This window comes from Pseudoalteromonas sp. XMcav1-K (assembly GCF_044005875.1).
Classification (GTDB): Bacteria; Pseudomonadota; Gammaproteobacteria; order Enterobacterales; family Alteromonadaceae; genus Pseudoalteromonas; species Pseudoalteromonas spongiae.
In genome coordinates this window covers 403700-459678 of the sequence record NZ_JBIPJE010000050.1, presented here as the reverse complement: position 1 = coordinate 459678, position 55979 = coordinate 403700, and the positions used below count along the sequence as shown (strand labels likewise).

Here is a 55979-nt window from a genome sequence, read left to right as displayed (position 1 = left end):
CTAGTTCGTTATTTACGAAAAACAGCTCTTCGGTTGTGCCGTACATGCTGCGTAAATCGAAAATACCACAGTGTGCAATAAAGGTTTTAAAACGACCTTCGTGGTTACCTGCTAAATAAAATGCTGAATAACCACCGTAACTTGCACCAATAGCACCGATACGTGAGTTATCTACGTAAGACTCTTTTGCTACATCATCAATTGCTGCAAGGTAGTCTTCCATTACCTGACCGCCCCAATCATTGCTGATATCTTTATTCCATTGCTCACCGTGACCTGGCATACCACGACGGTTAGGCGCTACCACAATGTAACCCTGTGATGCCATTACTTGGAAGTTCCAGCGGAATGAGTAGAACTGAGAAAGCGCAGACTGTGGACCACCTTGTAAATAAAGTAGCGTTGGGTACTTTTTGCTCTTATCAAAGTTAGGTGGGTAAATTACCCAAGTAACCATGTCTTTACCGTCAGTTGTTTTTACCATGCGCTTTTCAACATTTGGTAAATCAAGCTCAGCGTAAAACGCATCGTTTTCTTTGGTAAGTGCAGTAAGCTTTTTGCTACCAAGATCAAAACGGTAAATTTCACGCGCAGCATTCATGCTATTACGTGTAACAACAAGCTTATCTTTTAATACCGCTACAATGCCGTTTACATCATATTGGCCGTTGGTAAGCTGTTTGATTTTAGGCTGAGCTTTGGTTTTAGTGTTTACCGACACTTGGAATAACTGCACAGTACCACCCACTGGTGCTACAAAATAAATGGTTTTACCATCAACACTCCATTTGAAGCTGTTTACGGTGCCATCCCAATGCGCTGTTAAGTTATAGTCGCGGTCGTTAACACGCACAATAATGTCTTGTTTATCGGCTTCGTTACCTGCTTCGTCCATTTGTAACCATGCTAAGTGGCCTTTCGGTGAAAACGCTGGGTACTTATCGTAACCTAGGTTTTTCTCGGTCAGGTTAGTGGTTTTTTTGCTTGCTAGATTGTAACGATAAATATCGGTATTGGTGCTTTGAACATATTCAGTACCCGTAAGCTTTTTGCTCACGTAGTAAATGTTTTCACCTTTTGGACCCCAAGTGTAATCCGACGAGCCACCAAATGGTGCGGTTGGGCTTTCAAATGGCATGCCCTGCATAATGTCGACTTTTTCTTCGGTTTTTAAGTCTTGATAGAATACGTGCTTAAAGTTGCCGTCTTTCCAAGTATCCCAATGACGGTAGTTTAAGTCATCAAATACATAGGCATTTGCTTTGCCAAGTTCTTTATGGCGGTCGGTCGCTAAAATATCTTCTAGTTGTACTTTTTCATGGAACAACTTTTTACTGCCATCTGGTGAGATACTTTTATCAATCACCACGCCTTGGTAGGCCTCTAGCAGTTGTGATTCACCACCTTTAAGCGATACTTGGTACACCTTGCTGCTGAAATCGTTTTTCTCAACGCTTGGTGTTGTCACTTTATAAATAACGTGGGTTTTTTCTTTGTTTAAACCAAGCGCGCTCACACGCTTTAATTGCCAAAGTTTTTCTGGTGTCATTACCTCATTGGCGTAGGCACCCGCGCTTAGAGCAACCCCCAAGCTTACAGATAAAATAGTTCGCAACATCGCGAAACTCCTTTAAAGAATAGACCTGCTAAGACTACAGAATTACCCTATGGCTTGAAAAGCGCTATGCGACTAAAAAACAAAATAAAAAGGAGCAACCTAGGCTGCTCCTTGTAAAGTCATATTGACTAATCTTGCTAAATCTAATGTTTAGAAGAACGCAGTAACACCAATCCAGAAGTTACGGCCTTTATCTTTTACATTGTAATCGTCGGTAAATGTAACTTCACTCACCACACCACGACCGGTTAAGTACTCGTACTCGCCGTCACCATTTAGGTCTGTGTAGCTAGTGCTATACGATGTAAAGTCTTCATCCAATAAGTTGTTAACACGTGCGTTAATTTGCACGTATTCGTTTACGTAAAACTGCGCACCTAAGTTAAATAGGTTATAGTCTTTGTAATACAAGGCTTTATCGTGAACATTATCCCAACCGCTAAAAATTAAAAAAAGTATTTGTTTATTTCAGCTTGCGTCATCAAATAAATATCGTCAGCAGGTGCTGCGTTAATAGTAAAAAAGTAAAATTCGGGGCCGAGTTCCTGCCCTAATATTTCGCGGAAATAAGTCAATTGAGCACCATGTGCGCTATGTGACTTGCTAAGTTGGCCTGCATCTTTATCACCTTCGCAACACCAGGCATGTACACCCAATTTTCCCCCTACTTGATACTCTTTTTTGATGCCTGCGGCATACAAGTCAACGCCGCCAGAATACGCTTCGCCATCGGCTGGCATTACCGTTGTGTATTGTGCTTGATGAATTAGCCTGCCTGTGTGCATATTGATATCATCATTCACAGAACCATCAACACTTTTAAAGATAATGCGATTTACACTTGGGTGATCAAGCGCCAAATCACGAAACTGAATATAGGTTTTGCTGCCCAATGTACCCGATAGCTCCGCAGCAGTGCCCTTTACCACAAGTTGACTGTTACCACCTGAGATTAAGCTTTCGTTAAATGTCATATTAAACGTGTGTAAATTACCCGATATGTTGTCAACAAGCTGGCCTTCTATAACGAAGTTATCGTTTTGCTCGCTTAGCTGTAAATTCTCGCCAAGCAAGGCTTGCTCGGTGTTTTGATTGGTGATCACTGCAACTTCTTGCTTTGGTTTTTCACCTTCAAAATCAAACCCCAACGCTATCACGCCAAAATCATAGCGAATGTAAATTACACCTTCATCCATATCAAAGTCGAGCAGTTCGATAGCTGAGTTATGACCATCGATTTGTACATTTAGCTGCGCTGCTGACTGGGTATAATTTTCAATGTAGCTCGCTACATCTGCGGGCTTAATCGCATGTACTTCCAAAGTGGCGTTATCAACTGAATTTGATGAAGAGGAGCCACCACAGCCCGATAAAATAATTGCTGCGGCAATGACAGAAGGGATAAAACGCTTCATATAGTGATCCGTAAGTCTGAGTAAAAATTTTCGGAAAGCTTAGCATTCTGCCTTGTAAGATAGCGTTTAGCTTTGTGAGCAAGTGTAGTATTGCACGTACAATTTCAGACAAGTTTTAACAAAGTAAAAAACTAATGTTAGGTTTGAGCAATAAGCTGGCAGTTATGTCTAAAATAGCACCAATAAGATAAACATATCGATGCTATTTAAAAAAGCTCAAGCCATTGTAAGACATTGATATAATTAACCAATGTGCGCTAACGCGATGACTTTTAAGCGGCGTTACCGCCTATTAAGTATTTACTGTATAAATTTTACGTAACTAAAGGCAAAAGCCTTACCTTAAAGCTTAGGCTGCTTTAAGGTAAGACTCTCGCCCTTTATGTTTGTTGTTACGCTGGTAGCTACCCTTACCTTTTTTCGCCTTTTCAACTTTGCTTTTAAATAACACGCTTGTGACTAACGCTTTAATTGCGTTGTCTTTTATCTCACCACGGCCATGATCGTGATGCATTTTTTTAGTTTTACTCATTGCTGTCCTCTTGATTAAAAATGAGTCAATTAATTCGCCGCAATACTAGCGAAAAATATGTAAAGCACAAGTGTTTACATTACTTTTTTTTTAATATTTTTATTGCGGTTAAAAAGTGTTTTAACTTGCCAACAAATACCCAACACTTACTTACATTTTTCGCAATAATCATCCGTAATAATTACACCTATAGTTACTTTATTTATAGGCTCAATATGACGTTTTTAACCAAGACTACAACCCTAGCAGCAGCGCTATTACTAACCGCATGTGCTCATCATAATAATGTTCGCCCAAGCAGTGACGGCAACCATTACGTTGACTTGTATGGAGAAACCAAATCAGAGGTTTCAGAACAAGCATTTAAGCAAGCAAAATCGTACTGTAAAGAATCAAAATCGAAGCCTTATGTGGTTTCTGAAAAAGTTGATTACATTGGCAATATGAGTGAACAAGACTATTTAACTAAACGCAATATCGCTGATGCCGTTGAAGCTGCAGGTACTGCTATGTGGATTTTTGGCCGAAGCCATGTAGATGATGCAGGTGCAGCTCTTAGTATTGGTGGCGATATTGCCGGTGATGCACTCGGCGACCCATATCAACTGCATTTAGTATTTAATTGCGGTTAATGCTTGTAAGCGAATTTATTTTCGCAAAGCTCACTTAACAAAATAATGAAAAAGCGCCCATTTCACTTTGAAATGGGCGCTTATTTATTTCTACACAACACATTACAACTTAGCAGATTTAACTTCTTGCACTTCTATGCGGTAGTTGCCTTGTTTATCTTTCATTTTTAGCAAGATATCTTCTTTGCCATCTTGGTTAAAATCGGTGCTGTATATATTCTGAATTGACTTGGGTAGCGGGCGTTCAATGTGAACCGCTTTTCGACTCAGTACGCGCTTTTTATCACCAAGATAAATACTTAACTCATCGTTGTCTGTTTTAACCATTAAGTCTGTTTGGCCATCACCATTAAAGTCTTTTAGAAATACGCCTTTACCACTTTCACTGTTTGATTCATTTAGTTTTATAGCAATATCAAAATCTTTGCTCGCAGATGCTTTTTTGGCAAATTGATTGCTGCCAGTTCCCTGATAAATCGCCACTTCAGTATCAAGTTCAAACTCTTCGTTATTCATTGCGGCACTCGCCATTGAAAGAATATCGGTAAAGCCAATATCAATAGAGGTTAAGGCTAAATCGGCAACGCCATCGCCATTAAAATCACTGATATTTGATATTGCACTTGCCCCCTTAAGCGTTAATTTAATATCAGGGCTTGTCGTAAACAATTGCTCATTGTTTGCAGGTTTTGCAAAATAAATACGGTGGATAAATTTGGTATCAAAGTCGACTTCACCTTGCGCATTATCTGCTAGGCTCTCTTTGGTATAAATATCCGCAAAACCATCGCCATTTAAATCTTCAAATTTAGTAAGTTGCTGCTTACTTTCGTTGTGCAATACATCAAACGAAGTAAACTTTTTCACGCTGGTGCTTACGCCATCGATTGTTACAGGGAAAAACGTAATTGCGGTTTTATCAAAAAACACCAGGTCACGTATTGAATCATTATTTAAATCAAGCAATATCGGCATTTTAGGCAACCGGTTACTTATAGTTAAGTGACCATTATTAAATTTTGCGGTGGTTTCAGCCTTTAAAGGCAAGCTTGTATGCAAAAAGCGCCCATCTTTTTGCTGAATATAAAGTGATTGGCTTTCAATACCGGGTAAATAAAAATCAGTAAGGCCATCATTATTCACGTCAAGGGTAAACGGAAATGATTCAAACTGTTCAACTGAGTTTTTAGTAAATACTGAAGACGCCGTAATAATTAAGTTTTGCGCCTTCTCAGTTACATGAAAAATGCCTTGATCGGTTAGCACAAATGCTTGAGGGCTGTGCTCTGCTGCCAAATATCCCGTTGAATACATAATGGGATTTTCAGGTAATTGCAGTTGGGTAACTTGGTTATCTGTTAAATTTATTTTTTGCAGCGTCGCCTTTTTTTCATTGCCTGCAACAAACACGGTATTTACAGAGCCAAATTTAAGTTTACCATTGGCAAACTCACCTAAATTAAAAGGTTCGCTGGCACATACAGCACTACTCAGAAAGACTAAAGGAAGTAACTTTTTCATTTTTATCATCTTCATGCTTATTCATATCAATTCAACACAATCTAATACGTTTAAACATTTCACGCCTTTTTAAATGATAAAAGGCGGATTTAAGGGATAAAAGCATAAAAAGTGGTTTTTAGGGTGAGTTACTTCAGAGATATTGAGCTTGAAGCTGAGAAATAAAACCACTCTTTCTACCTAAGCTAAATACAACAGGCAATTTTGAAAAACTTGAAGACGTTATTTTGCTATTAATATGTTTATTATTTAGTCTAACTTCAAACTGTACTAGCTCAGACTTGATCTGACAGTTATCCGTTTTCCTAAGTTTACTCTGACCCTAGTTTTCCTTTTACTGTTCTAACCATAGGTTAGTTTGTTTGATAAGCTTTATAGCATGCTCATGTCCATTTTCAGCTGCTTGCTTTAGATAATACTTGCTGTATTTTTCATTTTTTAGTGGTGAACGAGGTAAGCTGTACACAGTAAAAAAGTGATAATATAAATGTTTATACATATCATTCGAAAAACCTTTGGTCTCAGCTCTAACCGATAGATACTTAACCATATTAATTATTGCGCCAGAATCATTAATATTTATTGATTCGTTTAAGACCAATCTTCCATAACATATTGCAGCTTCATCATCACCAGCATCAGATGCCAACTTTAATAAAGCCTTCAATTTCTCCTGATCTTTATACAATCCCTTTTTGTAAGCTTGATACAGATTAATTATTGCGTCTATGTCGCCCTCTTTGGATAACTCCAAAAGCACATCTACAGCTGCTGGTTTATTTTGTTCAAGCAATACAGTCCCGAGGTAAAATCGAGCTTCCTGATAATTTTTAGCAACCGCTTTTTTTAAATAGGATGTACTTGTTTTAAGGTCTTTAGTGTTGTTGTAAATTCCAAAAAAATGAACATAACCTTTGATAAAGTATGCTTCAGCCTGTTCATCTTCAATCCCTTTGTTAATTAGCACATCGATTTCAGCCCATTCCAATACTTCATTGGATTTCATATCAGCAATTACATCCTCTAGTTGAAGTGAGTCTTCTTTAGAAAATGAAAAAAAAGACGCTAACAAAAAAACAAATGCAAAATGTTTGATATACATTAATGGTTCCTAATGTTGAATCGGTGATTTAGAGCTTTGAAAGAATATTTCATTAACCGTCGTGGTCCATACCTCAATATTATGCACTACTGGGCATACGTAGTTTATATAATTCTGAAGAGCCAATTCTAACATTAGCTTTAGTGCCAACAAAGCCGTTATTGTTCATGAAGACTTTAGCACCAGGTTCAACTATCTTTAAATCTAAGCTTGTTGCTAGCGTTGCTTCTACACCAATATTTGAATCAACTGAAACTTCCAATGGCCCAGTAGCAGGAGTATTAAAAGTTCTCGTTACTATGCCATTTTCTGTAGAAACATTACCTTGTTTATAACGTGAGCCCGTTTGAATACGCCCTTCCTTGTAATTTTCCTTGAAGGAATCATTAGGAGATTTATCGTCAGTAAATAAGTTATAGTGGGTGTCTTTATTATTTTAAAGAGGTGACGCGGTTGACAAATATGTTTCATATTTGTCAAATAGAGCATCTACCTCTCTGTCAAGGTTTATTTCACAAGACGATAAAAGGTGCTTCAAATCCTCTCTGTTCATATTGGCTGCGAACATTCCATTAATACTAGAGTGAAAAATAAAGTAAGTAAGTCCTATTTTCGAGAGAGGCTTCAAATCTTGAAAATATAAAATCATATGTGATCTTGCAACGTTGATTTCCCAACTTTTTGTAGAGACTGAAGCGAAGGTTTTAAAAATAGCGTCCTTGTTTTTGGTTAGAGGAGCGACCTCTTTTATAAAACCATCTTCCTGCCCGTTTGGCTTTCTGTAGTAATACCACTCACCATTTTCACGATCACTGATAAAGCCTGGCGGTAAACTAAAATCTTTACATGGAAGTGCCAAACTACATATAGGGAATAGTAAAAATAACACTAATAACCTATTCATCCCACAGAGCTCCTCGCACATTACATGTACTTCCTGAGCAACTATAGTAGAATGTCGCACTCTGAGCATTCCCAGCTCGAGAAGTTGAAAACTCAATAAGAGGGTCTAGGTTTTCTTTGACTGCAACTGTAGATGTTGCGAAAGCTCCAAAGCTTGCTTTCATGAAATCTGCAAACTGTGCAAGCATATTTAGTTTGGAGGGTGCAGAAATGCCTGCAGACGCCTGTCCCGCAGCTTTAATAGCTTGAGCCTGATATGATGTAAAGCGGGGTAACATTGATACCTTTATCGCTTGGATTTCTGTCAGTGACATTCCACCTATATCATACCCCAATTTTTTGGACATAAGTTTTAATTCTCTAGAATTCATATTATTTATTCGATACTCCTCATTTTCAATCTGTTTAGCAGCATTTTCTGCTTCTGAAACGTTATCAAAACTACAATCATTTGACATGCAAAAGTTATACAAGTACTGAAATGCCGCAGTCACAGTAAATTAGAGTGAGTGTCTTTGTCATTTCCTCTGTTTTTATCGGCTTATAGCAAAAACAAGCTACTCGCGATAGATATTCCAAGCGGTAAAACCTTATTTGAACTACCCACAGGCAACGGCCCTGATGGTATTGGTTATTCACCGATTGTTTTGGAGTGATTGTGGATAAAAGAAAGGCTAAATTAGCAGTTAGTCCTTGAGCGTTCATCTAGAATCAACTTAATTTTTCCAGTTTAATAAATTAGAGCAGAAGCATTTTTAACTCAATGTACAGTTACTTTAGACAATACACTTTGTAGTACTTCATTTTTCATCTCTTGCTCTTCTTTATCTTGCTGTTCAGCTATCTCCAGTTCCTATATGCGAACTTGTTTTTCATGTTTTTTTTGTTCTTCGTCCAATTCGCTTACAAATACTGATTTTAATGCGCCCCATTGATCATCTTCTACCAAATTAATATCGAAGTCAGCATCCAGTTTTTCGCCATAAGGCACATTATAAATAACTGCGATCCACAGCTTCTTATTATGCTCTTTGCTATTACGAAACCAGTGTTTATGGGGAACAATCGCATCAGCCGAGTAATAAATTCCGTCATAGAAGAAGTCACCATCTAACCTTGCGAAGGCGACTGACTTACCTTCTTCGTCCGCTTTTTCTATTCTGCGTATTGCTTTTTCAAGGTATGTACCAGGCTGAAAAGCAAAATCTTCTTTTGTTAAACCTAAATATGGATTCGTGAATTTTTTACGTTTTATCATCAATTTTGCTCAGCATGTCGATTGTTATCAAACTAGTCACAGCCTATAGTCTATTTTTTGTTGAACAGTTACAACCGCTTTTAGTGCACCTTTTTACGCTCCAAACAGGTTATTTTGTAACACCTACCTTTATCTACAAGCTACCCTTGCATCTGAATACCTTCTCTAAAATAGCAAGTAAAATTGTGCGAATACACTTCACATTCTGAATACTTGTACGTATCACATTCAACTTTTCCCACTTTTAATTCCCATTCCCGTTCAAGGGAAAAATCAACTTCAACCACAAACACTAAGCAATTGATTTTATTAACTTTAATTTATGGCACAGCGTTCGCTATAGCTAAACTATCAAAAGTTATGAAGTTAGTCAGATGGATATTAAACAAAGCCTTGCAAGTAATAATAAAAAGAAACGTTGGCCGATGCCGCTTGCGATTATTTTATCGCTCAGTTTAGTAGTGGGGTTTGCATCCACCTTTAGCGATGGGGATGCCAGCATAAACAGTAATGAGTTACTGCTTGCAGACGTAAGTAGTGGATCACTTAAGTTAACGGTGTCGGGGTTTGGTCAACTGCGCTCTAAATACAGCCGTTTTATTACTGCCCGTTATCAAGCACAAGTAGAACAAGTATTTCATCTACCAGGTAGCCGAGTTGAAAAAGATACGGTGATTTTACGCCTTTCAAATCCCACACTTGAGCAACAACTAAACCGTGCTCGTTTAACACTCGCTCGTCAAAAAGCTAATTTCGAAGCGTTAAAGCTTAGCCAAAAAAGTGAAAAACTAAACCTTGAAGCAAACCTAACTTTGCTTGAAAGCGAACTCGCCAACGCCAATTTACGCGCTGAAGCTGAGCAAAAACTCATTGAGCAAGGCATTGTATCTACCCTTGATTATAAGCGCTCGCAATTAGCTGTATCGCAACTGAGTAAACGTGTTTCTCTTGCCAAACAACAGCTCAGCCAAGCGAGTGATTTACACAACCAACGCTTACAAGTTGAACGCGAATTAATGCGCGAATTTGAGCTTAGCTTTAATGCAGCACAATTAGATGTCGATAAACTCAATGTCACTGCTGGCATCAATGGCATGTTGCAAGCGGTCAATGTAGAGCAAGGTCAATCCGTGCAAATGGGCGCACCACTTGCGGTAGTTGGCAGTGAGCATCAACTACTTGCTGATTTAAATGTGCCAGAGCGCGAAGCAAGCCGTATTGAAGTCGGTCAAAAAGCAACTGTAAACACCTTCGCAGGTACAGTTTCAGCGGTGGTTAATCGTATTAATCCAATCGTCAGCGATGGTCGCATTACTGTGGAGCTTGAACTTACAGGCACCTTACCAAGCAATGCCCGCCCACAGCTCACCATTGAAGGTGATATTGTCACCGACGAGCTTAATCATGCCCTTTATGTGCGTCGCCCAAGCTTTGTAAGTGGCGATACACAAAACCATATTTTCATTTTAAACCCAGCCGAAAATCAATTGGTTAAAACCCAAGTTGAGTTTGGTAAACTAGCCGGCGATAACATTGTTATCAATTCAGGTGCAAATGCCGGTGACACCCTTGTAATTTCAGACAGCTCTGATTTTAAACACTTGCAAACAATAACGATTACAAATAATTAAGGAAGCAATCATGGAAAATACACCGGTAATTGAACTGACCAATGTGTCAAAAATTTACTTTAGCGACGACGTAGAAACTCACGCATTGAGCGATATCAACTTACAAATTCATAAAGGTGATTACATTGCCATTAGCGGCCCATCAGGCTGTGGTAAATCAACCTTATTAAGCGTGATGGGGTTGCTTGATGATGTCACCAGCGGCAGCTATAAAATTGAAGGTGTTGACACCAACAGCCTTAATATGGATACCCTTGCAGAGCTACGCAATTTGCATATTGGCTTTATTTTCCAATCGTTTAACTTAATTGATGAGCTTAGTGTTTACGACAATGTAGCGCTGCCGCTGTTGTATCGCGAACCCGCTTTAAGCAAAGCTGATATTGATACCCGCGTAAATACTGCACTTAAACAAGTGGAAATTGATCATCGTGCAAAACATAAACCAAATCAGTTATCAGGTGGTCAGCAACAACGTGTCGCGATAGCGCGCGCCCTTGCTGGCAGCCCAAGCATTTTATTAGTGGATGAACCAACGGGTAACCTCGATTCGAAAAATGGTGATGCGGTAATGGCGTTACTTGCCGAACTAAACGAACAAGGCACCACCATTTGCATGGTAACCCATGACCCGCGCTACGCAGGCTACGCTAAAAAACAAGTAAAACTGCTCGATGGCAAAGTGCTCAATACTGGCAAAGAAAGCGTATCTGCGGTTGATGTAACAACACAGTTGGAGGCGCATGCATGAGTGTCCAACGCCTAACCAAACAAATTAAACATGCCAGCAGCTCGCTGCTGCAAGCGCCAGGGTTTACCAGCGCCATTGTGCTCACTCTATCACTCACGCTTGCCTGCTTTTTTGTGGTAATGAGCTTATTTAGCAGCTACTTTATCAAACCACTTAATGTAGATAACGAAGCGCGCCTTGTAGTGGTGGAACAAGATAACGTTTATTCCGATAAAAACAGCCCCGGCTTTCAAAGCTTCCAGTCGATTATTCATTGGTATAACAACCACGACAATTTTGACAAAGTCGCTGCAATTAACATTGGCGAAGACGTAATCATGAACTTGCCGGGTCAGCCTAAGTTAAATATGACCTTTGCCAGCAACGACTATTACGACATTACCAATATGCAACTTGCTGCTGGTCAACATTTATCACCACAAAAACGCCTTGATGAGAAAAGTACCGAAGTACTGATCAGCTATTCAATTTGGCAAACCTATTTTGATGGCAGCAAAAATGCTATCGGACAAACGATCGAACTCGTTCATGGCCAATATAAAATTGTTGGGGTTGTAGCTAAAGACTACGCAAACCCATTTATGTTTAACCGCAGTAAAAGTGATTTATGGTTTCACTTTAGCGGTGATTCGCGGTTTTATAATGACGATCGCCCAAGCCCGTGGTGGAACTTATTTGGTAGCCTAAAACTTATCGGTACGCTCAAAGCAGGTGAAACGCCAGAATCTACCAAAGCCTACTTGCACGCACGTATCTTAGAAATTAAAAGTGATTGGAAAGCAGAGTTTGATGAAGTAGACGATATTGTGCCAATTGTGACACCGTTTCGCGAAAAAGAGCTTAACGGCAACGATACGTTAGCAATTTTTATGTTAGTAGGCGTTGTAAGCCTAGTGTTGATTGCACTCTTAAATGTCAGTAACTTGTTTATTTCTCGCGCCGTAGTTAAGCACAAACAACTCGCACTGCAAGCAGTTTTAGGGGCAAAACGCAGCGTTATTTTCACCAGTATTTTAGTGGAATCAAGCCTGTTGATGGTGGTATCGGCACTGGCTGGTTTATTTTTTGCGGCGTGGGGCATCAAACTCTTTAAGTTTTTAAGTGAAGGTCATTTACCACTTATTAGCGCCATTAATCTCGACCTTACCGTAGTCTCTTCTGCCGTAATTTGCTGTGTGGTATTTGCTTGGTTATTTGCTTTTATTACCAGCCGATTAATCAACTTTGGCCAGCTTAGAACGCAAATTCAAAGCTCAGGCAAAGGCGGCGTAAGCCAAATTAAAGGCAGTACCGTAAAGCTGTTAATTGCGCTGCAACTGTTTTTAGCAACGGCCCTTGTAATTGGTGCCACCATGGCATTAAACAAAACGTTAGAAACGCTATTACGACCGCTTGGCAGTGAAGTGGAAAATCGCTATAGCACCATGCTCTTTATCAACGATAGAGAACGTACTCTCGAACAAAAATACAATGACTTACAAAAAATTCGCGCTGCAGTGGCAAACATTGAGGGTGTTGTTAAGGTTGGCCACGGCGACAGCCCAGTAAACGACGGACTACGCTCAAGCACAGTAAAAGATATGTCAGGTAAAGAAACCGTCTTTATTCCACAAGCCTGGGTAGGCCCTGATTACTTTGATATTACTGGCCTAAAAATTATAGAAGGGCGCACCTTTAGCGAAGCCGCTATTCGCGGTGAAAAACACGAGTTTTTGGTCACCAAAGCAGTTAACGATATGCTCAAACCTGGTGGCAGTTTAGTTGGCGAAAAGTTCTTAAGTTTTGACCCTGAAAACCCTGTTGAAGTGGTTGGTATTACTGAAAACTTTAACCACCCAAAATTTTTCGACAAACACCAAGGGCGACACTTTTGGTGGGCTGCACAGCCATATGCATTTGGCTTAATCATTCAAATGGAACAAGGAAAAACCTTTAACCGAGAGCAGCTGTTACAGGCAGCGCGTACAGTTGATAGCCGCATTGGCCTTTGGAAGTTCGATTTTCTGGAAGATGAATACGCCAAAATGGTTCATATGGAGCGTATTACATTAAGCTTAAGCATTGTGTTGGCACTCTTTACCCTAGTTCTGGCGGGTATTGGTATTTACGGTGTACTTAGCTATAACCTAGGTCTGCGCCGCTACGAATACGGTATGCGCATGGCACTCGGTGCAAAACGCAAGCGTTTGTATCAGCAATTGTTGTCAGACACCTTACTGCCTTTAGCGTTTGCTTTTATTGCCGCATTAGTGGTGATGGTTGGTGGTTACACAATGTTTAAAGTTGAATTAGCAAATTGGTTGCTTCTCAATTGGCTATGGCTCACTATAACCGCAGCTAGCATTGTGTTATTTGCACTGTTTGCCACATTATTCCCAATGAGCAAACTAATAAATGCAAAACCAATGGCAGCACTAAGAGATAATTAACCTAAATTTGGGGTTAATACCTCTGTCCTTAGCCAGTTAAGAAAGCCCTTAATTGGTTAAGGCTTTAAAGCTATAAAAATAAAATTATGAAAAAAATACTGATTATTGATGATCACATCGATGTGCGTTTATCGGCGCGCATTGTACTTGAAAGCCATGGTTACACGTGCACAGAAGCCGACCACCCAAGTGTCGGCTTAGCCCTTTTAAAAAATCAGCAAATCGATTTAATTTTGCTTGATATGAACTTCACCAAAGACACCACATCTGGTGAAGAAGGCCTTGGTTTTTTAAAAGAGCTGAAACGCCAAGAGCTGACAATTCCCGTAATAGTCATCACCGCATGGGCAAAAGTAGACCTAGCAGTTAAAGCCATGCAACTTGGTGCATCCGACTTTGTAGAAAAGCCTTGGAAAAACGCCAAATTACTCGAATCTATTGAAAACCAATTAACGCCAGAAAATACCAGCGATTGCCAACCTAGCTCCGGCTTTTTAGCGTTAGGCGAACAATCGAAAGCGCTCGTTAAAGCCGCAAGCCGCATCGCAAAAACTGACGCAAATGTGCTGATCACCGGCGAAAATGGCTCAGGTAAAAGCCTACTTGCAAAGTACATTCACGATAACAGCCCACGCGCAAAACACGATATGGTGAGTGTCAATATGGCTGCTATTCCGGATAATTTATTTGAAAGCGAATTATTTGGTCATAAAAAAGGCGCATTTACCGACGCCAAAGAAAACCGCGAAGGACGCTTTTCTCTAGCAAACGGCAGTACCTTATTTTTAGATGAAATTGGTACTTTGCCAATGCCACTGCAAGCCAAAATGCTGCGCGTTTTAGAGACTGGTGAATTTGAAATTCTCGGCAGCTCAAAAACCCAAACCAGCAATGCACGCATTATTTCGGCAACCAATGCCGACCTTGAAAAAGCCATTAGCAATGGCGAATTTAGACGCGATTTATTGTTTAGGCTCAATACTTTAGTACTCACAATTCCGCCGCTTCGCGAACGCCAAGATGAAATTGCCTTACTCGCCAATCATTTTATTGAAAAGCACTGTAAGCGCTATGGGTTTGAGCCTTTACAACTTACAAATACCGCATTAGAAAAACTCAAAGCGCACAGTTGGCCGGGCAATGTACGCGAGTTATCACACGTATTAGAGCGTGCAGTGATCATGACCGATGGCGACAGTATTGATGCAACACATTTGCAACTCGAGCTCAGCACACAACATGAAAGCGTGCCACTAATGAACCTAGAGCAAGCTGAAAAGCTGATGATCAATAATGCGCTCAAGCACTTTGATGGCAACGTAATTGCTGCGGGCGAATTTTTAGGGTTAAGTAAATCTGCCATTTATCGCCGCATCGAAAAATTCAATATTAGCGTTAAAGAGAGCAACTAATGCAAAAGCACTCGTTAGAACGCACGGTCATCACACTTTTTACGCTACCTTGTTTAATTTTATTAGGGCTGTTAATTTTTTTAATTGTGCACTTTAAGCTCGATTTTCTTGAAGGCACAACACTGATTATTGCCCTACTCGCCCCAACTGTTGTAGTGTTCGCTGCACTTTATCGCCGATTTTTTAATACTCTCGACAGTGTCGCTGTGCAGCTTGATGGCTTAGCTAATGAAGAGTTTACGGTATGGCACCTTGCTAAGTACTCAGCAGGCCGAGTTGCAGGGCTTAAACGCGATTTACACACCATTGCCAAGCGCATTCAAAATAAACGCCATGAATATGCACAAAACGAAAGCTTTATCTTTGATTTTATTAACGAGCTTGAACTGCCCATTATTGTCATTGATAGCCAATCGCAGGTTTATCATCATAACCAAGCGGCATCTAACTACTACCAAAAAACAAATTTACTGGGTAATGATTTAACAAGTTTAGGGCTGAGCGTCGATGCTGACAAATGGCAACTTGAGCAAAATAATCAACGCCACAAAGTCGTTGCCCATGCGCTTAACCGCGGTAATCGTCATTATCGTTTATTGGTGTTTGTATCGATTGAGCAGTCTTTAAGACACAACGAAAAAGAAGCATGGCAAAAACTAGTAAGAGTGCTTAATCACGAAGTGCGCAACTCACTTACGCCTATTTATTCTATGGCGCAATCACTGCAAGAATTGCCAAAACTAACGCAATCAGACTTACAAAGCACCATGCTTAACGTGATTGAAAAACGTGCCGAGCACTTGTTGGAGTTTGTTGCAAGCTACTCCAAACTGTCTCAAATTCCAAGTGCAAAACTAGCCAGCGTTACCACAGATGCAATAGCCAAACGCTGCGAGGCGCTATTCCCCGAAGTCGATATCATCATTGAACAAAATGGCACTATAACCTGTGATATTGAGCAGCTCGAACAAGCACTACTCAACCTTGTAAAAAACGCCAATGAGGCAAATTTAACTGCAAACTCGTCTGGCGTGACTATTCGGATTAATCAAACCGATAATTGGCAAATTGCCATTGAAGACAACGGTATTGGCGTTGATTTAAACGACAACCTATTTGTGCCGTTTTACTCTACCAAACCTGAAGGTTCAGGCATTGGCTTAGTATTAAGCCGTGAATTAATACGAAACCAAAACGGTGAGTTAACACTTACAAACAAAACTGATAAGCCAGGTGCGATTGCGCTTATAAAATTTCAAAATTAATGGTGTTATTTTAGATCTAACACCGCTTTGGTATTTGCTAAATAGGTTTGCGACACTGGCACTTCAGTGCCATTTTGCAAAACAAGAATAAGCTTGCGCCCGTCTTTTTTAGTATCTACCACAGCGTCTTTGGCTACCCACCAAGAACGATGTGTTTGAAAGCCGTCATAATGTTCAAGTTTCGCGAGTGCATCTTTAAAGCGCATCAATAACAGATGCTCGCCTTTATCTGTTATTACATTTAAGTAGTGGTCGTCCATTTGCAAACAAATTAACCTGCCGCGTTTGGCAATCGGCAGCTCATTAATCAAAGATTCGATTGGCTGGCTTTGAATGGTATCGACTTTTTCCGATTCAAGCGCTAATTCTTCCGCACTTTGTTTAAGCAGTTGCTGTTGTTGCAACATTAACGATTTAATTGAGCTTACACCTGCAATAATGCCACCAATAACCGTGCAATATAAAATCGACATAGGTAATGATTGCAAATAGCTATTATCAAAATAGTTAAAAAAGAGATTAATAATAAAGGGCGCTAACAACCCCATTAAAACACTTGCTACTAATGTTGAAAGTACAAGTCGAACGGCTTTGCTGTTTATCCGATCGGGTAAATTTCTATCGAGTAGTTTTGACAAAAAGAACATTGTTGGCGAGTAAATTACGTAGCCAGCAAAGCACATCACACTCCAGAAAAACCCTGCATAAAAGATGTCAATTTGATGCATACCAAACGGACGAAGAAACGTTAAAAACAACACAAAAATAGCGACAACAACGGTATCAGTCGCTAAATCTCTTGCGTCTAAAAACTCTCTTATCGATTGATTATTAAAGTTAATTTCACGATTCGCCAATTGTACATCCTGTTTTTTTTATTATTTCACGAAGTAATGAACTCACTTTACGAAAGGTCGATTGAGCACTGAAAAAAATCGTCATATTGTGATTCCAACGAGCAAAATAACACTCATTAAAAAACAATTTAATTAAGGAGATTCGATGAACTTTTTAACACTATCTACGCTTTCGTTAAGCCTTTTTATATTACCTGTATCTGCACAAACCGTGCAATTTAATATTGAAGGTATTCAACACGATAAAGGGAAGTTATACATCCAATTATTCAAAGGCGAAAACAACTTTAAAAAAGGTGAAGCACACAATGTAGCAATCGTGAATGCAAAAAAAGGGCAACTTACAGTGACTTTCAATGATGTTGAACCCGGTGACTATGCCATTCGCTACTTCCATGATGAAAACAATAACCGAGACTTCGACAACAACATGTTTGGTATGCCAATCGAAGGTTATGGCTTCTCAAATAATGCGCCGGTAAATTTTGGTCCGCCAAGCTATCAGCAAATGACCTTCATAGTATCGGATGTTGCCGTTATTAATTCATCAACTGTTAACTACTAGGGAGCGAAGTAATGCAAAGACGTGAAGCCTTAAAAAGTATGCTCGGTTTATCTGTTGCTGCAGCTGCTTGTAACCCCTTTCCTGCGCTAGCAAATTTGGCTGGCACCAGTGAAGATATCATGGCGCAGTTCGCAACCAGTTTTGACAAGGCTGCTCTTAGTAACCCTAGTTTAATTGGTTTAAAAAGCATGTCTGGTGATATTCCTTGGCAAAACTTAACCATTGAAGGGAAATTACCAAAAGCGCTTCGCGGCAATTTTTATCGTAATGGGCCTGCGGTGCATCAGCGCAATGGACAACGCTACACTCATCTGTTTGAAGGTGATGGCATGATCCAACATTTTAACTTTACTGATACTGGCATTCAGCACCGCGCTAAGTTTGTAAAAACCAACAAGTACACTCAAGAGCAGGCCGCAGATAAGTTTTTATTCTCTGGACCAAATAGCAAGTTACCCGGCAGCTTGCCTGTCAATAAAACCGACATCATTAATGCTGCCAATACTAATATTATTCCGGTAAATGGCGAGCTATGGGCACTTTGGGAAGCGGGCTCTGCAACCGCAATAGATGCAAGTAGTTTGGACGCAAAAGGTCTTGTAAACCTTGGCGAAAACACACGTTATGGCAATAGTTTAAAAGGACTCGCCTTTTCAGCCCACCCAAAAATTGAATCGGACGGTACAATTTGGAATTTTGGCAGTACCGTTACGGGCGACATTGTACTTTACCATCTTAATAACCGCGGAATAACACAAAAGGTAAACTTACTTAAAACCAATTACCGTGGCGGCATGTTACATGACTTTTTAATCACGCAGAATAATATACTGATCATCTTACCGTCACTTGATAGAGATAAAACCGATGAGCGTTTGTTCAGCGCAATTCGTTTCAACAACAGTCTGCCTATGAAGGTATTAGTCATAGACAAAAATACCTTAACACTGACGCGCGAATACCAAGTGGATGCAGGCTTTGCCTTTCATTTTGGTAATGCGTGGGAAGACACCGATGGTACGATTCGCTTTGATGCCAGCCTTTACCCAAATTGTGAAAACTTACATCATATGAGTGATTTAATGCGTGGTAAAACGTCGGATGCAACGCCTGCCAACACCGTATTGTTCACACTCCATCCAAATGGTACTAGCGATAAGCAAGTAATTGATGGCATCAGTGAATTCCCACGCGTGTACGACCACTTAACAGGGTTACAAAATAATTTACTGGTGACACTATCATCAATACAAAGTGATGTATGGAGTGACAGTGTGCGCGTTATAAATGTAAATAATGGCAAGCAAGATACCTTTGTTTATGGCGAAGATTTTTTAGTTGAAGAGCATGTGATTGTTGATAAGTCACAACAAGAAGGCAATGGCTATTTAGTCGGCACAGCACTGCATGTGCCGTCAAAACGCACCTGCGTTAATATTTTTAAAATAGGTCATGTCAGTGATGGTCCCGTGTGTCGTGCTTGGTTAGGGCAAGCGTTACCGCTTGGCTTTCATGGTAATTTTGTTGCGGTTTAAACAATTCTTGACAATGCTTTATGGTGAACTTATCTATAATTCATAACTCAAAACAGAGACTTATTTAAAAAGGACGCACCATGAAGCCATTGTTTTATTTATCACTGTTAGCGCTTTCAAGTTTAGCATCTGCAAACAGCCATTTACCAAATCACCGCCATATTGCAATTACCGGCTACGGCGAAACTTCAGTTAAGCCAGACATCGCCGTTTTACATTTTTCGGTAGAGCATACCGATAAAAAAAGCGCAGAGGCCAAAGCTGAAGTCGATAAACGCTTTAATACCCTGTTGAAAGGTCTTAAAAAATACAATATTAGCGAAAAAGACATTGTTGCATCACGCATTGCTGTATCACCGCGATACGAGTATTCGCAGCAAGAGCGCAAACAACTGCATGTTGGCTACTCTGCAAGTCGCTCAATTCAAGTAACCGTGAACGATTTAACCATGCTTAGTGATGTGATGGATTTAGCGTTAAGCGTTGAAGTAAACCAAATTCAACGTGTTGAAATGGCTTCGTCAAAAGAAGAACAGCTTCAGCAAAAAGCGGTGGAACTTGCCATTGAAAATGCGAAAACCAATGGTGCAGCCCTCGCCAATTCATTTGGCGCAGCACTTGGCAAGGTTTACAGTATTAACGCGCAAAATTACGACCAAATTAAGCATTACGGAACAATGGAAAAAATGGGTAATGCACGCATGATGAGTGCTGACACGGGATCGGTTTCGCCCGGTACCTATTTACAAGATGATCTCACCTTTAAGGCGACAATTAATGTGGTGTTTGATTTAAAAGGTAAAAACTAATTAATGAGTTAATAACGAACCTATTGCGAACACATCTAATACAGCAGTAGTTACTAGAAAATAATGTGTTATCTAACGCTTAGGTTAGTTATAGTGGGCAGCGTATAATCGCTGCCCAAGGTTTTTAAATTACATGCGTAAATCCGATAAAAAATTAGATAACCAAATCCGCATTGCGCTCACGAAACTTTGCGAAGAAGCCCTTAAAGACTTAGCGGGGTTTTGCTGGGTTACGCACACAGTTAACTTTCAAAAATTTCCGCAAAGTTTGCAGATTACCTGCGTTTTTGAAGACACAAATGCCTTATCCAATTTTACCAATAGCGAGCACTTGCACTCAGTCCGCTCGCAAATAGAGCAAACGCTTAAACAACTAAATATTAATACTGCTGCTATCAAAGAGTGTGTTACTTTCGTAACCAAACAGGATGCACCTTAGCGCCTGTTTACACCTATTAAATGGAGTTTTTATGATTAGATTATTATTTTGCCTTATCGCATTTTCGCCACTTACCTTATTTGCTAATCAAAATGTGATTAGTGTTGATCGCGTAGTACCACATAGTTTTGAACTGGCATTTCCAAACGAGCGCAACATCGAACCTGAATTAAGCGACTTCCATGTAAAAAACTTTGTATTAATGAGCAACGAAAATGGTGAGCGTTTCGCTGTAGTGACCATTCAAAACCTTGCTAATGGCTCGCGTACGCTCAATCATAAACATTTAATGGCACAAGTTAGCAATGGCGCGCGTATTCGCCCATTAGCATTTGAGCAAATGTTTAAAGACGATGAAACCTTATCGCTCACCATTCAATTTGGTGAAAGTCATTTTCCATTATTAACCGTTTATTCTCGCACTAAAGGCTAAACTCAAGGCGAACAATCGAGGCAAATAACATGATTACACGTAATAATGCAGGCTTAATTGTTGTTGATATTCAAGGAAAACTAGCAAGCCTAATGGCAGGCGGTGATGCCTATATTGACCATTGTTGCGCGCTTATCTCAGGCGCGAAAATTCTTAATCTTCCGATCATTTGGCTTGAACAAAACCCTGAAAAATTAGGCGAAACACATCCTAAAATAGCAAACTTACTGGCCGACATTACGCCCATCACAAAATACACCTTTGATGCCTTTCGCGAGCCCGTGTTTATGCAAACAATTGAGCACGAAAGTAAGGCTCATTGGCTGGTCTGTGGTATTGAAGCGCATATTTGTGTTTATCAAACCTGCTCAAGTTTGCTGCTCAACAATTACCAAGTACACTTGGTGGGCGACTGTATTGCATCTCGTAAAGCAGAAAATAAACAGCTTGCCATCACTAAACTACAGCAATTAGGTGCACATATTACGGGGCTTGAAATGAGCCTGTTTGAATTAGTGAAAGATTGCCGCGACGAGCACTTTAAAGCGATACTAAATTTAATTAAATAAGCTGAGCTTAGGTTAAATAGTATTGATGTTTCGTGTTGTTTAATCGCATGACTTACCTGAAACACGCGCTACTATGGTAAACTTGGCGCGTGTTTTATAAATAAAGTTGTCCCCTGCAATGATCCCGAGCAAATACCAACGTTTTGTCTTTTCATTTTTTATGGCACTGTTAATGTCATTTTTAATGTCGTTTGTTATCACCTTATTCAACGTTGGCTTTGTTGATAATTTAATCTCGCTTTGGTTAAAAGCCTGGGGTTTTGCATTTGTTGTTGCGTTTCCGACAGTTACCTTAGTTGCACCTGTTGTAAATAAACTCACCCGCCTTTTTGTTGCACAAGATTGATAAACAAAATTTAATTAAGTCATTTAAAAACATAATATTACAATCCATCACAATCGCTAGACTTGCGCTTTCATTTACGCCATTATTTCAAATTCTTAACAATAAAAATAAAGGACTAAAATGCAAGCGCCAGTATTTAAAGCGAGCCTAATTGCATCGAGCATTCTCTTACTCACGGCATGTGGTTCCGACGACAAACCGAATAAAGCACCAACTATTTCAAGCAATATTGCCAGTGCCTACCCTGAGCGTGGTGATGTTGCTATTGCCATTACACTTTCAGACAGTGACGGTAGCATTAAGTCGTCAAACGTAGTGCAAACTAGCGGCCCGACGGTTGAGTTCACATATGCTAATGGCAGTTTAAGCTTTACTGCGCCAGAAGTTACCAGCGATAGCGCTATCGGTTTTACCGTAACCGCAAGCGACAACGATGGTGCACAATCAACGCTAAACATCAGCACTACTATTACCGATGTAAACCGCGCACCGATTACCGATGCATCTCAAGTACAAGTTGAATTTAACCAAGCGCTAGAGTTTGATTTAGGCATTTCAGATCCTGATGGCGACACGGTACAAGTTGCAATTAAAACTGCGCCGCAACAAGGTGAGTTAACATTACTTGAAAACAACGTATTTTCTTATACGCCCAGCCTCAACAGCGCTGAAGACCAAGAGTTTGAAATCACCTTAAGCGATGGCGACCTTGAAACATCGCAGTTAGTCAGCATTCAATTAGTTGATACAAGTGCTCCTGTCATTGTGACCAAAACACCCGAATCAAACGCACGTTTAGTCGCAGTTGATAGCAAGATTACAATTTCATTTGACGATGTATTAGACGCAGCCAGCGTTACCACTAATTCAGATGCACAATGTAGCGGCAGTATTCAGGTAAGTAACGATAACTTTGTTACATGTGTTGCGCTTACTTTAAGCTCAGCAACAACTGATGCTAACCCAACTGTTTTAACCTTAGAACCAGCTCAAAGCCTTTCTGCATCAAGTGATTACGTTGTAAAAGTAACGGGTGATGTTGCCAACTTCCACGGCACGTCGCTTGTTGAACAAAGCTTTACATTTAAAACTGAAAACAGCGATCTGCTTATTTCAGAAGTGTCATCGTCAAAATATTGGGATGATAACCGTTGGGTAGAAGTTTATAACGGTACGGCCAGCCCTGTTTCACTAGCAGGCTACCAAATTGTTGCCGAAAGCATTAACTATACTGATTGGAGTGATACTGGCGTAAGAGCTTTTGCACTTTCAGACAAAACCCTCGCACCGGGTGAATTTATTGTGCTGCAAGCAAAGCACGGTAATGGCTACTGGCAACAAAGTGTCGCTGAATCAGATCAGCTAATGTTAATTTCAGACGAATCAAATATTCACCCTGAATGGTACTACTCAGGCGGTTTTGTTGAATTACAAACGGTGTCTGGTACAACGGTAGATTTTGTTAGCTTTGGTGAAAATGCCTACCTGCCAACTGACGCAAGTCAATGGCAAGCAGGTAATAATGCCGCGCCAATGGAAGAAGACCTAGGTATGAGTGTTGTTCGCACAGCGCTTGATAGCGATACAAACTCAGCGCAAGACTGGCAAGTAAGCTATTACATGACACCAGGCGGACAAAATGACGTAGCCTGTAATACCGATGACGACAACGACGGCATTCCAGATTGCGCCGAACAAGAAGGCGCAACCTTTGCTGGCTTGCCACTTTATGAGTGGGGTGCTCGCGCAGGTGTAAGAGACATCTTTATCGAAGTCGACTACATGGAAAGTAATGACCCAGGCATTCAATTACATCGTCAAGCATTAGATTCAGTTAAAGCGGCATTTGCAGCGCAAAATATTGCAATGCATTTTGATGCCGGTGATTTATACCACCAAGCTGAAGGTATTTCGTCAGCCGATTATGACTTAGGCGGTGGTAACCAAGTTGAATTTTACGCGCAAACTAACTTTGCAGGTTCAGCTGAAGCACCAAGTATTCTTGACCATAAAGTGAAAAACTTCGACATCAAACGTCGTCCTATTTTTCACTACATGCTAATGGCAAATAGTCAAAACGAAGATGGCTCAGCGGGTTCTTCAGGCCTTGCTGAAATCAACGGTAATGACTTTATTATTTCTATGGGTAACTGGGGCTTTAGCCTAGAAACCGAAATAGACCGCAATGTTGTTTACAACATGCAAGCAGGCACGATTATGCATGAGCTAGGTCACAACCTAGGCCTTGGTCATGGCGGTAACAACCACACCAATAATAAACCTAATCACCACAGCGTAATGAACTACTTGTATCAATTAAGTGGTTTATCAACTATCGGCGAAAGCGAAGGCGACCGTTACCACCGTCGTTTCTTCTCTGGTAACAACAACTGTTTCCCAGAAGGCACGCAACTAACAAATGGTTTCACCTCTGCACCAGCAGATTTCAAAATCAGCTACTCGCACGGTGTTAACGGCACCATTAACGAAGCTCAAATCGATGAGTCGCTTGGTTTAGTTAATGCAAATTCTGTTGCGGTTGATTTTGATTGTAACGGTAACAGCAGCGACGTATTAACTAACTACGACTTAAACTTTGATGGCGAACTAAGTGCCGAGCTAAACGACTTTAACGAATGGGGCAACTTAATGCTGACCTTCACGCGTTATTGGAGTGGTGCAAACGGTGGCGCTACGCTTACCGCGAATGAACAGCAAAAGCCACAAAACGTTATGAACTCTGATCTACAAGAAGTTATTGTTGAACAAGCACCGTCTAAGGAGCTGTTAAAAATGATTTCTACTGCTGGTAAATAACATGAAAAGAGTAACGATTGTAATCTTGTTGTTACTCTTGGTGGGCTGCTTTGATAGCAGCTCGCCAGATTGGCAATTGACTAACACTGGCTTAAATTACCAAAACGTTGCGGTAAATTTTAACGCGCAAACACTGGTAAATTGCAGTGATTGTAGATTAAAAAATACATCTCAGCACTCGCCTCAAGGCGCGGTTAAATTTACCGGCCTCTACCAAAAAGATGCGTTAGTTGCCGCTTACGGAGAAAACGCACAATTAGAGGTCAAAATTCCAAACGATGCAGGGCGAACCGTATTTAAGGTGTTGGCTAAAAACAGCGCGTGGCAATTAGAAAGTGAAAGCAACAGCTTTGCACTTAGCGAAGGTGAAGTCACAAATATTACCGTGTATGGTACTAATTACGTCATTTTACCGCTGAAACTCTCTAAGCAACGCATAAACTATATTTGGCTGAAGCAATAGGTTAGGGTTGAGTTGGCTAGGGTCTGTTGAACGTTGCTGTTCTATTTTTGTTCTCTTTGAGCGTGCTTTTATCGCGGCGCTCGATGTGTGGCCTAGCAATCTAAGCGAATATCGAGCAACAATGAGAAAAGTGCGCTCAAAAGAACCGTTCGGCAGCGCTTGATTGGCTTTTCTACTGTGTTATCGGCTTACTCACATAGAATAACTATGCCACGCAGCCGCTGCCTTGTATAAAACCCAATCAAACTGCTGCAAAAACGAACTTGAAAGGTCAACAGACCCTAGTTAATGAAATTAGCCAACAACACACAACATATAAGTAAGGGGCATTTAATGAAAGTTTATTTATCAGGTGAAATCCACAGTGATTGGCGCGAACAAATTATTGCTGGCTGCCAAGCTAAAAATCTCGATATTCAGTTTGTCTCACCAAACACAGATCACGAATCAAGCGATGCTGCTGGCGATTGCCTAGGCGAAGAAACTAACTCATTTTGGCGCGACCACAAATCAGCAAAAGTAAATGCAATACGTATTCAAAATGCCATTAAATCATGTGATTTAGCGATTATTCGCTTTGGTGATAAATACAAACAGTGGAACGCCGCATTTGATGCAGGTTACTGCGCCGCCCTTGGCAAGCCCTACATTACACTGCATAGCGAAGAAATTGTTCATGCATTAAAAGAAGTAGACGGCAGCGCGCAAGCGTGGGCCACATCACCATCACAAATTGTCGAAATTTTAGCGTACACGCTTAATTCATGAAGTTAAGCCTGTTTGATCCGATCCAATTAGGATCAGTAACACTCAAAAATCGCATTGTTATGGCGCCTATGACGCGTTCGCGGGCGTCGCAACCGGGCAACATTCCTAACGACCTAATGGCAACCTATTATGCTCAGCGTGCAACTGCGGGTTTAATTATTAGCGAAGGAACGCCTATTTCAGGGGTTGCGCGCGGCTATTCACTTACGCCGGGTATTTACACTGAACAGCAGATTGCTGGTTGGCGTAAAGTTACCCATGCAGTACACGAGCGCGACGGCAAGATTTTTGCTCAGTTGTGGCACGTTGGCAGGCGTTCAAGTACAGCTATCGAAGGGCTACAACCACTGTCACCATCAGCAATAAAAGAACCCGATAAAGTTTACGGCCCGCTACCAAATGGCGAACTAGGCATGATAGACACCACAATGCCAAAAGCCATGGATTTAAGCGATATTCAAAACACGGTGAATGACTTTGTTATTGCTGCGAAAAACGCCATGCAGGCGGGATTCGATGGAGTAGAAATTCACGGCGCACACGGTTACTTGCTAGATCAATTTATGCGCCGTTATGCCAACACACGCGATGATAAATACGGTGGCTCAATTGAAAACCGTATTCGATTAACAATTGATGTGTGCCAAGCTGTGGCTAATGCTATTGGCAGCGACAAAGTGGGGCTGCGTATTTCGCCATTTGTTTCTAGCAGCTTTCAACAGCATGACAGCGACATGCCAACCTTAACCCTAGCACTTTTAAAGGCGCTCGCACCAATCAAGCTCGCTTATTTGCACCTATCTGAAAATATTGGTAATTATCAGCCAATCACCGATACGTATCGCAAAAAAATACGCTCGCTTTACCCACATCCAATAATGTTGGCGGGCGGTTTAACGCAAGAGCTTGCCAACTGCTTTTTAAATAAAGGCATGGCAGACCTATTTGCCTTTGGTACAGCCTATATTTGTAACCCCGATTTAGTTGAGCGCATGAAGGGCAATATGCCACTAACGCAATTAGCCAATAATGCGCACAGTACATTTTATGGTGGCGGTGAAAAAGGCTATACCGACTACCCAACCAGTTGCAGTTTGGCACAAAAATCCGTACGCTAGCGCGTCTCTCATCAAAATGGAATTATGATGACTAAACACCTCATTATTTTACTCTTATTAAGTAACCTGTTTGCCTGTGCTATGTCGCCTTTTAATAACGACATTAAACAAGGGCACTTTCGTATTGAAAATACCAGCTACGATAATAGCCAAGGTAGAAAAGAATATGTTTACCTAATGTGCCATAAGCACAAACCCGCCACTTGGGTTACGGCAAGGCAATACCCTGCGGGTAAACACAATATTTGGGTAAAAGCGACTTACCAAGAGGCAAATAACCACAACTCGTACCAAGTTGCATTTGCCAATTTCAACCTCACATTGCCAGCTGGCGGAAACTATCAACTCGCACACACCATTCACGATGAGTCGATTTCAATTTGGTTGCAAGACATCAATACACTTAGCGCAAAATCTGAAGTGATTACTGCTAAATTAACTCGCAACAATATTGCAAACAGCACTAAACTTATTAATCAATGTAAGCAAGGAACTGTTTAACATGCAATTTGAATCCATTTCTCATCATGCAGCCGCCGATATCACTGCGCTCTTTACCCATGTTTTTAGCGACGCTGATGGCGCAAAGGCTGGGTTAAAAATCGGCGAACTCACCGAACGCATGCTGAATGACTGCACAAGCGATGAACTGATTGGCTTTGTTGCTAAAGAGCACGATACGCTTTTTGCCGCTGTACTGTTTAGTAAATTATGGATTAGCAACCAACCAAATCTTACCACGGTGATCCTCTCGCCAATGGCGGTGGCTTCTTCGCAGCAAGGTAAAGGCATCGGGCAAGCACTCATAAACCACGCGCTTACGTATTTAAAAACACACAACGTGGATTTTGTTGTGACCTATGGCGACCCTAATTTTTACAGTAAAACGGGGTTTCAAGCGGTGGCTGATACTCTGTTAATTCCGCCCTTTTCACTGTCGTACCCTCATGGTTGGCAAGCGGTTGCACTTGGCGATAAACCACTTAGCGAACTAACTGGCGAAGTACGTTGTGTATTGCCTCTTAATCAAGCGTGTTATTGGTAATTTATGAAAACAATCGGTCTTTTAGGTGGCATGAGTTGGGAGTCTACGCTCAATTACTACAAAGCCATTAACCAAAGTGTAAAAGCCGCGCTTGGCGGGCTTAATAGCGCAGAAATTTTACTTTACAGCGTTAATTTTGATCATATCGAAAAACTGCAACGGGCAGGCGAATGGCAAAAAATGGGCGACATGCTAGCAAAATCCGCGCAAGATTTAGAAGCAGCAGGTGCGCACTGCCTACTTATTTGCACCAACACCATGCATAAAGTAGCGCACCAAATTGAAGAGAATATTTCGATTCCGCTACTGCATATTGCCGACGCCACCGCAGCACAATTGATACAAGATGATATATCGCGCGTTGGTTTGCTTGGCACCGCATTTACCATGGAGCAAGGCTTTTATAAAAACCGCCTAACAGAAAAGTTTGGTATTGACGTTATTGTGCCCAACCAAGAAGATCGCGACTGTGTACATAGCGTTATTTACAACGAACTATGCCTTGGCGAAATCAATCTTGAGTCAAAAGAACGTTACCTTGCCATAATCAATAAACTTCACCGCCAAGGAGCACAAGCGATAATTCTTGGCTGTACTGAAATCGCATTATTAGTATCACAAAACGATACGGAGATTCCCCTTTACGACACCACAGGCATTCATGCTGATGCTGCCGTGAAGTTTGCACTTAAAAACTAACTTTTAAGTGCAATATTCTGTTTTACAAAAGCTCAATTATTGATGTTTACCAACCTGCCAACCATTGTGTGTTAGGTGTTCTTTTCCTGCGGCAATAGCGCCTGCTTCCATGGTGGTGCCCATGCTATCGTTCCAGCGGTTTAAATAACCAAACAGTGATATAACACCCAAAATTTCAACCACTTCGCCATCATCCCAATGTTCTTTTAAATTTGCCGAAATCGCATCATCAACCGCGTTAGGCACGCTTGATGCTGCTAAGGCAAATTCAAACGCTGCTTTTTCAGCATTACTGTATAAATCGGATGATCTAAATTGCCAAATATGCTTTAAACGTTCTTCGCTACCGCCATAGCGCTCAGCCGCTAAAATTGTATGTGCTTCGCAGTAACGGCAACCGGTATTTGCGCTGGTGATGTAACCAATTAAACGCTTTTGCTCTGCTGTTACGCGCCCATCATTTGCCATTACCGCTTTGTTTAAATTAATAAATGCGCGGGCTATTTCTGGGCGAATTTGCATGGTTAATACGCTATTTGGGCAAAACCCTAAGGTTTCGTTAAAGAACTTTGCAAGTTCTGCCACTTCGCTATCGTGATCGGGTGATAAAGGGGTTACTAACGCCATGCTATTTCTCCTGTTGATTATATTTATGTTGCATATGCAACATAAATATAATCAAGCCACTAAACCATGTCTAGTTTTTGTACATACTTATTTCTCAGTGTTTCACATCGGTTAAATATGCTATTTTGCAGCCAGTACCGTGCCTAAATATAAAAATCAATAACGCGCTATGACAACAAACAAACGCCAAACGTCTTTTTCATTAAGCAGTAAAACCAATGACGCGCTTGATCTCTATCAGCAGGTTCCTTACCGCATTGCAACCGCCAGTAATTTACTGGTGCTTGATAGAGACGCCTATGTAAAACAAATTACCGACCTAGACACCCGAGCAATTCGCGTACTGTTAAATGTTGGCTCTTATGGGCCAATTAATGCGGCTGATATTGCCTATCAAACACGCTTAGACCCCTACTCGGTAACACGCGCTATTAACGGCTTGCTAAAAAAAGGGCTAATTTTAGCGTCGAACGACCATCAAAAAAGCCGCAGTAAACTGGTTGAAATCAGTGACAATGGCAAACCGATTTACCAAAAAATTTCAGACTATATGGCTAAGCGTTGCGATGCTGTATTAGCAGGCATTAGCGAAACGGAACAAGCAACGCTAATGATGTTGTTAGAAAAAATAGAGCTAAATACCGAGAAAATGCTGGCAGACAATGCCGACACAGTTGCGAAGCAAGGCGGCACCCCCACGCGCGACCAAAGTGAACAAATTCGTTGGTTTAAACGCACACAAAAGCAATCGCAATAACGTAGCCAAACAAGGGAAATACCATGATCCGACTCGCTAACAAGGATGATTTAGTTGGTGTATTAACGCTCTGTAACGCATTGCGACCAAGCGACCCAACGCTGCCCGATTCACTTGCCATTGAGCGCTGGGAGCAAATGATTAATGACGACAGAACCCATGTGGTTGTAGCAGATATTAATGGCACGCTCGCAGCTACGTGTGCGCTCAGTATTAATTTAAGTATTGCCGTTGGCGCACGCCCGTTTGGTTTAATTGAGCATGTTGTAACGCGCCGCGATTTTCGCCGCCAAGGGTTAAGCCAACAAGTACTTAGTTATGCAATTGATTTAGCATGGCAGTTAAACTGCTACAAAGTCATGCTGCTGTCTGGTGCAAAGCTAAATGGTGCCCATAAAGTGTATAGCGCAGTCGGATTCGACGGCGACAGAGAACGCGGCTTTGTTATTAAAGCACCGGATATTGCGGCGCAAAATAATTAATTAGCTCTCTTATAAGAGCACAGTTTAAATCCTTTGCTTAGCTGTAAACACGCTGCATAAAGCAAACTTTTAGGCTTCTCTCGTATTTAAATTAAACCGCTGCCTTACGTAATCCAACGTTTAGCGCCATTAAGTAAGCCATAAATACACTTGCCAAACTTAACATTGTAAGCCTAAAGCTATACTGATAATCTACTGAAATAATTAAATAAAAAATAATTAGTCTGCAAGGTTTTAAGATCTAGATAACACGCTTAAATCGTTACGCACACTAATACGCTGTTATACCAATTCTGTTAAGTATGTGATCAGGGATAGCGCTGGATAAATGAAATGGTAACAAGGCGGAATTTTTCTTATGTAGTTGTTCTACACTGATAAATTCTAACGCAGTTAGCATGATATTTAGTCCGCTAGGATGATCAGCTACTTAAGTGAATTGGTATTATGTTTTAAGGAGAAAGAGATGAACCCTGCAATTAAAGGATTAGGTGAAACAGTACTTAGAGTGCGCGATCTGGACAGTATGAAAGCATTCTACGCCAACATTATTGGTCTTGAACTGATTAAAGAATTTCCCAAAGTCGCATTTTTTAAAATTGCAGAGGGCTTTGGTGGCCATACACAAGTAATCGGCTTATTTGCCGAAGAGTTACCGAGAGCATTTGTTAATGACAATACCACAACCATTGAACCAGCTTGTTCAAGCCTGCATCATTTTGCATTAGAAATTTCATCAGAAGATTACTTAGCCGAGAAAACAAGGCTAGAAAATGCTGGTTGCGAAGTAATAACCGCCGAACATCAATGGTGTCAGTGGCGCTCAATTTACGTAAAAGACCCTGAGAATAATGTTATAGAGTTAGTGTGTTACGATAAATCCGTGGTGTAAAAAACATAATAATTTTCGTCAACTTTACTGCAAACTCAACATAGGGATATACGTTTTGACATTGAATACCGTTATTTCGCTCGCACTACTTTTTGCTACAACTGCGGTTAATGCCATTGTCATCAGGCACGATGTAGACGATAAAAAGTACCTAACGCTTGGCGAGCAGTATTCACCGTCTGTTGCTTATGTTGCAGGTTGCGCCGCTACCGTAATTGACAAAAGCTGGCTGTTAACCGCAGCGCACTGTGTAGCAGGTAAAGAAAGTGACATTTTTACTGCGCGGCATATCAACAGCCATTACCGCGTCGCAAAAATTGTTACCCACCCTAAATTTAAACGCGCAAATGACGAATTTTACGATGCAGCGCTGGTTCAATTAAAAGATCCTCTAAAAAATGCAAAACCAGCGACTTTAAATCAGCAAAAAAATGAAGTTGGCCAACAGGTTGTTTTTGTTGGCAGAGGCACCTTTGGCAATGGGCAAGATGGCCTTATTCGAGATGATGCTAAGCAGCGAGGAGCAACAAATACCGTAGCAAGTGCAAATGAGCATGTGATTGGTTTTACTTTTAATAAACCCGAAACGGCTACCCAGTTTGAAGGCATAAGCTCGCGCGGTGACAGCGGCGGCCCTGCATTTGTTATTGTTGATAACACGCCAATTGTGATTGGCATAAGCTCGTATCAGGTTGGCAATGGCACTCCTGAGGGGCGTTACGGAGTTGGCGAATATTACACCCGAGTGTCGTCTATTTACCCTTGGCTACAAGGCGTTATCGAAAGTACTGCACCCGCGTTAGTACCAAATCACCCGCTGATAGATGCGGTGAAAAATAATGATTTAAGCGCACTAAATAAAACAATTACTGAATCTACACTCAATCAACAAGCCGTAATCAGCGAGGCTTTTTATCAATCGGTAATACTAAACCGTGTTCAAATGGCAAAAGCCCTAATAGACCATGGCGCCAAATTTGAAAATGTCGTCATCAATAAGGATTCATTGTTTGCATTTGCGTTAACAAACAACAAGCACGACTATTTTCGCATGCTACAAAATGCCGCAAGCAACAAAACCCAGCTGCATAATTCAAACAGCACCGTTTTGCCATTATTTATAACAAGCTTTCGTAAAGACCCTTATTTACTTGCAGGAGCGAAGCTACTAATACAACAAGGCGCAAACTTAAATGCCCAAACTAAAGCTGGCGATACCGCACTAATACTCGCAGGCTGGAGCACCAACAATTTTGAATTAGTAAAATTATTAGTCTCAAACGGTGCTGATGTAAATATCGCGAATAATAACGGTGACACACCCACCATTGATGCCGCGTACTTAGGCAAAATTGAAAATTTGCGTTTTTTACTTAAAAACGGTGCCGATACATCACGCAAAAATAAGCGCGGCAACACCGCGTTAGACGTTGCTAAAAGCAAAAACAATAAATTGGCGATTGCATTATTAAGTGCTGAGTAGCAGTAGTAGATGCTGAAACGGGCAATGCGCCCTCCAAACAACAATCAATTATTCGTTATGTTGGCTACTACATTTCGTTATTACCTCTAGGCTTAAGTTTTTTTTGGGTCGCTTTTGATGCAAAAAGCAAGGCTGGCATAACAAAATCGCAGGCACAGTAGTCGTTCGATCTAGAAATCAACGACTCTGATCCGATTGGTTAAATTGTAGAGGAGATTGATTGTGAATGGAGTTGCTAATCGGCTTTTGGATTATGAGTAGTCGTTTGCAAAGTAGCACTCATCCTTGATTGTTATCTCGCATCATCCATGATGCGCTCGTTCATTCTTTTTAAACGGCCAAAAAGAACGAACCAAGAAAAAGCCGCCCCAGAAATCAAACTAACTCTTCAAACATAATTTAAATGTGAATATAAACGCCATAAATCGGCATCCATGCCTCAGCATGACTTGCTCAACCGCTTCGCTCCCTGTCTCGCATTATTCATTTAAATTTTGTTTTCAGGTTTGATTAAAGGGGGAAGTTTTTCTCAACACCAGCCTTCAAGGGCAAATTGGAGCGAATAACATACGTTGAATTTATGCATTTTAACTAGTAACTTGCTCCTATAGTCATGGAAAAGACCCAATGGGGCGTTTTTATCCTTTTCATAATTACTTAAATGATTAAAAGTATATATAGCAATAAGTTAGCCTTTGTGATAGAACTGGTTCAATGATAAAAAATGACCCGCGGCTCGGTAGAGAAACGACCCATTGGGTCATATTAAATTGTTAGGTACACGGATGAGCCTAGGTTCACAAATCAACGCTTTTTGTCGAGATGTTAATCAGTTTCAATCATTATGGGTTATTGAATTTGAAGATGATCAATTCCTAGAGTGGGTGGAAGAAGATGGCACTTGCGTCCTACCTATTTGGTCAACAGAATTACGAGTTAGAAAGAGCCTTATGCACCTCGCAGAATATTCAAATGGAAAGCCTTATCAAATTACACTGAGTGAATTCAAAAATGATTGGTTGCCCCAGTTGTTTGAGGCTAAATTTAAGCTCGGTCCCAATTGGGTCGGTGAAAACCTAACTGGTACTACTTTTTTCCCTCAAGAGTTAATTGATAGAGTAGAAAGCTTTAATACTCTGGCGTAAAGTGTACCTAACAAGCGCATTAATGAATGGGCGTTAGTTCAAGTTGAGCATGGATAGAATCGAAACAATAGTTAAGTCACTTCGAAAAGGCCGCTCTGATTTAGAGTCTGCTAAATTCGAATTGGTTTTTTCCTTTCCGAGCGATGAAATGGCTCAAGAATACTTTAGAAAAACATATCATTGGGAACATCATGATTCGATGATTAAGTATCAACTTGATGATTTGTTCTTCTCAGGTTTTAAAATTAAAACAGACTTAAATGCTAAAAATCTTATATGCTTAACAAAGTGCTATGTCGATTTAGCAGCGGAAACCAAGGGTAATCTTTACCGCTGGAAACTGTGGGTTTGAAACATAACAATTTAATTAAACCGTGGACGCAAAACAGTAGACTTGCGCTACTTCGTCGCTTATTTTAGCCTACTATTTTCCGCGGTTCATTAAGGCATCACCAAACCAACTCAGGAAACACTATGCAAAAGAAATCACATTGGGAAACGGTTTACACGACTAAAGAATCAAGTGATGTGAGTTGGTTTCAGCCGCATGCGGTGACCTCGTTAAAGTTTATAAACCGTTTAAACTGTGAAAAAAGTGCCGCCATTATTGATGTGGGTGGCGGCGCGTCCACTTTGGTTGATGATTTGCTGTTAAATGGGCATACAAATGTATCGGTGCTTGATTTATCTGGTGCTGCCCTTGCAACAGCTAAAAAGCGCATTGGTGAAAGTTCAGCAAATGTTGGGTGGATAGAAGCGGATATAACAGAGGTAAGACTGCCAAAACAGCAATTTGATGTATGGCATGATCGTGCGGTGTTTCACTTTTTAACAACGCCTGAAGAGCGCAGCGCTTACATTAAAAACCTATTGCATGCGCTAAAACCACATGGCCACATTATTATTGCCACATTTGCAGAAGATGGCCCAGAAAAGTGCAGTGGCTTGCCTATTGTGCGTTACAGTGCAGAAAGCTTACATGCCGAATTTGGTGAGTATTTTGTGCTTAAAGAACAACGCTATGAAACCCATACAACACCTTTTGCTACAACCCAAAAGTTTGTTTATTGTCACTTTGTAAAAGCGGGCTAGCAAGGATGTAGCCACATATTGCGTTATCATTCTCTCGCACTATTTACTTTGTTTCGTCTACGCTTTTAGCCGCAAGCACATTGTTCACTCGCTTAATTTACTGCCTTAATTTACTCGCTTAAATAAGTCACCAAATGTGGCAATAGATGACCAAAACTCGATTTATTTTCCGATTTTAGTGAATTAAGCGCTAAAAAAGCGGATAATTACAGCCATTATGTTTGCCTTGCTGCAACCACCTATTCGCGGCAACACACTTGGAACCTAATTCATGGAAATCAAAGTAAATTATCTTGATAACTTGCGCTTAGAAGCGCTGTTTGACGACTTTAACGTTATTGCCGATCAGCCTATTCGCTATAAAGGCGATGGTAGCGCACCTGGTCCATTCGATTATTTTCTTGCTTCATCTGCGCTGTGTGCGGCGTATTTTGTAAAGGTGTACTGTAACGCGCGCGATATTCCAACTAACGATATTCGTCTGTCGCAAAACAACATTGTTGACCCAGAAAACCGTTACAACCAAATATTTAAAATTCAGGTAGAGCTGCCAGAGAGCATTTCTGACAAAGACCGTGAAGGTATTTTGCGCTCTATCGACCGTTGTACCGTTAAAAAGGTCATTCAAACAGGCCCTGAGTTTGTTGTAGAAGCAGTTGAAAACCTCGATGAAGACGCGCAAGCCATGTTAATGGGTCAGCCTGAGGGCGACGCCAATACCATGATTTTAGGTAAAGACTTACCGCTTGAGCAAACCATTCAAAACATGACCAAGATTTTAGAAGACTTGGGCATGAAAATTGAAATCTCATCGTGGCGTAACATTGTACCAAACGTATGGTCGCTTCATATTCGCGATGCAGCATCACCGATGTGTTTTACCAATGGTAAAGGCGCAAGCAAAGAAAGCGCGCTGTGCTCGGCACTTGGCGAATTTATTGAGCGTTTAAACTGTAACTTTTTCTATAACGATCAGTTCTTTGGTGAAGAAATTGCCAATAGCGATTTTGTTCATTACCCAAATGAAAAATGGTTTAAACCAGGCCCAGAAGACGAGCTACCAAGCGAGATTTTAGACGACTATACGCTGGATATTTACGACCCAGAGCAAGAATTACGTGGTTCTAACCTAATCGACACTAACTCAGGTAACGTTGAGCGCGGTATTTGTTCTATTCCCTACACCCGTTATTCAGATGGTAAAACTGTTTATTTCCCGTCAAACCTGATTGAAAACTTATTTTTAAGTAATGGTATGAGCGCAGGTAACAACCTTGCAGAGGCCAAAGTACAGTGTTTATCGGAAATTTTTGAGCGCGCGGTAAAACGCCAAATCATCGAGCAAGAAATTGTATTGCCAGATGTACCAGAAGACGTACTGAACAAATACCCAAGCATAGTTGCGGGTATTAAAGGGCTAGAAGAGCAAGGCTTCCCAGTAGTCATTAAAGATGCCTCACTTGGCGGCCAGTTCCCTGTAATGTGTGTTACCTTAATGAACCCGAAAACGGGCGGCGTGTTTGCCTCTTTTGGTGCGCACCCAAGCTTTGAAGTGGCGCTTGAGCGAAGCCTTACTGAGCTATTACAAGGCCGCAGTTTTGAGGGCTTAAACGATGTACCTAAGCCAACCTTTAACTCTATGGCAGTACAAGAGCCAGAAAACTTTGTTGAGCACTTTATTGATTCAACAGGCACCATTTCTTGGCGTTTCTTTAGTGCTAAGCACGATTATGAATTTGTGGAATGGGATTTCTCTGGCACTAACCAAGAAGAGTGCGATGCCCTATTCGGTATTTTAGAAGACATCGGTAAAGAAGCATATGTTGCTGAATTTACTGGCCTTGGCACAGCATGCCGTATTTTGGTACCAGATTATTCTGAGGTTTACCCAGCAGAAGACTTAATTTGGGATAACACCAATAAAGCACTTTTATACCGCGACGATATTTTAAACCTGCATTCACTGTCTGACGACGAGCTAGCTGATTTAGTTAATCGTTTAGAAGAGAGCGAACTTGATAACTACATTGATATTATTACCCTAATTGGTATTGAGTTTGATGAAAACACAGTGTGGGGTCAGCTTACTATTCTAGAGCTTAAGCTGTTAATTTACTTAGCATTAGGCGATTTAGAAGAAGTAAACAACCTCGTTGAAAGCTTCTTACAGTACAACGATAACACCGTTGAACGCGGCCTATTCTACCAAGCGCTACATGCAACCCTGCAAGTAGCACTTGATGACGAGCTTGAGTTTGAAGACTACCACCATAACTTTACTCGTATGTTTGGCGAGGAAGTAATGAACGCGATTATTGGCTCTATTAATGGCGATGTGCGTTTTTATGGTTTAACACCAACTAACTCGCAGCTAGAAGGCCTTGATAAGCACCTGCGCTTAATCGAAAGCTACAAAAAGCTGCACAGCGCTCGTGCAAAATTAGCGGGTAAGTAAAGCGCACTAAAATCTAAAAAGCCCGAGTTATTCGGGCTTTTTTAATGCGTGCGTTTAAAGGCTTGCTAACTAGCAACTGATAAATCCTTGTCGCTCAATTTGTACTGCAACAAACCACGTTATAAATCTAACCATCGCTGCATTAATTTGTAGTCTTGCTTTTGTTCAGCCAATTTATAATTTTCGACAATGTACGGTTCTAATTGGTTGTATATTTCTTTTTCGGTAACCGTTTTGGCTAGTAAGCGTCGGTAAGAGCGAATTAAATAGAATCGCTGCATCGGGATCGCCCGAGGGTATTTCGACTCTAACAACTGATCGATAATTTTTTGCGCCCGCTCATACTCGCCGCCCTCTGTTAAATAATAAAGCCATTGGGTTCCAATATTAATGGCAGAGTTAGCGTCGTTACATTGCTCGCAATACTCGCTTTGCCATGTCTCATCTAAAAAGTGTGTGATATAGAATTCGTAAAATGGTTTAAACTCGCTTACCGTGCCACGACCTAAAAAGCCTGCAATCTCTTGGGCATTATTTTGATGCTTAAGCATTCGCGCATAAATTACTTTAAAATCACGTTTATATTTATCATCGCCCGTATTTTTCTCGTAATAGGCTGTCATCTCTTCCGATGTAAAATTCATAGGATCAATGTACTTGATTGGTACTGAATGCCACCAATCGGGTTTTGGCACAGCGGCTTCAAACTCAGGCCATTTAGGCCAGCTTTGCTGCTCCTTTGCTTCGCGATCACGTAACGCTTGATAACTCTCACCGCAACCAACGATGATCAACATAAGTGCTAAAATACTTACATTAAAATAGCGGGAAAAACGCATAATATCTCCTTAAGAAAGTGCTAGGCTAGCATATTTATACAGGTATGTAATTTTTACACACCTTTGCTTTATACCCTTTGTAATTTTTTCAAACGGGTAGTTATTACATGCCCTAAAAACCACTATCATATTGAAATACATACAAAAAGCCTTAGGTACGATTCTTGTAACCTTATGTTATTTAGTTTTGAGGTGTTGATAGTATGAATGTAACTTTCATTTATTTATTGCTGGTTGTTGCGGCATCCGGTCTTGTTTATGTGTCTAAACACCCGTTATTTATTTTTGCCAGTAGCTGGATTCTGCTTTCGGTGTTAATCGTATTTAGCGCTTACCTATTTGAAAAACCAAATTTCTTTCGCAAACGCGCAACAGGGCAAATTCCAGTAATTATTAAACTGGTATTGTTACCTTATTTACTGTGCGCGCAGCTTTACAACGCATGGCAGCGCTACAAAGACTCCGTTCCTGCGTTACAACAAGTTGAAGACCAAATGTTTATTGCGTGTCGTTTATTCCCAAGCGATATTCCTATGTTAAAAGCCAATAAAATTGACGCGATTTTAGATGTAACTGCGGAATTTGACGGCTTAAATTGGTCGGCTGAGCAAGAAGGGTTGTACTACTTAAATTTACCGGTGCTTGATCACCAGTCACCTACTCGCGCGCAAATTCTCCATGCGTTACGTTGGATTGAGGCGATGCACACGCTTAACAAAAAAGTGGTGATCCACTGTGCGCTTGGCCGTGGTCGTTCGGTATTTTTATTATGTGCTTATTTACTTTATAAGCATAAGCTCAGTACTCAAGGTGCGCTTGATAGAGTAAAAGAATTACGCCAAACCGCGCGTTTAAATCGTTCGCAAAAAAAACGCTTAAATGCCATTGCACACGTTGATTTACTCGCAAAAACCGAAACCCTACCGCTGGTGATAAACCCAGTTTCAGGTAGCGGTAAATGGTATCAATACGATAACCAAGTGATTGGTTATTTAACACAGCGCTTTTTACTTGAATTTCACTTTACCGAAAAAGACACCAATGTAAGTGCGCTCGCCCTGCGTTTGAAACGTAATCATAATAAAGTGATTGCCTGTGGTGGCGATGGCACCGTAACAGCCGTAGCCCATGCGCTTGTTAACAGCGACTGCCATTTAGGTTTTATTCCGCTGGGTACTGCTAATGCGCTCGCACACGTATTGCTTGGTGTGCAAACTAAGTTAGAACCCATAACACTTGCATGCGAAGCAATTGTAAAAGGTAAAACACAGCAAATTGACACCATTCAATGTAATGAACACACCGCTTTGTTGCTAATTGCATTTGGCTTTGAAGAGCAAATGATCAGCTTTGCTAATCGCGAAGAGAAAAATCAAGGTGGTCAATTTGCTTACATTAGCGGCTTTATTAATGCCGTGTCTGAAAGCAAATCACAAAAAGTGTGTATTGCAGTTGATGAACAAAACCCCAAAGAGTTGAACGTAAACAGTTTAGTGATTGCCAATGCCGCGCCGTTTTCTACCGTGTTAGCACAAGGCGGTGGCGAGCCTAACTACCAAGATGGGCAGCTCGATATCACCTTAATCGAACACGATGAAAACAGCAGCGCAGCGTTTAGCCTTGCGCAACTTGTGTTTAATGGCCTAGAAGGTAAGAAAAAACACAGCGAAAACAACGTAAATCATGCGCTTTGTAAGCGTGTTTGTTTACACCAACACGGCGACACAGTAAGGTATAGTATTGATGGCGAAATAAAAACGTGCGAAACACTAACCATTGAAATAAAAGAAAAATCATTATGGATTATGACAAAGTAATTTGTTTACTTTGTAGTGCAGTACATTGAGGACATTATGAAAACAGTGTTATTAGTCGATGACGACTCTGAATTTAACGAATTAGGCGCGCGTATTTTTGAATATATCGGCTGCGAAGTGTACACCGCTGAAAGCATTGCGGAGGCCAAAGAGTGGCTTGCAAATACGCGCTTTGACCATGTTTTTTTAGATTTTATGTTGCCCGATGGCAGCGGAATTCACCTAATCGATTTTATTCGCGCGCAAGGTATTAACGTCAACATCACCTTAATTACCGGGCATCCGTCGGTAAAAACCGCCATCGCTTCGCTTTGTGATGACCAAATCGACTACTTAACCAAACCCATTCAAGCCGACGACGTCAAGCGCGTATTGTTTAAAGAGCCTGCGGTTACTAGTAAAAGTACAACGAAAATAGAGCGCCACTTTGGCTGTTTAATTGGTAAATCAAAAGCGGCGCAGCACCTAATCACCATGATAGAGCGCGTGGCAAAAACCAACGCAAATGTATTATTAATTGGTGAAAGCGGTGTTGGTAAAGAAGTTGTCGCAAAGGCTATTCATAACGCCAGCAAATGCCAAGGCGAGCAAGTATCGGTTAACTGCGGCGCCATCACCAAAGATTTAATCGGCAGCGAATTATTTGGTCATGAAAAAGGCGCATTTACTGGCGCGGTTGCACAAAAGCAAGGTGTATTTGAACAAGCTGAAAACGGTACTTTGTTTTTAGACGAAGTAACCGAAATGCCAATTGATATGCAGCCTAATTTACTGCGTGTATTAGAAACCCAACATGTCACACGCGTTGGTGGTAACAAACAAATTCCAGTAAATTGCCGTGTGGTGTCGGCCACTAACCGCACCATGAGTGAGATTGCCGAAAAGAAAGTACTGCGTGAAGATATTTATTTTCGCCTTGCGGTTTTTCCAATTGAAATACCGCCATTGCGTGAACGAAAAGAAGATATCGAGCTATTAAGCGAGTATTTTTTAGATGACCTAAACCGCGAATATAAAACCCAGTATCAATTTTCACCTACCAGTAAACAGGTGCTATTTGCCCATCATTGGCCAGGCAATATCCGTGAGTTAAAGCACAGTATTCACCGCGCGTTTATTATGGCTGATCCAAATAGCCAAACAATCGATATTGAACAAATAGAGCCATCGCCTTTTGCGCAGCCACCAGCGAGCAGTCAACCAGTAGTTGCTCAGCAAGCGGTTACACCAAGTACGCCAACGACTACCTTCGATGCACCAGAAGTTGATGTAGGAAAAACCATTGAAGCGGTAGAAAAAGAGCTTATTTACAAAACGCTTGAGTCGGTTTCAGGTAATAAAACACTGGCTGCCAAGCTACTTGGCATCAGTACTAAAACGCTCTATAACCGATTAAACGCTTACGAAGAATCACTGTAAAACATGATTTGCGAGGAAACATGACTGACAACAATGAACAACTTAATACCTTAGTTCACGATGCGCGAAAGCCACTAAATCATATTTCAATGCATGCTGAAATCATTAAAATTTTAAGTGAAGATGCAGCAAAAAACAGCGAGATTAGCGATGCGGCGAATAAAATAATCGCCGCAAGTAAAGCCTGCAGCGAGCTGTTACAACAAATCGCTGAAAACGCTAAGTGAATATAATGAAAGCATTTTTCGATCGTGCTATTCACAGTATCGGCTTTGCATGGTGCGCATTTGTCATTATTGTATTGGGCATTAGCACTATTACGTTTATTGGGTTACAAAACACCCAAAGTATTGCGCAAATTCAGCAAAGTTTTCAAAACACATCAAAGGTGATGCTGGCTATTGACCGTTTGCATATCGACTTACTCAACGCCGAATCAAGCCAGCGCGCTTATTTAATCACGCTGCAAGAAGACGATTTAGCGCCTTATAAAAAAGCGTTAGATCAATTTTCTGAGAGTATTACGCAAGCCCGCGAAATTCGCTCTGAAAGCGATATTCAGCAAAAACGTATCGACAACTTTGTGCGCTACGCCGAAGCTAAGTTTGCCTTAGTGGGCGCAGGCATTCGTCACGTACAAACAAACTCTGAGCGATCGCCTAAGCGCCTTTTAAAAGATGTGCAAATATCTGACCTAGACTTACGCACCATTTATCAAGAGATCATTGAAAACGAAACGATTATTCGTAATCACTTATTTACCCGCTTAAGTAACGCACGTAAAACTTCTGAAGCAAACCTAATTTGGTTTGCCACTATTTGTATTGTGATGAGTAGCTTGTTTTTAATATTACTTATTAAACACCTGCGCAATGTTAAACAAAACGCATTAGAGCTTGAAAAAAGTAACGAATTACTTGAAGAAAAAGTACAAGAACGTACCCAAGCGCTGGAACTTTACGCCGAAGAGCTTGGTCGCAGTAACCGCGAGTTAGAAGATTTTGCGTTTATTGCATCACACGATCTGCAAGAGCCGCTGCGTAAAATTCGCGCATTTTCAGCGCGTATTACAGAGCTTTATGCCAACGCAATTGACGATAAAGGCAAAGATTACTTATCGCGTATGGATAATGCTGCTGCGCGTATGTCGTTGTTAATATCAGACTTATTAGCGTTATCGCGGGTAACGACAAAAGGGAAAGCTTTTGTTGAAGTAGACCTAAACACCGTACTTGAAGGCGTGCTGGACGACCTTGAAATCGCCATTAACGAATCAAACGCCACCATTACGTTGGCAAGCATGCCAAAAATTGAAGGTGACGAAAGCCAACTACAGCAGTTATTTTTAAATTTGTTATCAAATGCGCTTAAATTCCGCCAAGCCGATAAAGCGCCCGAAATCAATGTAACCGTATCAGAGGCTAGCGCCCCAGCACAACATTTAGATGATATTGCCAGCGAATGGATACAAATTGATGTGTGCGATAACGGCATCGGCTTTGAACAAGATTACAGCGATAAAATTTTCACCCCATTTCAGCGTTTGCACAGTCGCACCGCCTACAAAGGCACAGGCATTGGCTTGTCGGTTTGCAGACGCATCGTAGAGCGCCATGGCGGCCAAATTACTGCACACAGCGAAGTTGGCCAAGGTACAACGTTTACCATGATCCTGCCGATTGCAGCATCATCATTTCATTTAGAGGAAAATAGTAATGCTGGAAGCTGAAGTAAAACGAATTAATATTTTAATGGCCGACGACGACGAAGATGATCGTTTACTAACCCAAGACGCGCTTGAAGAAAGCCGAGTCATCAACAATTTGTATTTTGTAAATGACGGTGTTGAGCTGCTGGCGTATTTAAACAATCAAGCGCCGTTTGAAGATAAACAAAAATACCCGCGCCCTAATATTATTTTGCTCGATTTAAATATGCCACGTATGGATGGCCGCGAAGCGCTAAAGCTGATTAAAGAAAATGCGGCACTGCGCTCTATTCCCGTGGTTATTCTGACTACTTCAAAGCAAGAAGAAGACAAATTGCGTGGTTATGATCTTGGCGCAGCATCGTACATTACTAAACCAGTTACTTTTGAAGGCTTAGTTGAACTGATGAAACAGCTTGGTAAGTATTGGATTGAAATTGTTGAACTGCCATAGGAATTAATATGACAAGTGTTGAGCGCGTAAGTGTATTATTGGTAGAAGACGATGAAGACGATTATTTGCTTACGGTCGATTACCTTGAGCAAATTCCTAATTACCAATTTGATATCAAATGGTTAAGTGACTATCAAGGTGTGCTCGATGAATTAAAGCAGCAGCCGGTTGATTTATGCTTTTTAGACTATCACTTGGGCGCTCATACGGGTTTATCTATTTTAGAGGCCGCTAAATCACTTAAGCTTAGTACTACGTTTATTATGCTTACTGGGCAATCTGACGAGCGGCTTGATAAAGAAGCCCTTGCACACGGCGCAGATGACTTTTTATTAAAATCTGAAATAAGCAGCCCACGCTTTAATCGGGCAATTTTATATGCACTATCACGGCGTGACTTAGAAAACGAGCGCTTAGAGCGCTACAAAGCCGAGGCGGATAGCCGCGCAAAAGACCGTTTTATGGCGCATTTAAGCCATGAGTTACGCACACCGCTAACCTCAATTATTGGTTACACTGAGCTGCTGCGCGACAACCACCAACTTAGCAATATTAAGCCCGAATTAGACATTATTCATAACAACAGTCAGCATTTACTTAACCTGCTGAACGACGTACTCGATTTATCAAAAATTAATGCCAGCAGTTTAAATATTGAAAAAGTACCAACCGAGCTCGGCCCGTTAATTGCCGATCTGCAAAGTTTGTTTTCAATGGAAACAAAGAAAAAAGGCATTGCGCTTAGCATAGTGGCAAAAGGCGACCTGCCAACAGTAATTATGACCGATGCCAAAAGGCTAAAGCAGATCTTAATTAACCTTGTTTACAACGCCATAAAGTTTACCCCCGAAGGGAAAGTTGAAGTGGTGTTTAAGCTGGTGCAGCAAGGTCAGAACTATTGTTTGAACGTGGCAGTACAAGATACCGGTGTTGGCATTGCTAAAGAAAAACAAAAGCAAATATTTAAGCCGTTTGAGCAATTACAAGACACCATTACCCGTACCTCAGAAGGTGCCGGTTTAGGGCTGGCAATTAGTGCCGCTTTAGTTGAATTGTTTGGCGGAAAAATTACGCTCGAATCCGAAGTAGGTGTTGGTAGCACCTTTTGTTTTGATATTGACTTAGGCACCGACATTGGTGAATGCCAGCCTCTGAGTTTGGCAGCAAGCAAAAGTGATGAAAGCCAGCTTTGCCCGTTATCACTTAAAGGCGATGTACTAATTGTTGAAGATCTGCCCGAAATTCAAACCCTATTAAAAAACCTAATTAGTAACACTGGCGCAAAAGTAGCCTGTGTAAATAACGGGCTCGATGCGGTTAACTTAGTGTGCTCAGGCGAGCAGGCGTTTGATCTTATTTTTATGGATTTGCATATGCCCGAAATGGGTGGCAGAGAGGCCATTGTTACGCTCAGAAAGCAAGGTATTAACACACCGATTATTGCCCTCACCGCAGCTGCACAAAAAGACAATATCGATACCCTGCTTGCCCTTGGTTTTGATGGCATTATTACCAAGCCAATAAATACCGAATTGCTTTACCAGTCGCTTGAAGCGCATTTACAAGCAAAACCATGCATCAGCGAAAAACCCGCTTCTTCTGCTGATGAAAACGCAACTAAACAACGTATTTTAGTGGTAGAAGATGATAAAAACACCCGCGATTTAATGTGTTTGCTGTTTGATTCACTTGGCTGTGAAAGTCACAGTGTAAGCGGTTTTAGCGAATGCTGTGCCTTGTTAGACAACGACACCGCATTTGATACGATTTGCCTCGATTTAAACCTAGCTGATGGCTCGGGTTTAACCCTCGCAAGTGAAATAAAGGCAAAAGAGTGTGGTGCCAACCTAGTTATTGTTAGCGGTAGCGAACCACCCGCTGAGGCGCTTGCCAAACACCAAATTGAGCATGTGATTTTAAAGCCTGTGTCGTTAGCAGACTTAAAACACGTGATTTAACACGCTAGCTTTAGGTGATACGCCAACTAAAATGGGGTAAGTTTTCACTAAAAACCGCCCCTTTTTAGTATTATTGCAAACTATAGCGATATTATCGCGAGCATATCTTCGTTGTCTTCATCCATGCCCACTTCTTGAAAGCCAAAGCGTGAGTAAAAGTCTTTCGCGACAGGATTTTTAGGGTTATAGCATATTTCAATCTCACACAACCCCGGTGTTAACTTAATCGCGTCAAGCGCTTGATTTAAAGCGATTCTGCCAATGCCTTTATTTTGATATTTGTGATCTATCATAAAACGCCAAATCGACACTTTTTCTGGTGATTCTTGCACCCACATAAAAAAGCCAACAGCTTGGTTATCACAATAAATTGCTTTGCAGGTATGGCCAGAATTGTAATGCGACTCAACCAGCGACCACATATTACATGCCACGTAATCTTGCTGATCTTCTGTTACATCTAAATCACACACTAACTCATAATTTGAACTGGTTATTTCTTTAAGTACTACGTCCATATATTCTCTAACTGATATACCTAAAGAAGAATGTACTCTAGGTAAATTTACAAATACCTGAACGCGAGTTCAGGTTAAATAAAACAAGAAGTTAGTAGACCACACAGATTAATAAAGAGTTCAATACAGCTGCTAGGCAAAACATGTTAACCGCTTTAAACATTGAAGATGGGCGCCAGTAACTTAGATGTTGGTTACTGGCATTGGATAGTTATATGCGCAGTTATACAGACTTAACGTTAATTAATGCCTTTTAGCGTATTATCTATTTGTGTTTGCGCTTCAACAGTTAGTTTTGATTGTTGCAGCATGGGTTTACCTAATAAAAAGCCTTGATAGTAATCCGCCTTATATTCGCGCAGTATCGCTAATTCTTGCTGATGTTCTATGCCCTCTGCGATCACTTTGCTGCCATTGTCATGCGCTATCTGAATAAGATGCTTCACAATTGTTTGTTTATACGGATCTTCGTGTAAACCACGCACTAAATCCATGTCTATTTTCACGTAATCAGGGCGATACTTGTGTAACATATTTAAGCCCGACCATCCCGAGCCAATATCATCAAGTGCAACACCAAAACCTGCATTACGATAAAAATTTAAGATCCCACGCATTACCGATTCATCTGTTGCTGATGTTGTTTCTGTAATTTCAAATACCACATCTTGTGGTTGAATACCCAGCACGTTAATGGCTGAGGCTGTCGCCCTTAAGCAATAAGATGGATCGTAAATACTCGATGGATTAAAGTTGATAAACAGCTTGCCATTAAGTCCTGATTTTTTGAAATGACCAACTGCCGAGCGACGAGCGACTAAATCAAGTGAAAACAATAAATCGGAGCCTTCCGCTAGTTTGAACGCGTGAGCTGGCGGAACAATGTTATTAAACTCATCACGGATCCTAAATAGCCCCTCGTAAGCAAATGGCGTTACTTCACCGTGTTTGTCTAATTCAAAAATTGGTTGAAAATGCGTTTCGTAGTTGTCGCCTTCAATGGCGTTAATTATCCATTCACTGTTTAATCGATTGATAAGCACACTTGCAGGCACCAAACGACCAATATCAGCAAAACTAGGCTCCCTTCCATCGGTTGTTGTTATTTTTGAGGCATTTAGTTCGTTGGGTTCAAACTCGCCAAATAAACCAAGTAAAAAGCGATTAACCTGTCGCTTAGTAACTTTCACCCGAATGCAATGCGAGTCAACCTGAGTTGCGGGGTAATCACCATTTCCACAAAACACAATTGCTTTATTAACGCTCTCAAAGGTTGGTAAAAATAACCAAAACGTGGTTTCAGGGAATAAGTAGTTATCGATTCTTTCGCAATCCGCACAAAACATAACTAGGTACCTAATAGGAATTTAATTGGTATACGTACAACATGGTTATATAGTTTATTATTGCGTTTAAAACAAAAATTACATGAATTGAATACAGGCATAAAAAAAAGCACCTTTCGGTGCTTTTTTGTAGTGCAGTAATTGGGACAGGATTAAGTGTACTAGCTAAGACTTGATCTGACAGTTACCTGTTTTCCAATCGGTGACTGTCAGTTTAGATTTGCTGGCATTTGATAGTTACGCGAATAAAAGCACAAATTGATTTACAAGAAAGATGCTGGCATAAAAAATAAATGCGATTGCGCCAGCCCAAAAAATTAACGTAAATACTTTGAGTGGTTTGAACGAATTTCTTTCAGGATGCGGGCGTAAAACAAATAACAAAGTAAAAATTGTGATAGAAATTAAGGCCGTTAAAGGCAAACTCACCACCCATTGCAAAACAGTATATGCTGGCTCACCTTTCTTCGCATTACTGTTATTCGCTGCATACAATAAAATGCAGGGAATAAAAGAAAATAATACAGCCCAAACAATGCCTTTCTTAAACCTTCTAGTCCAATCATCTTTCAAATTTTTGTCATTTCTAACGGCATCAGCCGCGGCTAAAACAACAACAGATACTGCCCCTAAGCTTGAGAACAATCCTTCGTCCATTATTCTATTCCTTGTCTAAATATTAACTATCTTTTTCTGTAGCATAAAACAACACTCAAGCTATTGCTATATATAATATTTCCCAATTGATATACGTGTAATTAACAGGTATAAAAAAAGCACCTTTCGGTGCTTTTTTGGTAGTGCAGTAATTGGGACAGGATTAAGACTGTTTTACAACGCGAAGGTTATCTTCTACGTTTTCAACGTCGTCTGCGTTTTTAGCAATGGTAATTGCTAATTGCTTTTCAGCTTCTGAATCTACTTCACCTGTTAAGGTAACGTTTTGGTTTTCAACATCAACATCAATGCTCGTACCGCTAATATCTGTATCGAACAATAAGCGTGTTTTGATTACCGTTGCAATTTTTGCGTCTACAAAGTCAGACTCAATTTGACTGTCGTCTTTTTCTGACTTGTTTTTGCTATCTGGTATCACTGTTAAACGGTTTTCAACCTCTTTAACGCCGTCGATACCAATCACTAACTCTTGTGCCAGCTTTTTATCAACATCGTGATTTACTTTACCCGTTAGCGTTACCACGCCTTTATCTACATCGGTGTTAATATCAAACGAATTTAGCTGTGTATTGAAAAGTAAAGTTGCTTCAGCTTTACCATCAATCCAAGCGTCGCTTGCTTCTTTTTCCCACTGGTTGTCTTTCGCGTTTACTGAAAGAGCAGTTGTAGATAAAACAGTAACTAGTGCAAGTGTATTAAATGTACGATTCATAATAAATTTCCTTTTTGCTGAGTTCGATTTACTTAATGCATTTCACATACCAGAATTTTTAACATTAAATATCAACAACTTATATAAAAACAGAAATTTACCAATGTAGTATTTACATAACCAGTGTGAAAAATATCCATGTACCTTTTACACAAATACACCGCCCCATTATTACAAACGCCTCACAACACCTTAGCCTTACGCAATTTAGCTACGCTGGCATATAAACTGCGTACCCCAAGGTAACGTCATTACATTATTAAAGGAGCTGTTATGTCGATTACATTGGAGAAGTTTTGGTCTCTTATAAATGAAAAGCTCACTCATTGGCTTGAAATAACCATAAAGAATTTGCCCAACATGGTAATTGCGCTTGTTATCTTCATTGTGTTTTTAGTTTTATCTAAATGGATATCGGGTTGGATAAAGAAGTTACTTAACCGCATTTTTGAGTCATCACAAATTGCCGGCCTTATTACAGGCATTTGTCGCATGGTGATTATTGTTATTGGTTTCTTTTTCGCGCTCGACATTATGGGGCTGTCAAAAGCGGTGGCATCATTACTTGCGGGTGCGGGTATTATTGGCCTTGCTATTGGCTTTGCTTTTCAAGATATGACCGAAAACCTAATTGCAGGCATTGTAATGGGTATTCGTAAACCATTTCGCGTTGGCGACATTATAGAAGCGGGCGATACCTTTGGCACCGTAGAGCGTATTAACCTGCGCAATACTCTAATAGAGAACTTTTATGGTCAAATGGCCATAGTGCCCAACAAAATACTGTTTAAAAACGAGCTATTAAATTACTCGCGACTGCGTAAACGTCGTATAGAAGTACCTGTGGGGATTTCGTACGCAGACGATGTTGATAAAGCACGAGACGTGCTTACCGATGCTATTAATGATCTTGATGGCGTAATTAAACAATCTGAAACTGCAGTGTATGCCAGCGAGTTTGCTGACAGCTCAGTAAACCTGCTTGTATGGTTTTGGATAGACTACCCAGGCGAGATTGGCTTTATGGAAATGCGCCACAAAGCGGTTGCCACTATTCATAAAACACTTGAGCAAAACGACATTCTTATTCCGTTCCCAATCCGTACTTTGGACTTCAACGCAAAGGGTGGTCACTCTTTGCAAGATATACAGAGTCAAGATAAGTAAAAACTTCATAGTGCCTGTAAATGTGTCGCAGGCACTTTTCAACAAAACAATCTAAGCCATTGATTTTTAATATCTTAAATTTTGGCACATGCCATGCATTAATAGTTTGAACCGTTAAGAAAATTGAAAAGGAGCATTTATGTCAAACTCGAATTACAACTTAACCCCGGTAAAAGAGCTTGTTAAAGTTTTAAATGGCGGTATCGAATTTTATAAAAAAGCCAAAACAAAAGTCTCTAGCCAAAGTCTTGAAATCATCTTCGACCGCATGATTTCTGAGAAAGAGCGTGCCGCGGCTGAATTGCAACCATTAGTAGTGCTTGATGAAGGTGAAGTCGAAACGGACAGCGACTTAGTTGTATCAATGCGCGAAACATATACCAAGGTGTTGTCGGTAGTAAGTACTGATAAAGAGCATACTTACATTGCCCAACTTGAAGAAGTTGAAGACCGCGTGCTTGATAAAATTGAAGCTGCGCTTGAAGAGCCATTGCCAGCGCCTTACTTCAGTACGTTAAAACTGATTCAAAACAGCATGCAAGCGTGTCATGACGAGATGAAAGCATTGCAAGAAGTAACCGCTTAATAGTTAACCGAAACCGATAATTAAGGAGGATGTATGCTTGGTTGGTCACTTACATTTATTGTTTTAGCAATTGTTGCCGCACTTTTAGGATTTGGTGGCATTGCAGGCGCCGCAGCGAGTATCGCGAAAATTTTATTCTTTGTATTTGTCGCACTGTTGGTACTGTCGCTGATTTTACCCAGAATAAGGGCACCCAGGGCTTAAGCGGGCCAAAAACCGCTAATACTCAATTAATTTTATAAGGAAAAATATCATGAAAACATTAATGACAATGACAAAAGTAATTGCACTTGGTGCCGTATTTACACTAACGGGTTGTTCTGAAGGCCCAGCAGAGGATGCAGGCGAACGTATTGACGAAGCCATCACTGACGCGCAAAACAAAGCCGAAGACCTGTGTGAAAAAGCGAAAGAAGAGATCGGCAGCGAAGAACAAAACTGCTAATAGCTTTGCAACCACAGAGTTTATTAATCTGATTTAAACCCCAACGAGTAGGCCTAAGCGACTATCATTATCCCCAGATAGTCGCTTTTTTATTTTAAAATTTAAACTACACCACGTCATCAAGCCATAACACCTAAAAAATAACTCTCTGATATTTCATATATTAGGGTCTGTTGACCTTTCAAGTTCGTTTTTGCAGCAGTTTGATTGGGTTTTATCCAAGGCAGAGGCTGCGTGGCATAGTTATTCTATGTAAGCCAGCCGATAACACAGTAGAAAAGCCAATCAAGCGCTGCCGAACGGTTCTTTTGAGCGCACTTTTCTCATTGTTGCTCGATATTTGCTTAGATTACTAGGCCACACATCGAGCGCCGCGATAAAAGCACGCTCAAAGAGAACAAAAATAGAACAGCAAAGATCAACAGACCCTAATATGATTTACGCTTCAACCACTGTTCAAAATAAGTTAAAAATACTTTTACCTGCATTGGTAAATATTGTCTGCTTGCATAAATGGCTTGTACACCCACTACTTCAGTATCGCTGTGGTTAAACCCTCGTACGTATTCATCTAATAGCAATACAAGCTTGTTATTAGAGAGATCTTCTCTTATGTCGATCAACGATTTAAATGCTATGCCATGACCTTGAACTGCCCAATGCCTTATAACTTCACCATCAGAGCACGATAAATGTGGTGCTACCTTTATTAACTGCCGTTTGTTATTAATTTCAAAATACCACTCGTTTAGTGGTTGTCCTGAGCGCTCTAAAATCAAACATCGATGCTTTAATAACTCTTTCGGGTGTTGCGGTAATCCATAATTTTTTATGTAATCGGGCGAGGCACATAGCACTCGTCGATTTTTAGCTAACGGCCTACTAATAAGGTTACTGTCTGGTAAATTACCAAATCTAAAAGCGATATCTACCCCTTCATCGATGATGTTAATTAAGCTGTCAGTTAACATTAAATGAGGTGAGACATCTGGGTGAATACTGCTAAATTCTGCAAGGGCGGGGGCTACATATTGTCGGCCGAAATCAGATGTTGCCGATATTCGTAAATGTCCTCGCAAGGTGTCTTGCGATTCTTGAAGCAAGTTTTCCGTATTTTCTACTTCTTCAATTACACGTAAACAGCCAGCATAAAAACGCTCACCAACATCAGTTAACGAGATACTTCGTGTATTTCGCGTCAATAATCTAGTGCCGTAACGCATTTCAAGTTGGTTAATGCGTGCTGTCATGCTTGCGGGTGAAAGCCCTAATTTTCGTCCAGCTGCCGCCAATCCACCCGCTTTTACAACGTGAACAAACAACGCCATATCATCAATTTTAGCCATGATTCTTCAGTTATTCTGAATAGTGATTTAACTCTACGAGCAATTATCAATTTAGTCAAAATAGTTAAACTGAATACATCGCTTTAAGGAGGTTGATATGCAATTGAATCACGCACTATTGCTAGCATCGGATTTGGATGAAATGTCTCAGTTTTTAATACGAGCACTTGGTTTGAAAAAAGGACAACGTCCGCCATTTGGTTTTGCAGGTGTTTGGTTGTATGACGAACTCAATGTGCCTTGTATCCACATTGCAAAAAGAGATGACATTAACCCTGTGCAATCTTTTTATTTAGGGCATCACGAAACGCATAGTTCAATACCGAGCTTGCCAACGGTAGACCATTTAGCGTTTACCTCAAATGACTACCACAGAATAAAAGAACGTTTAACAAGGTTAAACATGCCATTTGTTGAACGAGAAATCCCTGAAGCAAACGAACATCAAGTATTTATCAAAGGTCCTGATGGCCTAAAAATCGAAATTCTATTTTCGAGCAATGACATTCACTAATAAGGTTAAGAATATGAAAAACGCATTATTTAACACCGGTAAACTTGGCAACCTTAATACCAATAATAAAGTGGTGATGGCACCTATGACGCGTTCTCGTACCGCGCAACCTGGTGACATTCCTACAGACTTAATGGCAACTTACTATGCACAACGAGCAAGTGCAGGCTTTATCGTATCGGAGGCCACCCAAATTTCTGCACAAGGCAAAGGGTATTCTTTTACTCCCGGTATTTATACACAAGCCCAGATCGACGGTTGGAAAAAAGTAACCCATGCAGTACATAACAACGGAGGCATTATTTTTTCTCAGCTGTGGCATGTAGGCCGCATGTCACATTCGGTGTTTCATCCAGATGGATTACCCGTAGCTCCAAGCGCCTTAGCACCGGATGCACAAGTATGGATAGTCGGTGATGATGGCGTTGGCCGTATGCTTGACTGCCCTACTCCACGCGCATTATCCACGCAAGAAATTAAAGACATTGTTGCCGACTACCGCCAAGCGGCAGCAAACGCGATAGAAGCAGGATTTAACGGTGTAGAAGTGCATGCAGGAAACGGTTATTTAATTGATCAGTTTTTACGCGTTACCTCAAATAAACGTGATGACGAATATGGTGGCAGCTTAGAAAATCGTATTCGCTTTGCATTAGAGATCATCAAGGCTATTAGTAACGAAATAGGTGCTGAGCGCACAGCGATTAGGTTAGCGCCATTTATAACCCAAAGAGGCATGAACGACCCAGAAGCAATCGATGCCATTTTGTTGTTAGCAAAGTATTTTGACGAATTGGACATTGCTTATATTCACCTTGCTGAGGCTGATTGGGATGATGCCCCGACTGTTACCGAAACGTTTCGTCAGCAACTTCGTAAAAATTTTTCTGGTGCAATTGTTGTCGCCGGTAATTACACGCCCGAAAAAGCAAACGAACTTATAAACGATCATTTAGTTGATTACGTTGCGTTTGGTCGGAAATTTCTAGCAAACCCCGATTTGCCTTATCGCTTAGAGAACAACCTACCGTTAAACGAAATTTCAGATCCAAGCACTTTGTTTGGTGGTGATGAACGTGGGTACACCGATTACCCTATTTACGGCGAGCAATAAGCATTCAACTATAATCGTACTGAAGGTTGAACTTAACCTTCAGTTTTCTATAAGCAAGTTTGAACGTCGCTATTTATTGTCTCAAGCTTTAGTGATTAGCAAGACGTGCTAAAAAGGAAACCTAAGCTTATGTAACTAGGTTAGAAAATAATGCACCCGCGCTATCGTTGGCAGACAATAACCGGGCACATTATGTTAAGGAACTGATTTAACCAATTATGGCAATGAGTAGCGCAAAATGCGTTTAACTACCGAGCCATATTGTTTGAAAAAACTACCTGTGTTGTATTGAATACCGTGTTCACGAAATACCTGTTGCACTTTAGGCGCAATTTCACGGTAACGTTTTGCAGGCATATCAGGAAATAAATGGTGCTCTATTTGAAAGCTTAAGTGCCCAGTTAGAACATGGAACCACTTACTCCCTTTAATATTTGATGAACCCAATGCTTGACGGTAATACCACTGCCCTTTTGTCTCGTTTTCGCATTCTTTTTCACTGAATGTTTTTACATCGCCAGTAAAATGACCACAAAATATGATAGTTGATGTCCATAAGTTACGTAGCAAATTGGCAATTAGATTACCCACTAATACCCATAAAAAGAATGGCCCTGCTAACAGTGGGAAAATTAGATAGTCTTTAATTAATTGGCGCGCGCCTTTACTAAAAAACCGTGTTTTTAGTTCGCTGTGTGGCACTTTATAATCACGGTTCTCTTTTTTCTTACCAAAAAACACACGCTCAGCGGCAAGCTCGTGATACGACACGCCCCACTGAAACAACACACTTAAATTTAGGTAAGTGATAAATTGCCAAAGGTTTTTTACTCGCCAACGAAAATCGTTTGATAAGCGTAATAAACCATAACCAAAGTCGCGATCTTTACCGATAATATTGGTATAGGTGTGATGCTCAAAGTTATGTACGCGGTTCCAGCTTTTACCGTCGCAGGCAATATCCCATTCGTACGCTTTAGAATTAATATGCTTGTCGTTCATCCAGTCATACTGGCCATGCATAACATTGTGGCCGATTTCCATATTGTCGAGTATTTTAGCCGTTGCAAGCGCAAGCACACCAACAAGCCAAAGCCACGGCGTAATAAAGCCAAGCACCAATAAAATACGCCCCGACCATTCTAAAATCCGCTGCATAACGATTACACGGCGAATATAGTTTGCGTCTTGCTCACCCACTTTTGCCATAGTTGTTGATTGAATTTCGTTTAGCTGCTTGGCTAATAAATCATAATTTGGTTCTGCTATTGTGTTCACACTTTAAACTCCACATCTGACACCACTTGCGATACACATAATTGAATTAACTCTTCACCGTAATCTGATAATTTACCGGTGCGCATATCTCGCACTACGCCTTTTTTCTTTACGCATTGGCATTGATGGCAAATACCCATGCCACAGCCATAAGGCACATTAATCTTGTTTGCTTGAAACTGCACTAAAAGCGGCTGTTGGTTGTCGGCTGTAAA

61 protein-coding genes (2 of these 61 running past the window's edge) are annotated in these 55979 nt (G+C 40.8%); 42 read left to right on the top strand and 19 right to left on the bottom strand.

Going from position 1 to position 55979, the window contains the following annotated elements; all coding sequences use genetic code 11:
• The 4 genes from ACHSBP_RS19015 to ACHSBP_RS19000 all read right to left on the bottom strand — a co-directional run.
• Positions 1–1618 carry the 5' portion of a S9 family peptidase gene (locus ACHSBP_RS19015; RefSeq protein WP_395390116.1) on the bottom strand. The gene continues 284 nt to the left of window position 1, outside the view, so 1618 of the gene's 1902 nt are visible here — the first part of the coding sequence; its start codon is at positions 1616–1618; its stop codon lies off the left edge, out of view.
• Positions 1619–1768: 150 nt separating this feature from the next.
• Positions 1769–2029 carry a hypothetical protein gene (locus tag ACHSBP_RS19010; RefSeq protein ID WP_395390115.1) on the bottom strand — a complete coding sequence of 87 codons (261 nt, stop codon included), beginning with the start codon at positions 2027–2029 and terminating at the stop codon, positions 1769–1771.
• Between the two features lie 35 nt (positions 2030–2064).
• Positions 2065–3033 (bottom strand): hypothetical protein, encoded by a 969-nt coding sequence (locus tag ACHSBP_RS19005; RefSeq protein WP_395390114.1) that lies wholly within the window; start codon positions 3031–3033, stop codon positions 2065–2067.
• Positions 3034–3382: 349 nt separating this feature from the next.
• Positions 3383–3565: an alternative ribosome-rescue factor A gene (locus ACHSBP_RS19000; protein WP_010558625.1), complete on the bottom strand. Its 183-nt coding sequence runs from the start codon at positions 3563–3565 to the stop codon at positions 3383–3385.
• A 215-nt stretch (positions 3566–3780) separates the two neighbouring features.
• On the opposite strand from ACHSBP_RS19000, the gene ACHSBP_RS18995 reads away from it, so the two are divergent.
• A complete protein-coding gene (locus tag ACHSBP_RS18995) occupies positions 3781–4197 on the top strand; it encodes a hypothetical protein (RefSeq protein WP_395390113.1) in 417 nt (138 codons plus the stop codon).
• Positions 4198–4299: 102 nt separating this feature from the next.
• On the opposite strand, the gene ACHSBP_RS18990 is transcribed toward ACHSBP_RS18995, so the two are convergent.
• The gene (locus ACHSBP_RS18990) at positions 4300–5718 is read right to left on the bottom strand and encodes an FG-GAP repeat domain-containing protein (RefSeq protein ID WP_395390112.1); all 1419 of its coding nucleotides are present in this window, start codon (positions 5716–5718) and stop codon (positions 4300–4302) included.
• Between the two features lie 334 nt (positions 5719–6052).
• A complete protein-coding gene (locus tag ACHSBP_RS18985; protein ID WP_395390111.1) occupies positions 6053–6820 on the bottom strand; it encodes a hypothetical protein in 768 nt (255 codons plus the stop codon).
• Between the two features lie 167 nt (positions 6821–6987).
• On the opposite strand from ACHSBP_RS18985, the gene ACHSBP_RS18980 reads away from it, so the two are divergent.
• Positions 6988–7155: a hypothetical protein gene (locus ACHSBP_RS18980; RefSeq protein ID WP_395390110.1), complete on the top strand. Its 168-nt coding sequence runs from the start codon at positions 6988–6990 to the stop codon at positions 7153–7155.
• 101 nt (positions 7156–7256) lie between these two features.
• On the opposite strand, the gene ACHSBP_RS18975 is transcribed toward ACHSBP_RS18980, so the two are convergent.
• Positions 7257–7724, bottom strand: a complete 468-nt coding sequence (locus tag ACHSBP_RS18975) for a hypothetical protein (RefSeq protein WP_395390109.1) — start codon at positions 7722–7724, stop codon at positions 7257–7259.
• Entirely contained in the window at positions 7717–8181 is a 465-nt protein-coding gene (locus tag ACHSBP_RS18970; RefSeq protein WP_395390108.1) for a hypothetical protein, read from the bottom strand. Before ACHSBP_RS18970 ends, ACHSBP_RS18975 begins: the two co-directional genes overlap by 8 nt.
• 57 nt (positions 8182–8238) lie before the next feature.
• On the opposite strand from ACHSBP_RS18970, the gene ACHSBP_RS18965 reads away from it, so the two are divergent.
• Entirely contained in the window at positions 8239–8379 is a 141-nt protein-coding gene (locus tag ACHSBP_RS18965) for a hypothetical protein (RefSeq protein ID WP_395390107.1), read from the top strand.
• 197 nt (positions 8380–8576) lie between these two features.
• On the opposite strand, the gene ACHSBP_RS18960 is transcribed toward ACHSBP_RS18965, so the two are convergent.
• Positions 8577–8981, bottom strand: a complete 405-nt coding sequence (locus ACHSBP_RS18960; RefSeq protein WP_395390106.1) for a hypothetical protein — start codon at positions 8979–8981, stop codon at positions 8577–8579.
• Positions 8982–9355: 374 nt separating this feature from the next.
• Here ACHSBP_RS18960 and ACHSBP_RS18955 point away from each other — a divergent pair, with 374 nt between their 5' ends.
• From ACHSBP_RS18955 to ACHSBP_RS18935, 5 genes are all read left to right on the top strand, one after another.
• Entirely contained in the window at positions 9356–10612 is a 1257-nt protein-coding gene (locus ACHSBP_RS18955) for an efflux RND transporter periplasmic adaptor subunit (protein WP_395390105.1), read from the top strand.
• A 10-nt stretch (positions 10613–10622) separates the two neighbouring features.
• Entirely contained in the window at positions 10623–11363 is a 741-nt protein-coding gene (locus ACHSBP_RS18950; protein ID WP_395390104.1) for an ABC transporter ATP-binding protein, read from the top strand.
• The gene (locus tag ACHSBP_RS18945) at positions 11360–13792 is read left to right on the top strand and encodes an ABC transporter permease (RefSeq protein WP_395390103.1); all 2433 of its coding nucleotides are present in this window, start codon (positions 11360–11362) and stop codon (positions 13790–13792) included. Before ACHSBP_RS18950 ends, ACHSBP_RS18945 begins: the two co-directional genes overlap by 4 nt.
• 86 nt (positions 13793–13878) lie before the next feature.
• On the top strand, positions 13879–15204 hold the full coding sequence (locus tag ACHSBP_RS18940; RefSeq protein WP_395390102.1) for a sigma-54-dependent transcriptional regulator: 1326 nt from the start codon (positions 13879–13881) through the stop codon (positions 15202–15204).
• Positions 15204–16469, top strand: a complete 1266-nt coding sequence (locus ACHSBP_RS18935; protein ID WP_395390101.1) for a sensor histidine kinase — start codon at positions 15204–15206, stop codon at positions 16467–16469. The genes ACHSBP_RS18940 and ACHSBP_RS18935 overlap by 1 nt, the downstream gene beginning before the upstream one ends.
• A 5-nt stretch (positions 16470–16474) precedes the next feature.
• Here ACHSBP_RS18935 and ACHSBP_RS18930 read toward each other — a convergent pair whose 3' ends face one another.
• Positions 16475–17326, bottom strand: coding sequence for a LytTR family DNA-binding domain-containing protein (locus tag ACHSBP_RS18930; RefSeq protein WP_395390100.1), 852 nt, complete (start codon positions 17324–17326; stop codon positions 16475–16477).
• Positions 17327–17471: 145 nt separating this feature from the next.
• Here ACHSBP_RS18930 and ACHSBP_RS18925 point away from each other — a divergent pair, with 145 nt between their 5' ends.
• From ACHSBP_RS18925 to ACHSBP_RS18860, 14 genes are all read left to right on the top strand, one after another.
• Positions 17472–17891, top strand: a complete 420-nt coding sequence (locus ACHSBP_RS18925) for a DUF2141 domain-containing protein (RefSeq protein ID WP_395390099.1) — start codon at positions 17472–17474, stop codon at positions 17889–17891.
• An 11-nt stretch (positions 17892–17902) separates the two neighbouring features.
• Positions 17903–19426, top strand: a complete 1524-nt coding sequence (locus ACHSBP_RS18920) for a carotenoid oxygenase family protein (protein ID WP_395390098.1) — start codon at positions 17903–17905, stop codon at positions 19424–19426.
• A gap of 80 nt (positions 19427–19506) precedes the next feature.
• Positions 19507–20235: an SIMPL domain-containing protein gene (locus tag ACHSBP_RS18915; RefSeq protein WP_395390097.1), complete on the top strand. Its 729-nt coding sequence runs from the start codon at positions 19507–19509 to the stop codon at positions 20233–20235.
• 133 nt (positions 20236–20368) lie between these two features.
• Positions 20369–20674 carry a Fis family transcriptional regulator gene (locus ACHSBP_RS18910; protein ID WP_395390096.1) on the top strand — a complete coding sequence of 102 codons (306 nt, stop codon included), beginning with the start codon at positions 20369–20371 and terminating at the stop codon, positions 20672–20674.
• Positions 20675–20705: 31 nt separating this feature from the next.
• On the top strand, positions 20706–21107 hold the full coding sequence (locus ACHSBP_RS18905; RefSeq protein WP_010558610.1) for a hypothetical protein: 402 nt from the start codon (positions 20706–20708) through the stop codon (positions 21105–21107).
• A 29-nt stretch (positions 21108–21136) separates the two neighbouring features.
• Positions 21137–21676, top strand: coding sequence for an isochorismatase family protein (locus ACHSBP_RS18900; RefSeq protein WP_100915724.1), 540 nt, complete (start codon positions 21137–21139; stop codon positions 21674–21676).
• Between the two features lie 118 nt (positions 21677–21794).
• Positions 21795–22022: a DUF2798 domain-containing protein gene (locus tag ACHSBP_RS18895; protein ID WP_010558608.1), complete on the top strand. Its 228-nt coding sequence runs from the start codon at positions 21795–21797 to the stop codon at positions 22020–22022.
• 120 nt (positions 22023–22142) lie between these two features.
• Positions 22143–24839, top strand: coding sequence for an Ig-like domain-containing protein (locus ACHSBP_RS18890; protein ID WP_395390095.1), 2697 nt, complete (start codon positions 22143–22145; stop codon positions 24837–24839).
• 1 nt (position 24840) lies between these two features.
• Complete coding sequence (locus ACHSBP_RS18885; protein ID WP_395390094.1) at positions 24841–25302, top strand: hypothetical protein; 462 nt, start codon at positions 24841–24843, stop codon at positions 25300–25302.
• A gap of 333 nt (positions 25303–25635) precedes the next feature.
• Positions 25636–26070 carry a YtoQ family protein gene (locus ACHSBP_RS18880; protein WP_010558605.1) on the top strand — a complete coding sequence of 145 codons (435 nt, stop codon included), beginning with the start codon at positions 25636–25638 and terminating at the stop codon, positions 26068–26070.
• Complete coding sequence (locus tag ACHSBP_RS18875) at positions 26067–27188, top strand: alkene reductase (RefSeq protein ID WP_010558604.1); 1122 nt, start codon at positions 26067–26069, stop codon at positions 27186–27188. The genes ACHSBP_RS18880 and ACHSBP_RS18875 overlap by 4 nt, the downstream gene beginning before the upstream one ends.
• A gap of 27 nt (positions 27189–27215) precedes the next feature.
• On the top strand, positions 27216–27689 hold the full coding sequence (locus tag ACHSBP_RS18870) for a hypothetical protein (protein WP_010558603.1): 474 nt from the start codon (positions 27216–27218) through the stop codon (positions 27687–27689).
• Between the two features lies 1 nt (position 27690).
• Entirely contained in the window at positions 27691–28233 is a 543-nt protein-coding gene (locus tag ACHSBP_RS18865) for a GNAT family N-acetyltransferase (RefSeq protein ID WP_010558602.1), read from the top strand.
• 3 nt (positions 28234–28236) lie between these two features.
• Positions 28237–28932, top strand: a complete 696-nt coding sequence (locus tag ACHSBP_RS18860; protein ID WP_395390093.1) for an aspartate/glutamate racemase family protein — start codon at positions 28237–28239, stop codon at positions 28930–28932.
• Between the two features lie 36 nt (positions 28933–28968).
• Here ACHSBP_RS18860 and ACHSBP_RS18855 read toward each other — a convergent pair whose 3' ends face one another.
• Positions 28969–29559 (bottom strand): carboxymuconolactone decarboxylase family protein, encoded by a 591-nt coding sequence (locus tag ACHSBP_RS18855; protein ID WP_395390092.1) that lies wholly within the window; start codon positions 29557–29559, stop codon positions 28969–28971.
• Between the two features lie 169 nt (positions 29560–29728).
• On the opposite strand from ACHSBP_RS18855, the gene ACHSBP_RS18850 reads away from it, so the two are divergent.
• From ACHSBP_RS18850 to ACHSBP_RS18815, 8 genes are all read left to right on the top strand, one after another.
• Positions 29729–30316, top strand: a complete 588-nt coding sequence (locus ACHSBP_RS18850) for a MarR family winged helix-turn-helix transcriptional regulator (RefSeq protein ID WP_395390091.1) — start codon at positions 29729–29731, stop codon at positions 30314–30316.
• Positions 30317–30339: 23 nt separating this feature from the next.
• Positions 30340–30798: a GNAT family N-acetyltransferase gene (locus ACHSBP_RS18845; protein WP_395390090.1), complete on the top strand. Its 459-nt coding sequence runs from the start codon at positions 30340–30342 to the stop codon at positions 30796–30798.
• A 466-nt stretch (positions 30799–31264) separates the two neighbouring features.
• Entirely contained in the window at positions 31265–31690 is a 426-nt protein-coding gene (locus ACHSBP_RS18840; protein ID WP_395390089.1) for a VOC family protein, read from the top strand.
• A 55-nt stretch (positions 31691–31745) separates the two neighbouring features.
• On the top strand, positions 31746–33173 hold the full coding sequence (locus ACHSBP_RS18835; protein ID WP_395390088.1) for an ankyrin repeat domain-containing protein: 1428 nt from the start codon (positions 31746–31748) through the stop codon (positions 33171–33173).
• 785 nt (positions 33174–33958) lie between these two features.
• Entirely contained in the window at positions 33959–34318 is a 360-nt protein-coding gene (locus ACHSBP_RS18830) for a DUF2750 domain-containing protein (RefSeq protein WP_010558592.1), read from the top strand.
• A gap of 49 nt (positions 34319–34367) precedes the next feature.
• A complete protein-coding gene (locus ACHSBP_RS18825; RefSeq protein WP_395390087.1) occupies positions 34368–34670 on the top strand; it encodes a hypothetical protein in 303 nt (100 codons plus the stop codon).
• Between the two features lie 122 nt (positions 34671–34792).
• Positions 34793–35410: a class I SAM-dependent methyltransferase gene (locus ACHSBP_RS18820; RefSeq protein ID WP_395390086.1), complete on the top strand. Its 618-nt coding sequence runs from the start codon at positions 34793–34795 to the stop codon at positions 35408–35410.
• Positions 35411–35681: 271 nt separating this feature from the next.
• The gene (locus tag ACHSBP_RS18815; RefSeq protein ID WP_010558589.1) at positions 35682–37865 is read left to right on the top strand and encodes an OsmC domain/YcaO domain-containing protein; all 2184 of its coding nucleotides are present in this window, start codon (positions 35682–35684) and stop codon (positions 37863–37865) included.
• A 119-nt stretch (positions 37866–37984) separates the two neighbouring features.
• On the opposite strand, the gene ACHSBP_RS18810 is transcribed toward ACHSBP_RS18815, so the two are convergent.
• On the bottom strand, positions 37985–38704 hold the full coding sequence (locus tag ACHSBP_RS18810) for a hypothetical protein (protein WP_010558588.1): 720 nt from the start codon (positions 38702–38704) through the stop codon (positions 37985–37987).
• A gap of 203 nt (positions 38705–38907) precedes the next feature.
• On the opposite strand from ACHSBP_RS18810, the gene ACHSBP_RS18805 reads away from it, so the two are divergent.
• From ACHSBP_RS18805 to ACHSBP_RS18780, 6 genes are read left to right on the top strand one after another with little or no spacing between them, the layout of a single operon-like run.
• A complete protein-coding gene (locus ACHSBP_RS18805) occupies positions 38908–40521 on the top strand; it encodes a diacylglycerol kinase family protein (protein WP_010558587.1) in 1614 nt (537 codons plus the stop codon).
• Positions 40522–40557: 36 nt separating this feature from the next.
• Positions 40558–41940, top strand: coding sequence for a sigma-54 dependent transcriptional regulator (locus ACHSBP_RS18800; RefSeq protein WP_010558586.1), 1383 nt, complete (start codon positions 40558–40560; stop codon positions 41938–41940).
• Positions 41941–41960: 20 nt separating this feature from the next.
• Positions 41961–42167: a hypothetical protein gene (locus tag ACHSBP_RS18795; protein ID WP_010558585.1), complete on the top strand. Its 207-nt coding sequence runs from the start codon at positions 41961–41963 to the stop codon at positions 42165–42167.
• A 5-nt stretch (positions 42168–42172) separates the two neighbouring features.
• Positions 42173–43669: an ATP-binding protein gene (locus ACHSBP_RS18790; protein WP_010558584.1), complete on the top strand. Its 1497-nt coding sequence runs from the start codon at positions 42173–42175 to the stop codon at positions 43667–43669.
• Positions 43656–44102, top strand: a complete 447-nt coding sequence (locus ACHSBP_RS18785; protein ID WP_010558583.1) for a response regulator — start codon at positions 43656–43658, stop codon at positions 44100–44102. Before ACHSBP_RS18790 ends, ACHSBP_RS18785 begins: the two co-directional genes overlap by 14 nt.
• A gap of 8 nt (positions 44103–44110) precedes the next feature.
• Complete coding sequence (locus ACHSBP_RS18780; protein ID WP_395390085.1) at positions 44111–46060, top strand: response regulator; 1950 nt, start codon at positions 44111–44113, stop codon at positions 46058–46060.
• An 80-nt stretch (positions 46061–46140) separates the two neighbouring features.
• Here the strand turns inward: ACHSBP_RS18780 and ACHSBP_RS18775 are convergent, their stop codons facing one another.
• The 4 genes from ACHSBP_RS18775 to ACHSBP_RS18760 all read right to left on the bottom strand — a co-directional run bounded on the left by ACHSBP_RS18775 (position 46141) and on the right by ACHSBP_RS18760 (position 49314).
• Positions 46141–46578 carry an N-acetyltransferase gene (locus ACHSBP_RS18775; RefSeq protein WP_010558581.1) on the bottom strand — a complete coding sequence of 146 codons (438 nt, stop codon included), beginning with the start codon at positions 46576–46578 and terminating at the stop codon, positions 46141–46143.
• Positions 46579–46817: 239 nt separating this feature from the next.
• Positions 46818–47924, bottom strand: a complete 1107-nt coding sequence (locus tag ACHSBP_RS18770; protein ID WP_010558580.1) for an EAL domain-containing protein — start codon at positions 47922–47924, stop codon at positions 46818–46820.
• Positions 47925–48161: 237 nt separating this feature from the next.
• Positions 48162–48581, bottom strand: coding sequence for a hypothetical protein (locus ACHSBP_RS18765; protein ID WP_395390084.1), 420 nt, complete (start codon positions 48579–48581; stop codon positions 48162–48164).
• A gap of 163 nt (positions 48582–48744) precedes the next feature.
• Complete coding sequence (locus ACHSBP_RS18760; RefSeq protein ID WP_395390083.1) at positions 48745–49314, bottom strand: BON domain-containing protein; 570 nt, start codon at positions 49312–49314, stop codon at positions 48745–48747.
• A 273-nt stretch (positions 49315–49587) separates the two neighbouring features.
• On the opposite strand from ACHSBP_RS18760, the gene ACHSBP_RS18755 reads away from it, so the two are divergent.
• The 4 genes from ACHSBP_RS18755 (at position 49588) to ACHSBP_RS18740 (ending at position 51512) form a co-directional block, all read left to right on the top strand.
• On the top strand, positions 49588–50481 hold the full coding sequence (locus tag ACHSBP_RS18755) for a mechanosensitive ion channel family protein (protein ID WP_232732369.1): 894 nt from the start codon (positions 49588–49590) through the stop codon (positions 50479–50481).
• Between the two features lie 139 nt (positions 50482–50620).
• Positions 50621–51067 carry a PA2169 family four-helix-bundle protein gene (locus ACHSBP_RS18750; RefSeq protein ID WP_395390082.1) on the top strand — a complete coding sequence of 149 codons (447 nt, stop codon included), beginning with the start codon at positions 50621–50623 and terminating at the stop codon, positions 51065–51067.
• A gap of 33 nt (positions 51068–51100) precedes the next feature.
• Positions 51101–51271: a DUF1328 domain-containing protein gene (locus ACHSBP_RS18745; RefSeq protein ID WP_395390081.1), complete on the top strand. Its 171-nt coding sequence runs from the start codon at positions 51101–51103 to the stop codon at positions 51269–51271.
• Positions 51272–51320: 49 nt separating this feature from the next.
• Positions 51321–51512, top strand: coding sequence for a hypothetical protein (locus ACHSBP_RS18740; RefSeq protein WP_105172429.1), 192 nt, complete (start codon positions 51321–51323; stop codon positions 51510–51512).
• Positions 51513–51940: 428 nt separating this feature from the next.
• Here ACHSBP_RS18740 and ACHSBP_RS18735 read toward each other — a convergent pair whose 3' ends face one another.
• The gene (locus tag ACHSBP_RS18735) at positions 51941–52858 is read right to left on the bottom strand and encodes a LysR family transcriptional regulator (RefSeq protein WP_395390080.1); all 918 of its coding nucleotides are present in this window, start codon (positions 52856–52858) and stop codon (positions 51941–51943) included.
• A gap of 97 nt (positions 52859–52955) precedes the next feature.
• Here ACHSBP_RS18735 and ACHSBP_RS18730 point away from each other — a divergent pair, with 97 nt between their 5' ends.
• Positions 52956–53372, top strand: a complete 417-nt coding sequence (locus ACHSBP_RS18730; RefSeq protein WP_395390079.1) for a VOC family protein — start codon at positions 52956–52958, stop codon at positions 53370–53372.
• Positions 53373–53385: 13 nt separating this feature from the next.
• Positions 53386–54486 (top strand): alkene reductase, encoded by a 1101-nt coding sequence (locus ACHSBP_RS18725; protein WP_395390078.1) that lies wholly within the window; start codon positions 53386–53388, stop codon positions 54484–54486.
• A gap of 216 nt (positions 54487–54702) precedes the next feature.
• Here the strand turns inward: ACHSBP_RS18725 and ACHSBP_RS18720 are convergent, their stop codons facing one another.
• Positions 54703–55695, bottom strand: a complete 993-nt coding sequence (locus tag ACHSBP_RS18720) for a fatty acid desaturase family protein (RefSeq protein WP_395390244.1) — start codon at positions 55693–55695, stop codon at positions 54703–54705.
• Positions 55696–55760: 65 nt separating this feature from the next.
• On the bottom strand, positions 55761–55979 hold the final stretch of the coding sequence (locus ACHSBP_RS18715) for a flavin reductase family protein (RefSeq protein WP_395390077.1). The gene runs 834 nt beyond the window's last position; only the last 219 of its 1053 coding nucleotides appear in the window; its start codon lies off the right edge, out of view; the stop codon is at positions 55761–55763.

What these genes read in the sequence shown, in the direction of transcription:
- ACHSBP_RS19005 (WP_395390114.1), bottom strand. Translation starts at nt 3,033, where the DNA reads ATGAAGCGTTTTATCCCTTCTGTCATTGCCGCAGCAATTATTTTATCG.
- ACHSBP_RS19000 (WP_010558625.1), bottom strand. Translation starts at nt 3,565, where the DNA reads ATGAGTAAAACTAAAAAAATGCATCACGATCATGGCCGTGGTGAGATA.
- ACHSBP_RS18995 (WP_395390113.1), top strand. Translation starts at nt 3,781, where the DNA reads ATGACGTTTTTAACCAAGACTACAACCCTAGCAGCAGCGCTATTACTA.
- ACHSBP_RS18990 (WP_395390112.1), bottom strand. Translation starts at nt 5,718, where the DNA reads ATGAAAAAGTTACTTCCTTTAGTCTTTCTGAGTAGTGCTGTATGTGCC.
- ACHSBP_RS18985 (WP_395390111.1), bottom strand. Translation starts at nt 6,820, where the DNA reads ATGTATATCAAACATTTTGCATTTGTTTTTTTGTTAGCGTCTTTTTTT.
- ACHSBP_RS18980 (WP_395390110.1), top strand. Translation starts at nt 6,988, where the DNA reads ATGAAGACTTTAGCACCAGGTTCAACTATCTTTAAATCTAAGCTTGTT.
- ACHSBP_RS18975 (WP_395390109.1), bottom strand. Translation starts at nt 7,724, where the DNA reads ATGAATAGGTTATTAGTGTTATTTTTACTATTCCCTATATGTAGTTTG.
- ACHSBP_RS18970 (WP_395390108.1), bottom strand. Translation starts at nt 8,181, where the DNA reads ATGTCAAATGATTGTAGTTTTGATAACGTTTCAGAAGCAGAAAATGCT.
- ACHSBP_RS18960 (WP_395390106.1), bottom strand. Translation starts at nt 8,981, where the DNA reads ATGATAAAACGTAAAAAATTCACGAATCCATATTTAGGTTTAACAAAA.
- ACHSBP_RS18955 (WP_395390105.1), top strand. Translation starts at nt 9,356, where the DNA reads ATGGATATTAAACAAAGCCTTGCAAGTAATAATAAAAAGAAACGTTGG.
- ACHSBP_RS18950 (WP_395390104.1), top strand. Translation starts at nt 10,623, where the DNA reads ATGGAAAATACACCGGTAATTGAACTGACCAATGTGTCAAAAATTTAC.
- ACHSBP_RS18945 (WP_395390103.1), top strand. Translation starts at nt 11,360, where the DNA reads ATGAGTGTCCAACGCCTAACCAAACAAATTAAACATGCCAGCAGCTCG.
- ACHSBP_RS18940 (WP_395390102.1), top strand. Translation starts at nt 13,879, where the DNA reads ATGAAAAAAATACTGATTATTGATGATCACATCGATGTGCGTTTATCG.
- ACHSBP_RS18935 (WP_395390101.1), top strand. Translation starts at nt 15,204, where the DNA reads ATGCAAAAGCACTCGTTAGAACGCACGGTCATCACACTTTTTACGCTA.
- ACHSBP_RS18925 (WP_395390099.1), top strand. Translation starts at nt 17,472, where the DNA reads ATGAACTTTTTAACACTATCTACGCTTTCGTTAAGCCTTTTTATATTA.
- ACHSBP_RS18920 (WP_395390098.1), top strand. Translation starts at nt 17,903, where the DNA reads ATGCAAAGACGTGAAGCCTTAAAAAGTATGCTCGGTTTATCTGTTGCT.
- ACHSBP_RS18915 (WP_395390097.1), top strand. Translation starts at nt 19,507, where the DNA reads ATGAAGCCATTGTTTTATTTATCACTGTTAGCGCTTTCAAGTTTAGCA.
- ACHSBP_RS18910 (WP_395390096.1), top strand. Translation starts at nt 20,369, where the DNA reads ATGCGTAAATCCGATAAAAAATTAGATAACCAAATCCGCATTGCGCTC.
- ACHSBP_RS18905 (WP_010558610.1), top strand. Translation starts at nt 20,706, where the DNA reads ATGATTAGATTATTATTTTGCCTTATCGCATTTTCGCCACTTACCTTA.
- ACHSBP_RS18900 (WP_100915724.1), top strand. Translation starts at nt 21,137, where the DNA reads ATGATTACACGTAATAATGCAGGCTTAATTGTTGTTGATATTCAAGGA.
- ACHSBP_RS18895 (WP_010558608.1), top strand. Translation starts at nt 21,795, where the DNA reads ATGATCCCGAGCAAATACCAACGTTTTGTCTTTTCATTTTTTATGGCA.
- ACHSBP_RS18890 (WP_395390095.1), top strand. Translation starts at nt 22,143, where the DNA reads ATGCAAGCGCCAGTATTTAAAGCGAGCCTAATTGCATCGAGCATTCTC.
- ACHSBP_RS18885 (WP_395390094.1), top strand. Translation starts at nt 24,841, where the DNA reads ATGAAAAGAGTAACGATTGTAATCTTGTTGTTACTCTTGGTGGGCTGC.
- ACHSBP_RS18880 (WP_010558605.1), top strand. Translation starts at nt 25,636, where the DNA reads ATGAAAGTTTATTTATCAGGTGAAATCCACAGTGATTGGCGCGAACAA.
- ACHSBP_RS18875 (WP_010558604.1), top strand. Translation starts at nt 26,067, where the DNA reads ATGAAGTTAAGCCTGTTTGATCCGATCCAATTAGGATCAGTAACACTC.
- ACHSBP_RS18870 (WP_010558603.1), top strand. Translation starts at nt 27,216, where the DNA reads ATGACTAAACACCTCATTATTTTACTCTTATTAAGTAACCTGTTTGCC.
- ACHSBP_RS18865 (WP_010558602.1), top strand. Translation starts at nt 27,691, where the DNA reads ATGCAATTTGAATCCATTTCTCATCATGCAGCCGCCGATATCACTGCG.
- ACHSBP_RS18860 (WP_395390093.1), top strand. Translation starts at nt 28,237, where the DNA reads ATGAAAACAATCGGTCTTTTAGGTGGCATGAGTTGGGAGTCTACGCTC.
- ACHSBP_RS18855 (WP_395390092.1), bottom strand. Translation starts at nt 29,559, where the DNA reads ATGGCGTTAGTAACCCCTTTATCACCCGATCACGATAGCGAAGTGGCA.
- ACHSBP_RS18850 (WP_395390091.1), top strand. Translation starts at nt 29,729, where the DNA reads ATGACAACAAACAAACGCCAAACGTCTTTTTCATTAAGCAGTAAAACC.
- ACHSBP_RS18845 (WP_395390090.1), top strand. Translation starts at nt 30,340, where the DNA reads ATGATCCGACTCGCTAACAAGGATGATTTAGTTGGTGTATTAACGCTC.
- ACHSBP_RS18840 (WP_395390089.1), top strand. Translation starts at nt 31,265, where the DNA reads ATGAACCCTGCAATTAAAGGATTAGGTGAAACAGTACTTAGAGTGCGC.
- ACHSBP_RS18830 (WP_010558592.1), top strand. Translation starts at nt 33,959, where the DNA reads ATGAGCCTAGGTTCACAAATCAACGCTTTTTGTCGAGATGTTAATCAG.
- ACHSBP_RS18825 (WP_395390087.1), top strand. Translation starts at nt 34,368, where the DNA reads ATGGATAGAATCGAAACAATAGTTAAGTCACTTCGAAAAGGCCGCTCT.
- ACHSBP_RS18820 (WP_395390086.1), top strand. Translation starts at nt 34,793, where the DNA reads ATGCAAAAGAAATCACATTGGGAAACGGTTTACACGACTAAAGAATCA.
- ACHSBP_RS18815 (WP_010558589.1), top strand. Translation starts at nt 35,682, where the DNA reads ATGGAAATCAAAGTAAATTATCTTGATAACTTGCGCTTAGAAGCGCTG.
- ACHSBP_RS18810 (WP_010558588.1), bottom strand. Translation starts at nt 38,704, where the DNA reads ATGCGTTTTTCCCGCTATTTTAATGTAAGTATTTTAGCACTTATGTTG.
- ACHSBP_RS18805 (WP_010558587.1), top strand. Translation starts at nt 38,908, where the DNA reads ATGAATGTAACTTTCATTTATTTATTGCTGGTTGTTGCGGCATCCGGT.
- ACHSBP_RS18800 (WP_010558586.1), top strand. Translation starts at nt 40,558, where the DNA reads ATGAAAACAGTGTTATTAGTCGATGACGACTCTGAATTTAACGAATTA.
- ACHSBP_RS18795 (WP_010558585.1), top strand. Translation starts at nt 41,961, where the DNA reads ATGACTGACAACAATGAACAACTTAATACCTTAGTTCACGATGCGCGA.
- ACHSBP_RS18790 (WP_010558584.1), top strand. Translation starts at nt 42,173, where the DNA reads ATGAAAGCATTTTTCGATCGTGCTATTCACAGTATCGGCTTTGCATGG.
- ACHSBP_RS18785 (WP_010558583.1), top strand. Translation starts at nt 43,656, where the DNA reads ATGCTGGAAGCTGAAGTAAAACGAATTAATATTTTAATGGCCGACGAC.
- ACHSBP_RS18780 (WP_395390085.1), top strand. Translation starts at nt 44,111, where the DNA reads ATGACAAGTGTTGAGCGCGTAAGTGTATTATTGGTAGAAGACGATGAA.
- ACHSBP_RS18775 (WP_010558581.1), bottom strand. Translation starts at nt 46,578, where the DNA reads ATGGACGTAGTACTTAAAGAAATAACCAGTTCAAATTATGAGTTAGTG.
- ACHSBP_RS18770 (WP_010558580.1), bottom strand. Translation starts at nt 47,924, where the DNA reads ATGTTTTGTGCGGATTGCGAAAGAATCGATAACTACTTATTCCCTGAA.
- ACHSBP_RS18765 (WP_395390084.1), bottom strand. Translation starts at nt 48,581, where the DNA reads ATGGACGAAGGATTGTTCTCAAGCTTAGGGGCAGTATCTGTTGTTGTT.
- ACHSBP_RS18760 (WP_395390083.1), bottom strand. Translation starts at nt 49,314, where the DNA reads ATGAATCGTACATTTAATACACTTGCACTAGTTACTGTTTTATCTACA.
- ACHSBP_RS18755 (WP_232732369.1), top strand. Translation starts at nt 49,588, where the DNA reads ATGTCGATTACATTGGAGAAGTTTTGGTCTCTTATAAATGAAAAGCTC.
- ACHSBP_RS18750 (WP_395390082.1), top strand. Translation starts at nt 50,621, where the DNA reads ATGTCAAACTCGAATTACAACTTAACCCCGGTAAAAGAGCTTGTTAAA.
- ACHSBP_RS18745 (WP_395390081.1), top strand. Translation starts at nt 51,101, where the DNA reads ATGCTTGGTTGGTCACTTACATTTATTGTTTTAGCAATTGTTGCCGCA.
- ACHSBP_RS18740 (WP_105172429.1), top strand. Translation starts at nt 51,321, where the DNA reads ATGAAAACATTAATGACAATGACAAAAGTAATTGCACTTGGTGCCGTA.
- ACHSBP_RS18735 (WP_395390080.1), bottom strand. Translation starts at nt 52,858, where the DNA reads ATGGCTAAAATTGATGATATGGCGTTGTTTGTTCACGTTGTAAAAGCG.
- ACHSBP_RS18730 (WP_395390079.1), top strand. Translation starts at nt 52,956, where the DNA reads ATGCAATTGAATCACGCACTATTGCTAGCATCGGATTTGGATGAAATG.
- ACHSBP_RS18725 (WP_395390078.1), top strand. Translation starts at nt 53,386, where the DNA reads ATGAAAAACGCATTATTTAACACCGGTAAACTTGGCAACCTTAATACC.
- ACHSBP_RS18720 (WP_395390244.1), bottom strand. Translation starts at nt 55,695, where the DNA reads ATGGCAAAAGTGGGTGAGCAAGACGCAAACTATATTCGCCGTGTAATC.